Below are 55,241 nucleotides of genomic sequence, written 5' to 3' on the forward strand. Positions count from 1 at the left end.
CAAGAGCAAAGTAGTGCGGGCTCGCTTATGAAAGGCATAGGGCAGAGATATGTGCAGTACGTGAATCGTACATATGGCCGCAGTGGGACCCTATGGGAGGGGCGCTTTCGCTCATGCCTTGTTCAAAGTGATAGCTATGTTTTGGCTTGTTATCGTTATATAGAGATGAATCCTGTCCGGGCAAAGATGGTAACGCATCCGGCAGAATATCGTTGGTCGAGTTATCGTGCTAACGCACAATCAGAATCTTCGTGTTTTATTATTCCGCATGCTCAGTACTTGTCGCTTGGGGGGGCAAATATATCGACTGCAGAAGCTTACAGGGAGCTTTTTAGAAACGATTTGGGTGTAGGGCTGGTTGACCAAATTCGAGCCGCGACCAATGGTAACTATGTGTTTGGTGGCTCGCGATTTGCTACTGAAATTGAAGCGATGATCGGACGGCGAGCTCAGCGGGGCTGCCCGGGGCGTCCGGGAAGGCGCTCATTGCCTTAGTTAGAAAACGTGGTCTGTCCCCGTTTCTTATACGACGAGTGCTCAGTGGGATCAAATTAATAGAGCTATTGAGTATGGTCAGGGTAAAGGCGTTACGGTAAAAATTACCAAGGTGGATTAAGATGAATGATGTCGTGAAAACAGCTTGGGCAGATGCGAAAATAAATAAGGATTTTATTTCCATAAAGACTTTTTCTGGCTATCGAAGTAGCCAAGCGGACCCGCAAGGTGTGGAACATTTTTTAAGCCCTGACGTTGCCGATAAAGAGCTAGGCTTTGCTGTGCTTGACGCCTTGGCTCATAGCCGATTTGTGCTTCCCGAGCCGCGAAAGGATGTTTGGATTCATCCTGAAGCTACTTTTGATATGGAGTTATACGACTACAACTTGACCAATCAACGATATGATCAATGGGTTGGCAGTACTTTGGAGCGCTATGGCTACAAGACTAAACGTGCATTATTTAAAGATATGAAGAAATGCAGTATCGAAAGTAATAGGGGGCAGATAACTATTCGTCCTAGCTATCATGAAAAGCTAGAAGCCTGGAGTGGTAAGGGAGTAAGTGAGAGTGACTATGTCATTATCCCCAGTGGCAGTAGCCCTTCTGATGTAGGTGCGGCCTTACGCTTGGCTTTTAGTCGGTGCACCTAATGTGTAGGGGATAGGATAACGGGGACAGACCATTTTTCAGTGATGTAAGAACGTGGTTTGTCCCCGTTTTTCCAATCGGGCGCAGAGCCTGGAGTGAATTTGTGGGGATCCTTCAGGGGCTGTCCCCGTTTTTACACAACCCTTGAGGGCGCCAAATGGAATTGAAATTTTATCATGTTGAAGGGGGGTAAACCCCCCTCCTGTGGGGCAGGTTTTTGATACTGTAGCCGAGGTGGCTTTCGGTCAGAAGGACGCGCAACGTTACGATCTTTATGTTTGTAGTGTACTGGACGCAATCGCTCAAATACCGAAGCATTGTGATCGAATGCTAGAGGCTATTGCCTCGATCGAGGAGGGGGTTCAGGCTTCAACCATTGAGGGGGGATGATGTCCTATTGCGTATTAACGCTTCAGGTGTACAGGTCGATATTCTGGCTAATGACGAATGGATCGGGCAGCCGAAAGGTAAGTTTACTTTGCAGGAGTGGCGCGCGATCCTGGAGCACTGGAAGTACCTTCTGGAACTACCCAAAGGCTCTAATGAAGTCGTTATAGTCAAGTTGCCATAAGCAAAAAAGGGGATAGGTTCTGTGGAAAAAAAGGGGAGTAACGGGGACAAACCATGTTTTCTGTGATGTAAAAAACGTGGTCTGTCCCCGTTTTTCTCTGTCCCCGTTTTTCTCGAAAAATGACATGCTAGATCACCCTGCGACTCTACCCAGTACTCTCATACGGGAAAGGTGAATCCTGATGCTATGCATAAAGCTATCAGTAAGTATTTGCCACCCATGGTACGTGGTAAGCCGGCTACGTATACTCCTGGGCAAATAAGCTCGGGGTTGCAGAAAGCCTATGGCGATATAGGGCGGCCCGAATTGTTTGACTCAATCAAGCACCTGATTAAATAGGTATGCAAGCATGACTGATAAACAAATATATGAATTAACCATTGACGATCTTGCTAGTTTTGGTGTTTGGTACTTTCCTATGGATGAATCTGCGGAAGATGAGCTTACAGTCCGTCCTCTCCTTGATAAGGAGACTTGTACTGATGCTCAAATAATAGTTCGCGCTAGTTTTGTTGGGAAAAATGGTTCTAGTTACTTAGGTTATCTGTACTGGGATGGTGGTGGGGAAGTTGAGTACTTAAAACCTGTCATTCTTCTTGAGGATGGCTCCTTTGTTACATTCTGGAATGGGATGATTGAGCCTTCTTGGGCAGACTACTCTGCAAGAGCTCAAGAGCTAAGGAGTGGGCTTCCTTTTTCATATATTTCAGAGTCTCTTCTCGAGCTGCCTAAAATTTCAGGAAGGCTTGAAGGACTATATTATTTAGATGGAGATCACATTTCCTGGGTAAGTTGATGGTCCAAAAGGAACAGGGCAAGCTTTACGGGAAGACGAGATTAGTTCTGGTGGTAAAGGTGCATGGAATAAAGAGCTGAATAAGCCTGTGCCGAATACCGTATATAAAGTCGATGGGAATAAAACCTTCCAAACAGATGGCTTGGGCCGCGTTGAGAAAGTCGAGTCAAATCTTTCATTGACTAAAAATGATCGGAATACATATCAGGGGCGGTAACGGGGACAGACCACGTTTTCAGTGATGTAAAAACGTGGTCTGTCCCCGTTTCTGTCAGGGGTAAAATAAAAAACGGCGACCTTGTAACAGCTATACAACCTTCACCTCAGCAAATGGCGAATTTTGGATTATGAAAACTTTAGATAGTCTGGGGATATTTTGGAGTGTTAAAGACGCGATAACTGGCGAAGTTTATCAAGGCGAAGTCAGTGGTTTGGTTTTTTATGGCTATTGGTCCTCGGGCTTTACTGAGGAGTTGGCTAAGGACCTCCCTTCCTTTGAAGCTATTTGGAGTGGAGGCGCAGAATTTAAGTCGCGATTGTGGAAGGGTGAGACGCTGAGTGATCTATCAATAGAACTTAGGATAAGATCCTGGCCGGCTGAGAGTGTATGGCCTCTTCTTATTCAGGCATCACTTGAGTGGTTCGTTAGTCGTGGTGCTACGATTGCTTGGTGCGGTACGGAATACAGCAGTCCGTCTATTAAGGTTTTTTGTGTCGATGATGATCAGTGGGATGGAAGTGTATATGCCGTTTATAGCGATAAAGCAGGATTGCTTCTAGGCTCTGATTTGTCAGCCGAATATAGGGAGCTTGAGTCATTCGAGCTGGAAATGGCATATAAAATTGCATTCGGGATTTCGTAGTAGGGGGTAATAAGGGAAGCCCTGCAATTAAAAGCTGTAGGGCGAGTTGGCTTTTAGCCTTGACTTGAGGCCGGCTAATGGGTGTCTCCTTTCTCTGCAAAAATGATACATTCTGGATAAGAGAATGTATGAGTGTAACTGGGAAGTTATAGAGAGTTTTTCATCGCCAAAGGAGTATGAGCGATTTCTTGCCTGGATCACTGAGCAGGTTAAAGCTGGGGTCGTAGAGCAGACTCTCGTTCAGGAAAACTATACGGGGTCAGAATTTGAAGAGAAGTGGTTCAAATGCATGATGTCAAGTGAAGCATGGAGATTGGTTTTCCCTCAAGATCCATTTCATGGCTATTGGGGGCCAGTATAGAAGGAAAGCGGAGACAGGCTAACGGCTAACTAGCTGATGGGTCTGTAAAAACTTAAGAAGTTTGGTCTTGCTCTCTTAGGTGGAAAATCTGATCCAAGAAGAGCTCTATTAGTTTTTGAGAAAAAGGGGACAGATTTATTTTCTCTTTTGCTACGCTGAAAGCTTCCACGGACGGATGAGTCATCCGCACCACGTTGTGCAACGTGGCCAAGAGCGGCGAGGTCAGGGTAGACGGAGGATTGATTTGAGAAAATAAATCTGTCCCCTTATTCCATCAAAGGTATGAATGATCCCGCTGCACAAGCCGCACGTCAAAGGGCTTTAGATTCTATTTATCGTATTGAATCGGCTTTAAATGGTGTAGGTATATGAATTTTCGTGACCTAGAAAGAAATGAATCTGTTGGTTGGTTGTCAGAGCAAAATCCATCCGCGCTAACGGAATGGTATCTCTCAGTACGTGATATTCCTCTTGTTCAGTTGGGGGTGGGAGATATTTGTCGTTCGTTAAGACAAAATTTGTTCGTTTGTGAAATATTACACGTGGCTGTAGAGATACTAAATGCCGATGTATTGGCAGGCGAACGCTATGATGGGGAACTGATTTCTGCTATTGCGGGCTTGGATTTGAGTTTTTTTCGGGAGAACTCAAGTGTGGTGCCACAGATTGTTCAAGCATTGCATGAGGTTATCCAATTGACTAATGATGCGGAGTTGCTAATAGATTCTTTGGGTCTAATAAAATCTCTTGAAAAATTCAATGAGTGAAGCTTTTTAGAAAAGCGGAAAGAAAGAGAAGGAAGGGGTAGATTTGAATGGCACTTACTTAACGGCTAACTAGCTGATGTATCTATAAAAAATGACGAAGTTTGGCCTTGCCCTCTGAGGTGGAAAACCTGCTCCAAGAAGAGCTCTATTAGTTTTTTTGGTTTTTTAAGGATTATTCAATGCACTATCTCGGCACGTCTCTCTTACTGTCCATGACATTGCTCCTGTCAGCCTGCAACACTACCCCCTACGACAAGGCTACTATCTACTACGACCGAATACAGTTTCCTGCACAACTTGTCAAAGACTATCCAGGACTGAACAGCCCTATTTTGCAACATGGCCGTTGCTCTCTGATCGTATCTACCCCGGGTTCGAATACCGGCACCTACTATTTCTGCACCTACGCGTTGACCGCCAATGATCTGTACGTTCAGGGTTGGGACGCCAAGGCGTTGAAATACGTCGAGATCGCTCATGTGGATATATCGGCGCTTAAAAACATCGCCTTGCACACGATTTTTCGGACCAGTCAGCTCCAGATGACGGAAGAGCGGCGTCAATTGGCGTTGAGCGCGTCTATAGATGAGGGGGGTTATATCGACTCGGCAGCTACCAAGGAACTGTTTGAGGCAATTAAACGCAAGGGTGTGCCGGTGGTGAAAAGCGAAGGCATGATCAGCCCACCAGCGGGGCCCTCTCCGATGTTCATTCCAGTGGTTATTACGAAATGAATAGAGAAAGAGCTGGCCGACCGCTTTACCGGCTAATGGGTGTCCCCTTTTTTCTGTGGAGTTCGATAAAAGGGTAACGGGGTTTTATGATGTTTTTAAGGTCAAGGGTTGTGATTGATGCTTTGTTTAGGTACCGGAATTATGTCGCAATTGGGCTGTTATTTGCTTCGGTCTTGAATGCTGTTCTAAAATTTAATGGTGGATGGGGGCGTTTTTTTCTAATGATTGTAGTTCAGCTGTTATTTGTGCAAGCCGTCTGGAATTATTTGAGAGGGGCTAGGATCGCTATCGGACCTAGCAGCTTGGGCGAAGATGCTGATCCTGAGTGGCGAGCTGCTTTAGCGATATTCTCTTTCACTCTATACGTAATCGTTTTTTTTCTAGATTTTGAAAGCGGTCTGTGAAAAAATCAAAAAGATGCGCGAGAAAGGGGGTAGGTTTTAAAGGGTAACGTGGTCTGTCCCCGTTTTTACTGTTTTCGTTTCGTGGACATGGTTTAAGGTTGAATAATGGAAGGCATTAAGTTGGTCGATAGTTTGGCTTCGGCGATAACCCGAGGGCAGATATTCCGACTCCCTGCCCGATGGCCGTATGAAGAAATTGTAGATTTTATGGTTCTCGATATTCCCGACGAGCAATACGGGCATTCTATAGCCGTTGCTTCAGGTAATAAGGCGGGGCTTTTAGTGGTGCGTTTGCCTGTGGAAAGTCGTTTGCCAGGTACTTGGGGCCTTTCAAGGGAGTGGGTAGTCAAAAACTGGGCTAAATGGATATATCCCGACTGCCCTGTTGAGAAGGTTTATCTGTTTAAGCAGGCAGATGTTCCATTTAGTTTGATAGAGCGTTAATTGTTATTGTGTAATTGTGCGATGGTTACCGTTCGTGCGGTTATGGTGGGAGAGGTCGATTGGCTTGTGTTCCTTCTCAGGCGAAGAGGCAGGAATTAATCTGACCCTTTTCTGTTAATTGGTTTGGGAGTCACGGGGGGCGCGTTGTCCATACCGTTTCTTAAGTGGGGAGCGTGCTCTATCCCTAGATGCACTGATGGATTGTGCGTCAAAGTTAAACCCAGATAACTTTCGGAAAGCTAATGATGAGTTTCGAGTTGTTGGGTTTTGGTGATTTAGGTTCTGTGCATATCGGTATGACTCGCGATCAATCGAGGGCATTATTGGGGCGCGGTTTTGAGGAGTTTTTAAAAGCTGCTGATTCTACAGTTCCAACTGACGCGTACGATGATTTAGGAGTACACGTTTATTTTGATGAGGGTTACAGGGTCATCGGCGTGGAGTTCTTGAAATGGAGCGATCTCAGTTGGCGCGGACAGCGTTTGTCCGGTGCAGATGTACTTAAAGTTCAGCAGTACATGGTTACGGAAGGTGAGGCCCTGAACTTTAATGGCTCAGGGTTTGATGTGAACGGATTGGGTCTTAGAGTTTATGCGCCTGATCTTGATATCGGTGAAGAGGAAGCTGTGATAGAGACAGTTTATGTGAGTTTTGTAAAAGATAAATAAGTTGTTGTAAATCATTTGGATATGAGCAAGGCGCCTTAATTTTTTACGGCGGATTAATCTCCGGTTGTCCACATTTCATCAAACGTGGACAAGTGGCGTTCGCTTTTTTTTATGGTGTCAAAGGATATTTTTGATTTCGGCTTTGATACACCGAGGAGTCTGGTTTGGGGCTGCTGCGCAGCCCAGCGGGAGCAAGCTCCCTCGCCACGGGGTTTGTGGTGTCAGGAAGCGAAGCGGCACGAGTCATTCATTTGTGTCGGAAGGATCACCGGCCCCGAACCGAAACATCCCACAGTTTTTTAGGGTTGCCGCTCGGAAATGCGCTCTCTAACCTTTGAACGTCGCTGCCTAATCAGCGACCGGGTGTGGAAACCTGAATTTAGTAGGGCATGGCTGAACATCGTGTTGCCGACGTCTCGTTTCGTCTGCAAACTGCGTCTTGGCGGCTGTGCGTGGGCAGACTTCGGTCTGGCCGGGTCCTGCTAACCGGTATTTCCACCCCGCGTACCGCTGCCACCTATTGTCGCGTGGAAACGACACAGAGATGGCTCCAATTTTTAAGCAGGAGCATTGAATATGGATAAGTCAGTCCCCGACCCACCCTTCAACAAAACCAACCCTCTTTCCGGCTTCGACTCCATCGAAGACCTACTCAAAGACCGAGCCGCCGCCGAGCGGGCACTCAATCATTACCTCAATCCAAAAAAACCAGAGCCAAGCACCGATCCGCGCATCGACAGCCTGTTTTCCGTCACAGCGGAAGCCGACGCCGACACGCTGCTGACCAGCACCTCCGAAACCCTGGCTTCGGTAAAAGCTATGGCCGAGGACCTGGCCTTTGAAGTGGAGGGCACGCGGCGCAGTGTGGCGTTGGGGATTCATCAGTTGGTGGAGTTGTGCCAGTTGCTGGTGGATAAGGCGTTGGATCAGCTTGAAGTGCCGGCCAGTCCGGCACCTTGATTCCCTCGCCACGGAAGTTGATCGTTCCCATGCTCCGCGTGGGAATGTAGCCCGGGACGCTCTGCGTCCCTTTCCAAAGCCGAACGCGGAGCGTCCGTGGAGGCATTCCCACGCGGAGCGTGGGAACGATCGGCAATGTCTCTGTCAGCCCATCCTTACTGCATCAACACCTCAACCACCCCATCCGCCGTCATGTTCACTTTGCTGGTGCCTGCTTCGACTTCCGGCGTGACGGATTCAGCATCCATGGACGCGGCTTTCATCATCATTTGCGGGCGCATGTAGGGCTGTGGGTAGCCGTTGCTGTTGAGGTTCAGGTTGACGATTTTGTAACCCTTGCCGCCCAGGGCTTCGGTGGCCAGTTGGGCGCGGGCTTTGAAGGCGTTGACGGCGTCCTTGAGCAGGGCGTCTTCGCTGGTCTGGCGGGTGGCGGTGGAGATGGTGAAGTCCATGCCGCCCATTTTCAGGTCGGTGAGCAACTCGCCGGTGAGTTTGGACAGGGCCGCGAAGTCGGCGCTTTCCAGGCGCAGTTCGGCGCGTTCGCGCCAGCCGGTGATTTTCTGGCCTTTGTTGTCGTAGACCGGGTAACTGTTGCGGCTGCCCTGGCGCAGGGTGATGTCCTTGACCTGCTTGGCCTGGCCGATGGCTTTGTTCAGCGTGGTGGTGACGGCCGCGGCGAGTTTGGCCGGGTCGGTGTTTTGTTCCTCGGTGTAGAGGGTGACGATCATCAGGTCGCGGGCGACTTCCTGGCTGGCTTCGGCGCGCAGGGAAATCTGGTTGTAGTGAAGCTCATCGGCGGCCAGGGCCGGCAGGCTGGCGACGGTGCCGAGGCTGAGGGCGAGCAGGGCGGCGTGACGACTGAACGTTTGCATGAAAGCTCCTTGGGATGAGGCGCAGGGGTGAAATCCGGACCTGCGTGAACGGTAAGACTCTAGCTTTTATGGGCGGGTTCGCACAGTTACAACTTCTATACAGATTGCAGGTGAGAGGCTTTTTGTGGCGAGGGGATTTATCCCCGCTGGACTGCGCAGCAGTCCCAGAATTGTCATGATCTAGCTCAGCGTGGTGCTCGACCTTATTTGGGGGCCGCTTCGCGCCCCAGCGGGGATAAATCCCCTCGCCACAATGGTTAGTGTGTCATTTCGGGGCTGTGGCGCTTTGCCGCATAGCTGCCTGTGCAAGCCGCGCCTTGGTTATACTCCGTGCGATCCGCCTGGAGCGCTCATCAGGAGAGCTCATGCTCGCCCCTTTGCAAATGACTTCCGCCTCTCGCCAGAACCTCTGGCGTCTGACGTTTATCCGAATTCTGGTCCTGGCCGCCCAGGCCGGGTCCGTGGGGCTCGCCTATTGGTTCGAACTGCTGCCGCTGCCCTGGCTGCAATTGGCGATCACTCTGGCCTGCTCTTCAATACTGTGCGCGCTGACCGCCATCCGTCTGCGCACCTCGTGGCCGGTGACTGAGCTGGAATACGCCGTGCAACTGGCCTGCGACCTGTTTATCCACAGCGCGTTGCTGTATTTCTCCGGCGGCTCCACCAACCCCTTCGTGTCCTATTACCTGGTGCCGCTGACCATCGCCGCAGTGACGTTGCCGTGGCGGTTTTCGTTGATCCTGTCCGGCATCGCCCTGGCGCTGTACACCTTGTTGCTGGCACGGTTCTATCCGCTGGAAACCTTCCCCATTGCCCGGGAAAACCTGCAGATCTACGGCATGTGGCTGAGTTTCGCCCTGGCGGCGGCGGTCATTACGTTTTTTGCTGCGCGCATGGCCGAAGAGTTGCGTCGTCAAGAAGAACTGCGGGCCATTCGCCGTGAAGAGGGCCTGCGGGACGAGCAATTGCTGGCCGTGGCGACCCAGGCCGCGGGTGCCGCCCATGAGTTGGGCACGCCGTTGGCCACCATGAGCGTACTGCTCAAGGAGATGCGCCAGGATCATCACGACCCGGCGCTGCAGGAAGACCTCGGTGTGTTGCAGGATCAGGTCCAGCTCTGCAAGGAAACCCTGCAGTATCTGGTGCGTGCCGCCGAGGCCAATCGCCGGCTGGCCATCGACATGCAGGACGTCACCGACTGGCTCGACGAGGCCCTGAATCGCTGGCACCTGATGCGCCCGGAGGCCAGTTATCGCTTCCAGCGACTGGGTCAAGGACCGGTGCCGCGCATGGCGCCGCCGCCGGACCTGACCCAGGCGTTGCTCAACTTGTTGAACAACGCCGCCGACGCCTGCCCCGAAGGCCTGGAAGTGGCGCTGGACTGGAATGCCTACGAGCTGACCATCAGCATCCGCGACCATGGCGCCGGTGTGCCGCTGGCGATTGCCGAGCAAATCGGCAAGCCGTTCTACACCACCAAGGGCAAAGGTTTCGGCCTGGGCCTGTTTTTGAGCAAGGCCAGCGTGACACGCGCCGGCGGCTCGGTGAAACTCTACCCCCATGAGGAGGGCGGCACGCTCACCGAGCTGCGCCTGCCCCATGCCGACCGAGGAGACGAACATGAGTGACGAGATCCAAGTCGACGGCGAAGAACTGCCGCATCTGTTGCTGGTGGACGACGACGCCACCTTCACCCGCGTCATGGCCCGGGCCATGTCCCGTCGGGGCTTTCGCGTGAGCACCGCAGGTTCCGCCGAGGAGGGCTTGAGCATCGCCCAGGCCGACCTGCCGGACTACGCCGCGCTGGATTTGAAAATGGACGGCGACTCGGGCCTGGTGCTGTTGCCCAAACTGCTGGAGCTGGACCCGGAAATGCGCGTGGTGATCCTCACCGGTTACTCGAGCATCGCCACCGCGGTGGAGGCGATCAAGCGTGGCGCCTGCAATTACCTGTGTAAACCGGCCGACGCCGATGACGTGCTGGCGGCGCTGTTGTCCGAACACGCCGACCTGGACACCCTGGTGCCGGAAAACCCCATGTCGGTGGACCGCCTGCAATGGGAGCACATCCAGCGGGTGCTGACCGAGCACGAAGGCAACATTTCCGCCACTGCCCGCGCCTTGGGCATGCACCGGCGCACCTTGCAGCGCAAATTGCAGAAGCGCCCCGTGCGTCGCTGAACCTGCGCTGAACAGATGTTGTCCACCCTCGCGGCAAATCGGGCCGTTGTTCTATGATCGGCCCGAGTTTTTTTTCTTTACAGAGCCTTAACCATGAATCAGAACGCTGAATATTCCGCGGTCAATGATGCGGTGCGCGGGCAGTTTTTCCGCCGTGTCTGGCAAATGACCACGCCGTACTGGCGCAGTGAGGAGAAGGGCAAGGCCTGGACGCTGTTGATTGCCGTCATCGTGCTGTCGCTGTTTAGCGTGGCGATTTCGGTGTGGATCAACAGTTGGTACAAGGATTTCTACAACGCCTTGCAGGAGAAGGACAGCGTCGCGTTCTGGCGGTTGATCCTGTATTTCTGCGGCATCGCCGCGGTGGCGATCCTGGGCGCGGTGTATCGCTTGTACCTCACGCAGATGCTCACCATCCGCTGGCGGGCCTGGCTCACGGAGAAACACTTCGCCCGTTGGCTCAATGACAAGAATTACTACCGACTGGAGCAGGGCGGTTACACCGATAACCCGGACCAGCGGATTTCCGAAGACCTCAACAGTTTTACCAGCAACACCTTGGGCCTGGGCCTGGGGCTGCTGCGCACCGTGGTCAGCCTGGTGTCGTTCTCGATCATTTTGTGGGGCGTGTCGGGCAGCATCCAGGTGTTTGGCTACACCATCCCCGGCTACATGTTCTGGTGTGCGCTGGTGTATGCGGCGGTGGGCAGTTGGCTGACGCACCTGATCGGTCGTCGCTTGATCAGCCTGAACAACAACCAGCAACGCTTTGAAGCCGACCTGCGATTTTCCATGGTGCGGGTGCGTGAGAACGCCGAGAGCATTGCCTTGTACAACGGCGAACCCAACGAGAACCGCCGCTTGAGTGGCCGCTTTGGTCTGGTCTGGCATAACTTCTGGGACATCATGCGGGTGTCCAAGCGCCTGACCTTCTTCACCTCCGGCTACGGCCAGATTGCGATCATCTTCCCGTTCATCGTCGCCGCGCCACGCTACTTCGCCGGCAAGATTCAGCTGGGCGAGCTCATGCAGATCAACTCGGCGTTCGGCAATGTGCAGGAGAATTTCAGTTGGTTCATCAGCGCGTACACCGACCTCGCCGCGTGGCGCGCCACGTGTGACCGACTGCTGAGCTTCCGCCAGGCCATGAGCGACAACGAAGACCGTGTGCCGGCCATCGACGTGCAGAACCAAGGCCATGCATTGAAAGTGCAAAACCTGGGGTTGGACCTGGCCGATGGCCGCCATCTGCTCAGCCATACCGACATGACCGTCGAGCCGGGCGAACGGGTGATGCTCAGCGGGCGTTCGGGCAGCGGTAAATCCACTCTGTTCCGGGCAATGGGGCATTTGTGGCCGGATGGCCACGGCGCGATCCGGTTGCCCGCGGCGCGTTATCTGTTCCTGCCGCAAAAACCCTATCTGCCCATTGGCACCTTGCGCGAAGTGCTGAGTTATCCACAGCCGGGCGACACGTACCCGCCAGAGCGTTATGCCCAAGTGCTGGAAACCTGTCGCCTGCCGCATCTGGTGGCGCGACTGGACGAAGCCAACCATTGGCAGCGCATGCTCTCGCCCGGCGAGCAGCAACGCCTGGCGTTCGCCCGCGCATTGCTCTACGCACCACAATGGTTGTATATGGACGAAGCCACGTCGGCGATGGACGAAGAAGATGAAGCGACGCTGTACCAGGCGCTGATTGACCAGTTGCCGGGGCTGAGCATAGTCAGCGTTGGCCATCGCAGCAGTTTGAAACGGTTCCATCCGCGACATGTGCGTATCGAAAATGGCCAACTGGTGGAGCAAGCTGTAGTCGCCTGATTGTCATTGCCGAACACCGTTGTGGCGAGGGGATTTATCCCCGTTGGGTGCGAAGCGCCCCTTCAAAATCAAAGGTCAACGATATTGATCTGCTGGTAGATCAAGAGGGCTGCTCCGCAGCCCAGCGGGGATAAATCCCCTCGCCACAACGGTGCATGGCGGCAAACTTTGCCAAGACCGCCAGGGAGCACGGTGATCGTACAACCACGTTGCGCTATCATGATGCGCATTCAGCCGCTTGCCGAGACACAGACACATGGAAAGACCGATCGACGTACCACGCCTTCCCCGCAAGCGCCGCAGCCTGGCGCAGGAGCTGGTGACGGTGTTGACCGAGCAGATTCGCGACGGTCTTCTCAAGCGTGGCGATAAATTGCCCACCGAGTCGGCGATCATGGAAGCCCATGGCGTCAGCCGCACCGTGGTGCGCGAGGCGATTTCCCGTTTGCAGGCCGCCGGCCAGGTGGAAACCCGCCACGGCATCGGCACCTTCGTGCTGGACACGCCCAGCCCGAGCGGCTTTCGCATCGACCCGGCGACGGTGGTCACCTTGCGTGACGTGCTGGCGATCCTGGAGTTGCGCATCAGCCTGGAAGTGGAATCGGCAGGCCTTGCAGCCCAGCGCCGCAGCGACGAGCAACTGGCTGCGATGCGCGCTGCCCTGGATGCGCTGAACGAAAGCGCGGCCCACGCCAGCGACGCGGTGGCCTCGGACTTCGCCTTCCACCTTGAAATCGCCCTGTCCACCGGCAACCGCTACTTCACTGACATCATGACCCACCTGGGCACCAGCATCATCCCGCGCACCCGGTTGAATTCGGCGCGCCTGGCTCACGACGACCACCAGCACTACATGGACCGCCTGAGCCGTGAGCACGAGGAAATCTACGAAGCCATCGCCCGCCAGGACTCCGACGCGGCCCGTGCGGCCATGCGCTTGCACCTGACCAACAGCCGCGAACGGCTGCGCCAGGCTCATGAAGAGGCGCAGGCGCAGGGTTAGAGGCGCTTCACTGCTCTTTTGGCTAGGGAGGATTCAAGCCTCATCCGTTTCGTAATCAACGTATTCGACAGAACCATCAAAAAGGACCTTGAATTTTTTTTGGGTAACCACCCATTCAGTTCCCGGTATCGCTTCAAACTCAATACGGTCGCCGATACTGACATGGAAGTCGAAATCGGACGGCAACTCTTGCACGTTGCGTCCCGTTACCTTAGGGAAATGAAATCGATGTTGGGTTTTCATGGCCTATGGACCTGCTCGTGGAGGGAGGAGGCGATTTTCAATCTCCCTCACCCGCGTCCGAAACTGTAATAACTTACAGTCGCGATGAGCGGTCCGCTGCCTCGCAGGGCAAGATTCCTCAGTTTGCCAGCAAACCTCAAAGGCCCGATCTCAAAGGCTTTTCGCCAAACTCCGCGCACCTGACCCCCGACAAAAGACGAAATGCAGTTGACGTTCGTATTTTAAGTTGTACGATGACTTACAACTTCTCTTGAAGCTGAACCGTTTCCTACAACACAACATTTGCGTCCAGGGTGTTCGAATAATGAATCCACAAGAACTGAAGTCCATCCTCTCGTCTGGCCTGCTGTCTTTCCCGGTCACCGATTTCACTGCTCAAGGCGATTTCAATCGCGACAGCTACGTCAAGCGCCTCGAGTGGCTGGCCCCGTATGGCGCCTCGGCACTTTTCGCGGCCGGTGGCACCGGTGAGTTTTTCTCCCTGGCCGCCAGCGAGTATTCGCAAGTCATCAAGACAGCTGTTGATACCTGCGCCACCAGCGTGCCAATCCTCGCCGGCGTCGGCGGTGCTACCCGCCAGGCCATCGAGTACGCTCAGGAAGCCGAGCGTCTGGGCGCCAAGGGCCTGTTGCTGCTGCCGCACTACCTGACTGAAGCCAGCCAGGACGGTGTAGCCGCCCACGTTGAAGCCGTGTGCAAATCGGTGAAGATCGGCGTGGTGGTTTACAACCGCAACGTCTGCCGCCTGAACGCCACGCACTTGGAGCAACTGGCCGAGCGCTGCCCGAACCTGATCGGCTACAAGGATGGCCTGGGCGATATCGAATTGATGGTGTCGATCCGCCGTCGTCTTGGCGATCGTTTCAGCTACTTGGGCGGCCTGCCGACCGCAGAAGTCTATGCCGCGGCCTACAAGGCCCTGGGTGTGCCGGTCTACTCCTCGGCGGTGTTCAACTTCATTCCGAAAACCGCGATGGATTTCTACCACGCCATTGCCCGTGAAGATCACGCGACCGTTGGCAAGATCATCGACGACTTCTTCCTGCCTTACCTGGACATTCGTAACCGCAAGGCCGGTTATGCCGTGAGCATCGTCAAGGCTGGCGCGAAGATCGTCGGCTACGACGCAGGTCCTGTGCGTACGCCGCTGACCGACCTGCTGCCGGAAGAATACGAAGCCCTGGCCGCGCTGATCGACAAGCAAGGCAAGCAGTAACAGACCCGACAAAGCCGCTGAGCAATCAGCGGCTTTTTGCGTAAGGCTTGATCGTTCCCACGCTCCGCGTGGGCACGCAGCCAGGGACGCTCTGCGTTCCTAGACAGCTATTGTAGAAGGAGTAGCTCCGTGGCAGATTCAAAGCGTTTCGATAACTACATCAACGGTCAGTGGGTGGCCGGTGCCGACTATTGCACCAACATCAACCCGTCTGACTTGTCCGATGTCATTGGTGAATACGCCAAGGCTGATGCAGCTCAAGTCAATGCCGCCATCGAAGCCGCCCGCGCCGCGTTCCCGGCCTGGTCGACCTCGGGCATCCAGGCCCGTCACGATGCGCTGGACAAAGTCGGCAGCGAGATCCTCGCCCGTCGCGAAGAACTCGGCCAACTGTTGGCCCGGGAGGAGGGCAAGACCCTGCCCGAAGCCATTGGCGAAGTGACCCGCGCCGGCAACATTTTCAAGTTTTTCGCTGGCGAGTGCCTGCGCCTGTCGGGCGATTACCTGCCGTCGGTGCGCCCGGGCGTCAACGTCGAAGTCACCCGTGAAGCGTTGGGTGTGGTCGGTTTGATCACGCCGTGGAACTTCCCGATCGCGATCCCTGCCTGGAAGATCGCCCCGGCGCTGGCCTACGGCAACTGTGTGGTGATCAAGCCCGCCGAATTGGTGCCAGGTTGTGCCTGGGCCCTGGCGGACATCATTTCCCGCGCCGGTTTCCCGGCCGGTGTGTTCAACCTGGTGATGGGCAGCGGCCGTGTGGTCGGTGAAGTCCTGGTCAACAGCCCGAAGGTCGACGGTATCAGCTTCACCGGTTCCGTGGGCGTGGGGCGGCAGATCGCGGTCAATTGCGTGGCGCGCCAGGCCAAGGTGCAACTGGAGATGGGCGGCAAGAACCCGCAGGTCATCCTCGACGACGCCGATCTCAAACAGGCTGTCGAACTGGCGGTGCAGAGCGCGTTCTACTCCACCGGCCAGCGTTGCACGGCTTCGAGCCGCCTGATCGTGACCGCCGGCATCCACGACAAGTTCGTCGCTGCCATGGCCGAGCGCATGCAGTCGATCAAGGTCGGTCATGCCTTGAAGGCCGGCACCGATATCGGGCCGGTGGTTTCCGAAGCCCAGCTCAACCAGGACTTGAAGTACATCGACATCGGCCAGAGCGAAGGTGCGCGTCTGGTCAGCGGTGGCGGCCTGGTGACGTGCGACACCGAAGGTTATTTCCTGGCACCGACACTGTTTGCCGACAGCGAAGCCTCGATGCGCATCAGCCGCGAAGAAATCTTTGGCCCGGTGGCCAACGTCGTGCGTGTGGCCGATTATGAAGCGGCGCTGGCGATGGCCAACGACACCGAGTTCGGGCTGTCCGCCGGTATCGCCACCACCTCGCTCAAATATGCCAACCACTTCAAGCGTCATTCCCAGGCGGGCATGGTGATGGTCAATCTGCCGACCGCCGGCGTGGATTACCATGTACCGTTCGGCGGCCGCAAAGGTTCGTCCTATGGCTCGCGCGAGCAAGGTCGCTATGCGCAAGAGTTCTACACCGTGGTGAAAACTTCTTACATCGGATCGTAATTGCGACACCGGTCGGAGCGGAACAACCCGCCCGGCCGTACAACCAGATTTCCCGTATAAAAATAAATAGTGGAAGTAGATTTAAATGCAAGAAACCAAGCCGACTCGCGTCCGCTATTTGATCCTGCTCATGCTGTTTCTGGTGACAACGATCAACTATGCCGACCGCGCAACCATCGCTATCGCCGGCTCCAGCCTGCAGAAAGACCTCGGCATCGATGCCGTTACCCTCGGTTATATCTTCTCCGCCTTCGGCTGGGCCTACGTGGCCGGGCAGATCCCGGGCGGCTGGCTGCTTGACCGGTTCGGGTCGAAAAAAATCTATGCCTTGAGCATTTTTACCTGGTCGCTGTTCACCGTGCTGCAAGGCTATGTCGGTGAATTCGGTGTCTCCACCGCCGTGGTGGCGCTGTTCATGCTGCGTTTTCTGGTCGGGCTGGCCGAGGCGCCTTCCTTCCCGGGTAACGCCCGCATCGTCGCGGCCTGGTTCCCCACCGCTGAACGCGGCACCGCTTCGGCGATTTTCAACTCCGCCCAGTATTTCGCCACGGTGTTGTTTGCGCCGCTGATGGGTTGGATCGTCTACCGCTTTGGCTGGCAGCACGTGTTCATCGTGATGGGCGTGGTCGGTATCGTGTTCTCGCTGGTCTGGCTGAAGGTTATCCACAGCCCGCGTCAGCACCCGATGATCAATGAGGCCGAGTTCAATCACATCGCCGCCAACGGCGCGATGGTCGACATGGACCAGGACAAGGGCAGGGGTAACAAGACCGACGGTCCGAAGTGGGATTACATCCGCCAACTGCTGACCAACCGCATGATGCTCGGCGTGTACCTGGGCCAATACTGCATCAACGGCATCACCTACTTCTTCCTGACCTGGTTCCCGGTGTACCTGGTGCAGGAACGCGGCATGACCATCCTCAAGGCTGGTTTCATCGCCTCCTTGCCGGCGATCTGCGGCTTCATCGGTGGCGTGCTCGGCGGGGTGATTTCCGACTACCTGCTGCGCAAGGGCCACTCGCTGACCTTCGCTCGCAAGGCGCCGATCATCGCCGGCCTGCTGGTGTCCAGCAGCATCGTGGCGTGCAACTACGTGGACATCGAATGGATGGTGGTGGGCTTCATGGCCTTGGCCTTCTTCGGTAAAGGCGTAGGCGCACTGGGTTGGGCCGTGGTGTCCGACACTTCGCCAAAACAGATCGCCGGTCTGAGTGGCGGCCTGTTCAACACCTTCGGCAACCTGGCATCGATCACTACGCCGATCGTCATCGGCTACATCATCAGCTCCACCGGTTCGTTCAAATGGGCGCTGGTGTTCGTGGGCTGCAACGCGCTGATGGCGGTGTTCAGTTACCTGGTGATCGTCGGGCCGATCAAGCGTGTCGTGCTCAAAGAGCCCGCGGCCCGGGATGATCAACTTTCCAGCCTGTCTGAAGCGAAATCCTGAAGGAGCGATGTCGATGCAACTGATTGAACATGCCGATTCGCCCCGTTACATCCGCCTGAATGAGCGGGACAACGTGGTCATTGTGGTGAACGACCAGGGCGTGCCAGCCGGGACTGAGTTCCCGGATGGCCTGGTCACCGTGGACTTTGTACCGCAGAGCCACAAGGTCACCCTGGAAGATATTCCCGAGGGCGGCGAGGTGATTCGCTACGGCCAGGTCATTGGCTACGCATTGCAACCAATCCCCCGTGGCAGTTGGGTCAAGGAAGACCAACTGCGCATGCCCACCGCGCCGCCGCTGGACAGCCTGCCGCTGTCCACCGACGTGCCGGCGGCCGAAGCGCCGTTGCAAGGCTACACCTTCGAGGGCTATCGCAACGCCGACGGTACCGTGGGCACGCGCAACATCCTGGGCATCACCACCACGGTGCAGTGCGTGACCGGGGTGCTGGACCATGCGGTCAAGCGCATCAAGGACGAATTGCTGCCCAAGTACCCGAACGTCGATGACGTGGTGGCGCTGACCCACAGCTACGGCTGCGGCGTGGCGATCACCGCCACCGACGCTTACATCCCGATCCGCACCGTGCGCAATCTGGCACGCAACCCGAACCTGGGGGGCGAAGCGCTGGTAATCAGCCTGGGCTGCGAGAAATTGCAGGCCGGGCAGGTGATGCATGAGAACGACAGCTCGGTGGACCTCAGCGAGCCGTGGCTGTATCGCTTGCAGGATTCCAGTCACGGTTTCACCGAAATGATCGAGCAGATCATGGAACTGGCTGAAACCCGGCTGAAGAAACTCGACCAGCGCCGCCGCGAAACCGTGCCGGCCTCGGAGCTGATCCTGGGCATGCAGTGCGGCGGCAGCGATGCGTTTTCCGGCATCACTGCCAACCCGGCCCTGGGCTATGCCTCGGACCTGCTGCTGCGGGCCGGGGCGACGGTGATGTTTTCCGAAGTCACCGAAGTGCGCGATGCGATCTACCTGCTGACCTCCCGGGCGCAAACCCGGGAAGTCGCCCAGGAGCTGGTACGCGAGATGGACTGGTACGACCGTTACCTGGCCAAGGGCGAGGCCGATCGCAGTGCCAACACCACACCGGGCAACAAGAAGGGCGGGCTGTCGAACATCGTCGAAAAATCCCTGGGCTCGATCGTCAAGTCCGGCAGCAGTGCGATCAACGGCGTGTTGGGTCCGGGCGAGCGCTTTAAGCAAAAGGGCCTGATCTTCTGCGCCACGCCGGCCAGTGATTTTGTCTGCGGCACGTTGCAACTGGCGGCGGGGATGAACCTGCACGTATTCACCACCGGCCGTGGCACGCCGTACGGCTTGGCCATGGCGCCGGTGGTAAAGGTCTCGACCCGCACCGAACTGGCCCAGCGCTGGCCGGACCTGATCGACATCGACGCCGGCCGGATCGCCACCGGGCGCGCCTCCATCGAGGAACTGGGCTGGGAACTGTTCCATTACTACCTGGACGTGGCCAGCGGCAAGAAACAGACCTGGGCCGAGCGGCACAAGCTGTACAACGACATCACCTTGTTCAACCCGGCGCCGATTACTTGATGATTTCGTGATCGCTGGAGATCCAGTGTGGGAGCGAGCGTGCTCGCGATGACGGCGGTACATTCAGCATTCATTCAAGCTGACACACCGCTATCGCGAGCAAGCTCGCTCCCACAGGGGGTTGTGGTGAATATGGATTTTGTGTTCACCCAGGAACAAATGTGGGAGCGAGCTTGCTCGCGATAGCGGTCTACCAGACGCCAGTGTCGTTAGTGGCTATCATTAGCCACCTAACGACACCCTTCTCAAGGTCCCCGGCATGCTGGCAATTTTCCTCGAAACCCTGAACATCACCGCACCGGTGTTTGCCATGTTGTTTCTGGGGACACTGCTCAAGCGCATTTACTGGATCAACGACAATTTCATTCACATCGCCTCGTCCCTGGTGTTCAACGTCACCATGCCGGCGCTGTTGTTCCTCGGCATCCTGCATGCCGATCTCCACGCGGCATTGCAGCCGGACCTGCTGATCTATTTCTCCATTGCCACCCTGGTGTGCTTTGCCGTGGCCTGGGGCTGGGCGATCTGGCGTTGCCCGCGTGAGGACCGTGGCATCTATACCCAGGGCGCCTTTCGCGGCAACAACGGCGTGATCGGCCTGGCACTGGCGGCGAGCATGTATGGCGACTACGGGATTTCCCTGGGGTCGATACTCGCGGCGCTGGTGATCCTGTTCTACAACACCCTGTCGACCATCGTGCTGGCGGTCTACAGCCCAGTGATCAAGTCCGACCCCTGGAGCATATGCAAAAGCGTGGTCAGCAACCCACTGATCATCAGTGTGGTCGTAGCCGCGCCGTTGGCCTATTGGCAGATAGGCCTGCCGAACTGGTTCGAAACCTCGGCCAAATACCTTGCCCAGATGACTTTGCCGCTGGCGTTGATCTGCATCGGCGGCACGCTGTCGCTGGCGGCGCTGCGCAAAAGCGGCAAGATGGCCCTGAGTTCGAGCCTGGTGAAAATGATCGGCCTGCCGCTGCTGGCGACCCTCGGCGCATGGCTCTGGGGTTTTCGTGGGGCGGAGCTGGGAATTCTGTTCCTGTACTTTGGCAGTCCCACCGCCGCCGCCAGTTACGTCATGGCCCGCGCGGCCGATGGCAACCATGAACTGGCCGCGGCGATCATCGTCATCACCACGCTGATGGCGGCGATTACCACCAACCTGGGGATTTTTGTGCTGCAGTGGGGTGGGTGGATCTAGGTTCTGGGTTGTGGTGTTCTTGAGGGCCCATCGCGAGCAGGCTCGCTCCCACAGTAGATGGCGGTGTACACAAGTTTCCAGTCCGCCTGCGATCTCTGTGGGAGCGAGCTTGCTCGCGATAGCGATCTAACAGTCACTCAGATTTCTGATAACTATCGATCACTTCCTGCGCCGCCCGAAACGCATCAATCGCCGCCGGCACCCCCGCATACACCGCGCAATGCAGCAACGCCTCGCGAATCTCTTCCACTGTACAGCCGTTGTTCAAGGCCCCGCGCACGTGGCCTTTCAATTCCTGCGGGCATTTGAGAGCGGTGAGGGCGGCGAGGGTGATCAGGCTGCGGGTTTTGAGCGGCAGGCCTTCGCGGCTCCAGACGCTGCCCCAGGCGTGCTCGTTGACGAAGTCCTGCAGCGGCTGGGTGAATTCGGTGGCGTTGCCCAAGGCACGGTCGACGAACGCGTCGCCCATCACCTGGCGGCGCATGTCCAGGCCGGTCTTTGGAGTGTCGGTCATGGCAAATCCCTCTTGTGGTGTTGACGGCGCCAGGCGCGCAAGGAACTGAACAGCAAAAGCGCGAGCAGGGCCGGCAGCACATAGAACAGCATCAGTCGTTCCAGTTGGCCGGCCAGAGGCATGCCGGTAGTGAACGACACCACATGCAGCCCATAGGCCAGGTACAAGCCCAAAAACAGCAGGCCTTCGGCGCGGGTGACGCGGTAGCCGGAATAGAACACCGGCAGGCACAACACCGCCACGCCGAGCATCACCGGCAGGTCGAAATCCAAAGCATTGGGGGAAACCGAGAGCGGCGAGGGCGCGGCGAGGGCCGTCACCCCCAGCACGCCCAGCAGATTGAACAGGTTGCTGCCGATCACGTTGCCCACGGCAATGTCTCGCTGGCCCCGCAGCGCGGCGATCAGCGAGGTGGCGAGTTCCGGCAGCGAGGTGCTGACGGCGACGATGGTCAGGCCGATGATGCGTTCCGACAGCCCCAGGTCCGTCGCCACTTCCACCGCCGCGCCCAACAGCAAGTGCCCGGCGAAAATCAGCATCGCCAGGCCCACGACCATCATCGACAGGCTTTTGGGCCATGACACTTGCGCCACGTCCACGCCCATCCCATGCGGTCGCCCCGAATGCCGCGACTGGCGCAGCAACAGGCCCAGGTACACCGCCAGGGCCATCAACAGCAACGCGCCGTCCAGTTGCGTCAGTTCCTCGTTCCAGGCCAGCACGAACACCAGCAGGCTGGCGCCGATCATCAGCGGGATGTCCAGGCGCACCAGTTGACGCGAGACGCGCAACGGAATGATCAGGGCCGACAACCCGAGGGTGACGAGGATGTTGAAGATGCTGCTGCCGATCACGCTGCCCACGGCGATGTCGGCGTTCTGCGCCAGGGTCGCTTGCAGGCTGACGGCCATTTGCGGGGCGCTGCTGCCAAAGGCGACCACGGTCAGGCCGATGATCAGCGGACGCACCTGCAAACGTGCCGCCAGGCCCACGGCGGCGCGCACCAGCAGCTCGGCCCCGGCGATCAACAACAGCAGGCCACCGAACAGTTCGATCAGGCTCAGCAGCGGGATGGCATTGAGTAGGGAAATGTCCGGGCTCCGTCTATCAATCGTCGAGGGCTTGCACACGCACCCGTGCGGTGCCGCTGCGTAGCATGCCCAGTTGCTCGGCGGCAGCGCGGGATACATCGATCAGGCGGCCACGAGTGTAGGGGCCACGGTCGTTGATGCGGACCACGACACTGTCGTTGTTTTTCAGGTTGGTGACTTTCACCCGTGTGCCGAACGGCAACTGGCGATGGGCGGCGGTCAGGCCATGCTGGTTGAAGCGCTCGCCGCTGGCGGTGCGCTTGCCATGGTGCCTGGCACCGTAATAAGAGGCGACGCCGGTCTGGTCATAGCCGTGTGGATCGACCGTCCCGCTCTGGCTGGCACAACCGGCCAGCAGGGACAGCAGGGCGCAGGCGCCGAGGAGACGCTTCATGGTGGCTTTTCCAAATCCAAATGTGGGAGCGAGCCAGACAGCAAGACTGGCTCCATGGTCATCAGCCCTCGAGCTTGCTTTTAAGCAGTTCGTTGACCTGTTGCGGGTTGGCCTTGCCCTTGGAGGCTTTCATGGCCTGGCCGACGAAGAAACCGAACATCTTGCCGCGCTTGGCTTCGTCTGCCGCACGGTATTGCTCGACTTGCTCGGCGTTGGCCGCGAGCATTTCATCGAGTACGGCGCTGATCGCACCGGTGTCGGTGACTTGCTTCAAGCCGCGCTTCTCAATGATCTCATCAGCGCTGCCTTCACCATTGGCCATGGCTTCGAAGACCATTTTGGCGATCTTGCCGGAAATGGTGTTGTCCTTGATCCGCAACAGCATGCCGCCCAGTTGCTCGGCCGATACCGGCGACTGGTCGATCTCCAGGCCCTGCTTGTTCAGCAGACTGCCCAATTCCACCATCACCCAGTTGGCCGCCAGCTTGGCGTCGCCGCCGATGCTCACGACTTTTTCGAAGTAATCGGCCTGTTCGCGGCTGGTGGCCAGGACGTTGGCGTCATAGCTCGACAGCCCGAACTGCGCCTGGAAGCGCTCGCGTTTCTGGGGTGGCAGTTCCGGCAAGGTGGCACGCACGTCATTGAGGAACGAGTCCTCGATCACCACCGGCAGCAGATCCGGGTCGGGGAAGTAACGGTAGTCGTTGGCTTCCTCTTTACTGCGCATCGGACGGGTCTCGTCCTTGTTCGGGTCGTACAGGCGGGTCTGCTGGATGACCTTGCCGCCGTCCTCGATCAGTTCGATCTGGCGCTGGATCTCGCTGTTGATCGCCTTCTCGATGAAGCGGAACGAGTTGACGTTCTTGATCTCGCAGCGGGTGCCGAATTCAACCTGGCCCTTGGGCCGGATCGACACGTTGCAGTCGCAACGCAGCGAGCCTTCGGCCATGTTGCCGTCGCAAATGCCCAGGTAGCGCACCAGCGCGTGGATCGCCTTGACGTAGGCCACGGCTTCCTTGGCACTGCGCATGTCCGGTTCAGAGACGATTTCCAGCAACGGCGTGCCGGCACGGTTCAGGTCGATGCCGGTGGCACCGTTGAATTCTTCGTGCAGGCTCTTGCCGGCGTCTTCTTCCAGGTGCGCACGGGTGATGCCGACGCGCTTGACCGTACCGTCTTCCAGGGCGATGTCCAGGTGGCCCTTGCCGACAATCGGCAACTCCATCTGGCTGATCTGGTAGCCCTTGGGCAGGTCCGGATAGAAGTAGTTCTTGCGGGCGAATACGTTGTGCTGGCCAATCTCGGCGTCAATCGCCAGACCGAACATCACCGCCATGCGCACGGCTTCGGCGTTGAGCACCGGCAGCACGCCGGGCATGCCCAGGTCGACCAGGCTGGCCTGGGTGTTGGGCTCGGAGCCGAACGTGGTGGAGCTACCGGAAAAGATTTTCGACCGGGTGGTGAGCTGGGTATGAATCTCCAGCCCGATCACGACTTCCCATTGCATGTGTTTCTCCTCAGAAGCCGATTGGGGTGCGGGTGTGCCAGTCAGTGTTCAACTGATACTGGTGCGCCACATTGAGCAGGCGGCCTTCCTGGAAGTACGGCGCGAGCAACTGCACGCCCACCGGCAGGCCATCGACGAAACCGGCCGGCATGGACAGGCCCGGCAAGCCGGCGAGGTTGGCGGTGATGGTGTAGACGTCTTCCAGGTACTCAGCGACCGGGTCGCTGCTCTTGGCGCCGAGTTTCCAGGCCGGGTTCGGCGTGGTTGGGCCAAGGATGATGTCGACCTCGTTGAAGGCGGCCATGAAGTCGTTCTTCACCAGGCGACGGATTTTCTGCGCCTTGAGGTAGTAGGCATCGTAGTAGCCGGCGGACAGCGCGTAGGCACCGACCATGATCCGGCGCTGCACTTCGGCGCCGAAGCCTTCGCCACGGGAGCGCTTGTACAGGTCCATCAGGTTGTCCGGATTTTCGCAGCGATAGCCGAAGCGCACGCCGTCGAAACGCGACAGGTTCGAGGACGCTTCCGCCGGGGCGATCACGTAGTACGCCGGAATCGCGTGCTGCATGTTCGGCAGGCTGATTGGCTTGATCACCGCGCCGAGCTTCTCCAGTTCCTTGATGCTGTTGTGGGTCAGCTCGGCGATGCGCGGGTCCAGGCCGGCGCTGAAATATTCCTTCGGCACGCCGATGCGCAGGCCCTGCAACGAGCCGTTGAGGCTGGCGCTGTAGTCCGGCACCGGTTCATCGATGCTGGTGGAGTCGTTCGGATCGAAGCCAGCCATGCCTTGCAGCAGGATCGCGCAGTCTTCGGCGGTGCGGGCCAGCGGACCGCCCTGGTCGAGGCTGGAGGCGTAGGCGATCATGCCCCAGCGCGATACGCGGCCATAGGTCGGCTTGAGGCCCGTGAGGTTGGTAAACGCCGCCGGCTGGCGAATCGAACCGCCAGTGTCGGTGGCGGTGGCGGCCGGCAGCAGGCGCGCGGCCACGGCGGCAGCGGAACCACCGGACGAGCCACCCGGTACGTGTTCCAGGTTCCACGGGTTTTTCACTGCGCCGTAGTAGCTCGACTCGTTGGCCGAACCCATGGCGAATTCGTCCATGTTGGTCTTGCCCAGGGTCACGGCGCCGGCTGCGGCCAGTTTGGCGACCACGGTGGCATCGTACGGGGCCTTGAAGTTGTCGAGCATCTTCGAGCCGCAACTGGTGCGGATGCCCTGGGTGCAGAACAGATCCTTGTGGGCAATCGGTGCGCCGAGCAGGGCGCCGCTCTCACCGTTGGCGCGACGGGCGTCGGCGGCCTTGGCCTGGCTCAGGGCCAGTTCTTCGGTGAGGCTGATGAAGCTGTTGAGCTGCGGGTCGAGCTGGGCGATGCGCGCCAGCAGGGCCTGGGTCAGCTCTTCGGAAGAAAACTTTTTATCGGCGAGTCCGCGGGCGATCTCGGCCAGGGTCATGTGATGCATGAGAGGCTCTTTCCCTTTAGTCGATGACTTTCGGAACCAGGTACAGGCCGTTTTCGACCGCTGGTGCGATGGACTGGTAGGCCTCGCGGTGATTGGACTCGGTCACGACGTCGGCGCGCAGGCGCTGGCTGGCTTCCAGTGGGTGGGCCAGGGGTTCGATGCCGTCGGTGTTGACCGCCTGCATCTCGTCGACCAGCCCCAGAATGCTGTTCAGGGCAGAAGTAATGTGTGGAAGATCGGCTTCATCGAGGCCCAGACAGGCCAGGTGAGCGATTTTTTCCACGTCGGAGCGTTCAAGCGCCATGGGATTCTCCAGTGGAAAACAAAACGGACGCAATCTGTCCGTGTGTTAGATTGTCGGAACACTACCGCATTTCTACGGTCCAGTGCCCTGTATCACAAATACTGTTCCTTTTTGACGGCCTCTATTGTCGTCAACAAAGGAACGTATCTGCGAAACAGGGCATTGGCCGCGATTTCGGGGTTTGGTGCACAGAAAAGCGGCCAATTTAACATATTGGCGCCTTGCCCAAAATCCCTGTCGTTGTTAGAGTTTGCCGCACTTTTTTACCCACGCGTTGCCTAGGGTCCCTTTCCCATGTTCAAGAAACTGCGTGGCATGTTTTCCAGCGATCTTTCCATTGACCTGGGCACTGCCAACACCCTTATTTACGTGCGCGAGCGCGGTATCGTCCTGAATGAACCCTCGGTCGTGGCCATCCGCACCCACGGTAACCAGAAGAGTGTCGTGGCTGTCGGTACCGAAGCCAAGCGCATGCTGGGCCGTACTCCGGGCAACATTGCAGCCATTCGCCCCATGAAGGACGGCGTGATCGCCGACTTCAGCGTCTGCGAAAAGATGCTGCAGTACTTCATCAACAAAGTTCACGAAAACAGTTTCCTGCAGCCCAGCCCTCGCGTGCTGATCTGCGTGCCCTGCAAGTCCACCCAGGTGGAGCGTCGTGCCATCCGTGAGTCGGCCCTTGGCGCCGGTGCCCGTGAAGTGTTCCTGATCGAAGAACCGATGGCCGCTGCCATCGGTGCCGGCCTGCCGGTCGAAGAGGCCCGTGGTTCGATGGTCGTCGATATCGGTGGTGGTACCACTGAAATCGCCTTGATCTCCCTCAACGGTGTGGTCTACGCCGAGTCCGTACGTGTGGGCGGCGACCGTTTCGACGAAGCGATCATCACCTACGTGCGCCGCAACTACGGCAGCCTGATCGGCGAATCCACCGCCGAGCGCATCAAGCAGGAAATCGGCACGGCCTATCCGGGCGGCGAAGTACGTGAAGTCGACGTTCGCGGCCGTAACCTGGCTGAAGGCGTTCCACGTGCCTTCACCCTCAACTCCAACGAAGTGCTCGAAGCACTGCAAGAGTCGCTGGCGACCATCGTGCAGGCGGTCAAGAGTGCTCTGGAGCAGTCGCCGCCGGAACTGGCGTCGGACATCGCCGAGCGCGGCCTGGTGCTGACCGGTGGTGGCGCGCTGCTGCGTGACCTCGACAAGCTGCTGGCCCAGGAAACCGGCTTGCCGGTGATCGTTGCCGAAGACCCGCTGACTTGCGTTGCCCGCGGCGGTGGCCGTGCATTGGAAATGATGGACAAGCACACCATGGATCTGCTCTCCAGCGAATAAGCCCGCCTGGATGGTCTATGTTGTTCGCTCCCCGGGCAGCACTTTGCAGTGCTGCCCGTTGACGTTTATCTTCTGTCATTCGTATCCAGGCCGGTTTGATGCCGTATGAATAAAGAAAACATTTGCCTGGGAGGAGCGGCTTATTAAACCGCTTTTCGCCAAAGGCCCCTCATTGGGTGTGCGCCTGCTGGTGCTGACCGTGCTGTCGGTCGCGCTGATGGTGGTCGATGCCCGTTTCACGCTGCTCAAGCCAGTGCGCAGCCAGATGTCGCTGGTATTGATGGAATCCTACTGGATCACCGATTTGCCGCAGCGCTTGTGGCAGGGTGTGGCCAGCCAGTTTGGCAGCCGGACCGAGCTGGTGGCCGAAAACGAAAAACTCAAGACCGAGAACCTGCTGTTGCAGGGACGCATGCAGAAGCTGGCGGCCCTCACCGAGCAAAACGTGCGGCTGCGCGAGCTGCTCAATTCCTCGGCGCTGGTCAACGAGAAGGTCGAAGTGGCCGAGTTGATCGGCATGGACCCTAACCCCTTTACCCATCGCATCATCATCAACAAGGGTGAGCGCGACGGTGTTGTCCTCGGCCAGCCGGTACTCGATGCTCGTGGCCTGATGGGGCAGGTGGTGGAGTTGATGCCCTACACCTCTCGCGTGCTGTTGCTGACCGATACCACCCACAGCATTCCCGTGCAGGTCAACCGCAACGGCTTGCGGGCGATTGCCAGTGGCACCGGTAATCCGGAGCGCCTGGAGCTGCGGCACGTCGCAGACACCGCCGACATCAAGGAAGGCGACCTGCTGGTCAGTTCCGGTCTCGGTCAGCGATTCCCGGCCGGGTATCCGGTGGCGACGGTCAAGGAGGTCATACACGACTCAGGTCAGCCGTTCGCTATCGTGCGTGCGGTGCCAACGGCTGCGCTGAATCGCAGCCGATACCTGCTGCTGGTATTCAGCGACAACCGCACCCCGGAAGAGCGCGCCAACGACGCCGCCGTGGCCCAGGAGGCCGAGGATCGGCAGAACATCGACTCGACCGCGACCCCGGTTACCCCGGCGACAGTCCCGGGCACAACACCGGCACCTGCCCCGGCTGCAACGACCCCGGCGCCAACGCCGGCCACCCAAGCCCCGGCGACTCAACCCGCAAGGCCCGCGGCCAAACCGCCTGTCTCCACGCCGGCCACCGCGCCAGCCACCAGGGGAGCACGAGAATAATGAGCAGTACACATTCCGGTAACGGCTGGATGGTCTGGCTGACGTTCGCCATCGGCCTGTTGCTCAGCGTTTCGCCGCTGCCACAATTCATGGAAATCCTGCGCCCGCTGTGGCTGGCGCTGCTGCTGGCATTCTGGGCGCTGGCGCTGCCGCACAAGGTCGGCATGGTCACCGCCTGGTGTCTGGGGCTGGCCGAAGACGTGCTTTATGGCACGTTGCTGGGGCAGAACGCGCTGATCCTGACGCTGATCACGTTCCTGGTGTTATCGCTGCAACAACGTCTGCGGATGTTCCCCATGTGGCAGCAGTGCCTGGTGATCCTGGTGATTTTCGGCCTGGCGCAGCTGGTGCAACTGTGGCTCAGCGCGCTGACCGGCAATCGCCAGCCGACCCTGGCGCTGGTGTTGCCGGCACTGGTCAGTGCCTTGCTCTGGCCGTGGGTCAGCTTCGGTTTGCGTGGCTTGCGCCTGCGTTTCAAAATCAACTGATTCGGTCAGGCATTGGCCCGCACCTTGAGAGGGAGATGTCTTGATGAAACCGCTTTACCTCGCCTCGGGCTCGCCGCGTCGGCGTGAGTTGCTCACGCAGATCGGTGTGCCATTCACCGCCGTCAGCGCAGACATCGACGAAACTCCCCTGGATGACGAAACCCCTTCGGCCTATGTCGAACGTCTGGCGCGCGGCAAGGCCGAGGCCGGGCGACGTGCTTTGCCCGCAGGCGTGGACGGCTGCGTGCTGGGTGCCGACACCGCCGTGGTGCTGGACGGGCGGATTCTGAGCAAGCCGCTGGATCAGGCCGACTCGATGGCGATGCTCTTGAGCCTGTCCGGTCGTGACCATGAGGTGCTGACCGCCATTGCGGTACTGGACGGGCAACGTTGTGAATCCCGTGTGGTGCGCAGCCGGGTCAGCTTTCGCTCCATCACTGAGCAACAAGCGCTAGCCTATTGGAACAGCGGTGAGCCCCGGGACAAGGCTGGCGGCTACGGTATTCAGGGCTTGGGGGCGGTATTCGTCGCCGGGCTTGAAGGCAGCTATTCAGCTGTGGTCGGCCTGCCGCTGTGCGAAACCTCGGAGCTGTTGGGCCATTTCGGCATACCCTGTTGGCAAACCCTGAGCGCGCGCTGAGCGCCGTCTGACTTGATGCGGCCATTATCGTGAACACGCCTGAACGAGACCCTGCCATGAGTGAAGAGATCCTGATCAACATCACGCCGATGGAATCGCGCGTGGCGGTGGTTGAAAACGGTGTTCTGCAAGAAGTTCACGTCGAGCGCACGCAAAAACGTGGGATCGTCGGCAATATCTATAAAGGCAAGGTGGTGCGGGTGTTGCCGGGCATGCAGGCGGCGTTCGTCGATATTGGCCTGGATCGTGCGGCGTTCATTCATGCCTCGGAAATATCCATGCGTGAAGGCCCGGCCGTGGAGAGCATCAGTGCCCTGGTTCATGAAGGCCAGAGCCTGGTGGTCCAGGTCACCAAGGACCCCATCGGTTCCAAGGGCGCGCGCCTGACCACGCAGTTGTCGATTCCGTCGCGCTACTTGGTGTACATGCCGCGTACCGCTCACGTCGGCATTTCCCTGAAGATCGAAGATGAAGCCGAGCGCGAGCGCCTCAAGCAGGTGGTCAGCGATTGCGTGGAGAAAGAGGGCATCAAGGAAGCTGGAGGTTTCATCCTGCGCACCGCCGCCGAAGGGGCCGGGGCCGATGAAATTCTCATGGACATCCGCTATTTGCGCCGGCTCTGGGACCAGATTGCCGATCAGATCAAGACCATCGCCACCCCCAGCGTGATCTACGAAGACCTCGGTCTGGCATTGCGGACCCTGCGGGACCTGGTCAGCCCCAAGATTGAGAAAATCCGCATCGATTCCCGGGAAACCTTCCAGAAAACCACCCAGTTTGTGGCGGAGCTGATGCCGGAAATCGCTGATCGTCTCGAGCATTACCCCGGCGAGCGGCCGATTTTCGACCTGTACGGCGTCGAAGACGAAATCCAGAAGGCCCTGGAGCGTAAGGTGCCGCTCAAGTCCGGCGGCTACCTGGTGGTGGACCCGGCCGAGGCCATGAGCACCATTGACGTCAACACCGGGGCGTTCGTCGGCCATCGCAACCTCGAAGAAACCATCTTCAAGACCAACCTGGAAGCGGCCACCGCCATCGCTCGTCAGCTGCGCCTGCGCAACCTGGGCGGAATCATCATCATCGACTTCATCGACATGGAGCATGAAGAGCACCAGCGCCAGGTGCTGCGGACCCTGGAGAAACAACTCGAGCGCGACCACGCCAAGACCAACATCATCGGGATCACCGAACTGGGCCTGGTGCAGATGACCCGCAAGCGCACTCGCGAGAGCCTTGAGCAGGTGCTGTGCGAACCGTGCAGCAGTTGCCAGGGCCGGGGCAAGCTCAAGACCCCGGAAACCGTGTGTTACGAAATCTTCCGGGAAATCCTCCGGGAGGCACGCGCTTACCAGGCCACAGGTTATAGAGTGTTGGCGAACCAGAAAGTGGTGGATCGCCTGCTCGATGAAGAGTCAGGGAACGTTGCGGAACTGGAGGCCTTTATCGGTCGCACGATTCGCTTTCAGGTGGAAACCATGTATTCCCAGGAACAATACGACGTGGTGCTGCTCTGAAGTGGCTTCATGAGCGGCAGCCCCGCGGATTTGAATACTTTTGCCAGGGGAGCCCGCTGACATGGAGCGTCTGACACGCATTTTGGCCGCGCTGACCCGTTGGGGCCTGGGCCTGTGCGCGCTGCTGTTGGTGCTGGTGGCACTGTATGTCAGCCTCGGGCGAGAACTGGCTCCGCTGGTGGCCGAATACCGCGCCGAGGTCCAGACCCGCGCCAGCGAAGCGTTGGGCATCCCCGTGCATATCGGCAGCCTGGACGGTAGCTGGAGCGCCCTGGCCCCCATCCTGCTGGCCCACGACGTGATGGTCGGCGAGGGCGCCAATGCCTTGCATCTGGATCAGGTGCGGGCCGTGCCGGACTTGTGGGGCAGCCTGGTGGCGCGTCAGGTGCGCATTGCTCACCTGGAACTCAGCGGCCTGAAGATCAGCCTCAAGGAAGACGCCGACGGCAAGTGGGCCCTGGAGGGGCTGCCAGTGCAGGACGATCAGCCCCTGGATCCCCAGCAACTGCTCGAACGTATGCAGATGATCTCGAAGCTGTCGGTGCTCGACAGCCAGGTGACCTTGCAGCCGCTGGAACAACCGCCGCTGACCCTGACCTATGTTGGCCTGAGCCTGCGCACCGGTGTTGCCCGTCAGCGTCTGGATGCCCGACTGACCCTGCCTGACGGCCAACCCGTCGCGATCAACCTGCGCACCCGTATCCGTGCCAGCGACTGGAAGAACGGCCAGGCCGATGTCTACCTGAGTCTGCCGCAAAGCGATTGGTCCAAATGGCTGCCGGAACGCCTGACCCGACAATGGCATTTTTCCCGGATCAAGGCTGGCGCAGAGTTCTGGCTGAGCTGGGGCGCGGGCACCGTGCAAAGCGCGGCCATTCGACTGAACGCGCCGGACATCCAGGGCGCCTATGCCGAGCGCAAGCCGGTGCAGATCCATAACCTGGCGCTCAACGGGTATTTCCAGCGCAGCGACCAGGGATTCAGCGCAACCTTCGATTCCCTGGCAATGAGCCTGGGCGAAACCCGTTGGGAATCGCGCCTGCAGTTGCAACAGAACAACGCCACCGAAAAAACCGAAGAACTCTGGCATGTGCAGGCTGATCGCCTCGACCTCACGCCGCTGACGCCGTTGCTCCATGCCCTGGCGCCGTTGCCCGAAGGCGTTGCCACGGCAATCGACCGGCTCAAGTTCACGGGCGGCCTGCGCAACGTGCTGGTGGACTACCGCCCGCAGAACAGCGGTGATCAGAAAGTCAGCTTCGCCACCAACCTGGACACCGTAGGTTTTGATGCCTATCGCGGCGCCCCGGCGGCGCGCAACGTGTCCGGGAGCCTGAGCGGCGACCTGGGCGGCGGTGAGCTGCGCATGGACAGCAAGGATTTTTCCCTGCACCTGGACCCGATCTTCGCCAAGCCCTGGCAATACTTGCAGGCTAACGCCCGGCTGACCTGGAAATTGGACAAGCAGGGTTTCACGCTGATTGCGCCGTACCTGAAGGTACTGGGGGAGGAGGGCCGGATTGCCGGTGACTTCCTGATTCGCCTGCATTTCGACCACAGCCAGGAAGACTACATGGACCTGCGGGTCGGCCTGGTGGATGGCGACGGTCGCTATACCGCCAAGTATCTGCCTGCTGTCCTGAGTCCTGCGCTGGATGAGTGGCTGCGCACGGCAATCGTCAAGGGCGCGGTGGATCAGGGTTTTTTCCAGTATCAAGGTTCGCTGAACCACGGTGCCGAAGACGCGGCTCGCAGCATCAGCCTGTTTTTCAAGGTGCATGATGCCGAGCTGGCCTTCCAGCCGGGTTGGCCTTCGGTGAGCAAGGTCAGCGGGGATGTTTTCGTCGAAGACAGCGGCGTGCGTATCTTTGCCAGCCAGGGGCAGTTGCTGGACACCCAGGTCAGGAATGTTTCGGTGAACATCCCCCATGTGCCCAGCGGCCAGAATTCCCATCTGCTGTTGGACGGCGAGTTCGCCGGTGGCTTGGGCGACGGTTTGAAAATCCTGCAGACGGCGCCGATCGGTACGGCGCAGACATTCGCCGGCTGGGAAGGCGAGGGCGACCTGCAAGGCAGTGTGAAGCTGGATATTCCTTTGGCGAAAGGCGAACAACCGAAGATTCTGGTGGACTTCAAGACCGACAAGGCCCGGCTCAAGCTCAGCGAGCCGGTGCTGGAGCTGACGCAGCTCAAGGGCGATTTCCGCTTCGACAGCAACAAAGGACTGAGCGGCAAGAATATCGCGGCCCGAGCGTTCGACCGGCCCGTGACCGCGCAGATTTTTGCCGAAGGCCGTGCCGGTGAACTGACTACGCGGGTGGCCGCCTCCGGACAGGTGGAGGTCAAGAAACTCACTGACTGGCTGAAGGTTACACAACCATTGCCGGTGACTGGCGTGGTGCCGTATCAGTTGCAGGTGATCCTCGACGGTGCCGACAGCCAACTGTCGGTCAGTTCCAGTCTCAAGGGCGTGGCCGTGGATCTGCCCGCGCCCTTCGGGTTGGCGCCCGATGCCGGGCGTGACACGGTGTTTCGCATGACCTTGCAAGGCGCGGAGCGCCGTTACTGGGTGGATTATGGCGACCTGGCCAGCTTCACCTACGCGGCGCCGAACGGACAGGTTGCAGACGGTCGCGGTGAACTCTTGCTCGGTAACGGTGATGCGATTCTGCCGGGAGGCAAGGGCCTGCGCCTGCGCGGGACGCTGTCGCAGCTGGATGTGAGTCCGTGGCAGGAGCTGGTGGGCAAGTATGCGGGGCAGGATCCGGGCGGTAGCGCCAAACAACTGCTTAGCAGCGTCGATCTGAACATCGGCAAGCTCACCGCCATGGGCACGACCCTGGACCGGGCTTCGGTGCAACTGGACCGCAAGCCTGACGCCTGGGCTTTGCGACTTGCCAGCGAGCAGGCCAAGGGCACCGCCAGTCTGCCGGACGCGAAGGCCGCACCGATCGGTATCAAGCTTGACTACATTCGCCTGCCGGCCGCCGACCCGACGGTCCAGACCGACGAAAACGCGCCGGACCCGCTGGCCTCGGTCGATCCCCGCAACATTCCGGCCATGGATATTGTCATTGACCAGTTATTCCAGGGGCCCGACCTCATTGGTGCCTGGTCGTTGAAGGTGCGTCCGACAGGCAAGGGCATTGCCTTGAACAACCTGGACATGGGCCTCAAGGGCATGGTCTTGAACGGCAATGGCGGCTGGGAAGGCGTCCCCGGCTCCACCAGCAGTTGGTACAAAGGCCGCATCGGTGGCAAGAACCTGGCCGATGTGCTCAAGGGCTGGGGCTATGCGCCGAGCGTGACCAGCGAGAAATTCCGCCTGGACGTCGATGGTCGCTGGCCTGGCTCGCCAGCGTGGGTCGCCACGAAGCGCTTCTCCGGGAGTCTGGATGCGTCGCTGAGCAAGGGCCAGTTCGTCGAGTTGGAAGGCGGCGCCCAGGCGCTGCGGGTATTTGGCTTGCTGAACTTCAACTCCATCGGCCGCCGATTGCGCCTGGACTTCTCTGACCTGTTCGGCAAAGGCTTGAGTTACGATCGGGTCAAGGGGCTGCTGGTGGCGAGCGACGGTGTTTACGTGACCCGTGAACCCATCACCCTGACGGGACCGTCGAGCAATCTGGAGCTCAACGGCACACTGGACATGGTGGCCGATCGGGTCGACGCCAAGTTGCAGGTGACGCTGCCGGTGACCAACAACCTGCCGATTGCAGCGCTGATTGTCGGCGCGCCAGCGGTGGGTGGGGCGCTGTTTCTGATCGACAAACTGATTGGCGACCGTGTGGCGCGCTTTGCCAGCGTAAGATACGACGTCAAGGGGCCGTGGAAAGAGCCGAAGATTACCTTCGACAAGCCGTTCTGACAGGCGATGACATCCCCCTTGTGGGAGCGAGCCTGTGGGAGCAAAGCTTGCTCGCGATTGCGGTGTATCAGCCAGCCTATATGTTGGATGTACCTGCCTCATCGCGAGCAAGCTTTGCTCCCACAGCCGCCTCGAGCGAGGATAAAAAAGAGGGAAGCACCATGCCAGTGGCAGTGATTCAGATGGTCAGTCAAAGCGATGTGCTCGCCAATCTGGCCCGCGCTCGTGTGCTGCTGGAACAGGCTGCCGCTGGCGGCGCAAGGCTGGCGGTGCTGCCTGAAAACTTCGCGGCCATGGGCCGGCGGGATGTGGCGGACATCGGTCGTGCCGAGGCCTTTGGTCAGGGACCGATCCTGCCCTGGTTGAAACAGGCCGCCCGTGACCTCAAGTTATGGATTGTGGCCGGCACGTTGCCGTTGCCGCCGATGGAACAACCGGACGCCAGGGTGCATGCCTGCTCGTTGCTGATCGATGATCAGGGCCAGATTGTCGCGCGCTACGACAAGCTGCACCTGTTCGATGTGGACGTGGCAGACAATCGCGGTCGTTATCGCGAGTCTGATGACTATGCTTATGGCTACAACGTGGTAGTGGCCGATACACCTGTAGGGCGGGTTGGTCTGACGGTTTGTTATGACTTGCGTTTCCCGGAACTCTATAGCGAACTGCGCGCCGCCGGGGCTGAATTGATCACCGCGCCTTCGGCGTTTACCGCAGTGACTGGCGCTGCCCATTGGGAGGTGTTGATTCGCGCCCGGGCTATCGAGACCCAGTGTTATGTGCTGGCAGCCGCTCAGGGTGGGCTGCATCCAGGGCCACGGGAAACCTTTGGCCATGCAGCGATAGTCGATCCGTGGGGCCGTGTGCTGGCGCAACAGGATCAAGGCGAGGCCGTTTTGCTGGCCGAGCGCGACAGCAGCGAACAGGCGTCCATCCGGGCGCGTATGCCGGTGGCTAGCCATCGGCGCTTTTTCTCGCAGGGCGCTCGACAGCGGCCTGTCCAAGACGACGAATTCAAGGCGTAGAACATATGAGCGGGTTGTTATCCTCAGTCAGTGAACACCTTTTAGCCCCCGGTGGCGTCACCCTCGAAAGCCTGCAAGGGGTGCTGGGCGACCTGGCCGGCCCGGGCATCGATGCAGCCGACCTGTATTTCCAAGGGATGATCTCCGAGTCCTGGTCGCTGGAAGACGGCATCGTCAAGGAAGGCAGTTTCAACCTTGACCAGGGTGTGGGTGTGCGTGCCCAGTCCGGGGAAAAAACCGGCTTTGCCTACAGCAACGCCATCACCCTTGAAGCACTGGGCGCCGCAGCCCGTGCCGCTCGTTCGATTTCCCGGGCCGGGCAGAACGGCAAGGTACAGGCCTTCAGCAGCCAGGACGTGACGCAGTTGTATGCGCCGGACAACCCGCTGGAAGTCATGAGCCGCGCCGAAAAGGTCGAGCTGCTCAAGCGCATCGACGTCGCCACTCGCGCCCTTGATCCACGCATCCAGCAAGTATCGGTGAGCATGGCCGGGGTCTGGGAGCGGATCCTGGTGGCGTCCACCGACGGCGGTCTGGCGGCGGACGTCCGGCCGCTGGTGCGTTTCAATGTCAGTGTGATCGTCGAGCAGAACGGTCGTCGCGAGCGCGGCGGCCATGGTGGCGGCGGACGCACCGATTACCGTTATTTCCTCAGCGAAGATCGCGCCATGGGTTACGCCCGCGAAGCGCTGCGCCAGGCCTTGGTCAACCTGGAAGCGATCCCGGCGCCGGCCGGCACATTGCCGGTGGTGCTGGGTTCTGGCTGGTCCGGTGTGCTGCTGCACGAAGCGGTGGGGCACGGTCTGGAAGGCGATTTCAACCGTAAGGGCAGCTCGGCCTACAGCGGCCGCATGGGCGAAATGGTCGCTTCGAAACTCTGCACCATCGTCGATGATGGCACCCTGGCCGGGCGTCGCGGCTCCCTGAGCGTCGACGATGAAGGCACCCCGACCGAATGCACCACCCTGATCGAGAACGGCGTGCTCAAGGGCTATATGCAAGACAAGCTCAACGCCCGCCTGATGGGCGTGGCCCGTACCGGCAATGGTCGCCGCGAGTCTTACGCGCATCTGCCGATGCCGCGCATGACCAACACCTACATGCTGGGCGGTCAGAGCGATCCGGCGGAAATCATCGCTTCGGTGAAAAAGGGTATTTACTGCGCCAACCTCGGCGGCGGCCAGGTGGATATCACCAGCGGCAAATTCGTGTTTTCCACCAGTGAGGCTTACCTGATCGAAGACGGCAAGATCACTGCGCCGGTCAAGGGCGCGACCCTGATCGGCAACGGGCCGGAGGCGATGAGCAAGGTGTCGATGGTCGGTAACGATCTGGCGCTGGACAGCGGCGTGGGGACGTGCGGCAAGGATGGGCAGTCAGTACCGGTGGGTGTCGGTCAGCCGACCCTGAAGATTGATGCGATTACCGTGGGTGGCACGGGCGCATGACGGGAGCGCTGGGTGGAGTGCGAGGCCTCCACCCACGGTCGTTACTCAGCGCAGGCCGCGTTGGGTTTCGTCCAGCTCACGAATGTATTTGAAGATTTTACGGCTCGAGGCCGGTGGCTTGTTTTGCGCCAACTCGTGCTGGGCCTGACGGATCAGGGAGCGCAGTTGCTGACGGTCAGCCTCCGGGTAGTCGATGACGAATTTTTCCAGTACGCCGTCATCGCCTGCGATCAGGCGATCGCGCCAGCGCTCCAGGTTATGGAAGCGTTCGTTGTACTGCCGGGTAGAGGCATCGAGTTGATCGAGCAGAACCAGGATGGCGTCAGTGTCCTGGTCGCGCATCAGTTTGCCGATGAATTGCAGGTGCCGTTTACGCGCGATATTCGCGGTGTGCTTGGGCGCATCGGCCAGGGCCCGGCGCAAGGCGTCGGTCAGAGGCAGTTTGGCCAGCAAGTCAGGCTTGAGTGTTGTCAGGCGCTCGCCGAGGTCAACCAGAGCATGCAGCTCGCGTTTGACCTGGGATTTGCTTTTTTCACCCTCGTAGAGGGAGTCGTCGTAAGAATCAACCATGGTGGCAGTCCGCAAAGAAACGCCGCCATGATAACCAGTCGGGGGCCGCTTGTCCGGCCCGGTCGCACGAAGGCCTCAGGTTTGTACGCAAAGTCGCGAAGGCACTATTCGTACAAACCCTGACCGAAAGCAGAATTTGAGTGGAGATACACCATGAGTGCAGTTCAGAGCGTCGGCCCGCAAGCATTGCCGGCACTGCAGGAACAAGTCGAGCAGATCCTTGCCGAAGCCAAGCGACAGGGCGCCAGTGCGTGTGAGGTGGCGGTCTCTCTGGAACAAGGTTTGTCGACATCGGTACGCCAGCGCGAGGTGGAGACCGTCGAATTCAATCGCGACCAGGGGTTTGGCATCACGTTGTACGCCGGCCAGCGCAAGGGCTCGGCCAGCACGTCGGCCAGTGGTCCTGACGCCATTCGTGAAACCGTTGCCGCTGCGCTGGCGATCGCCCAGCACACCTCCGAGGACGAAGCTTCGGGCCTGGCCGATGCTGCGCTGATGTGCAAGGAACTGCGAGACTTCGACCTGTTCCACGCCTGGGACATCACCCCGGAACAAGCCATCGAGCAGGCGTTGCGCTGTGAAGCGGCGGCTTTCGACGCCGACCCGCGAATCAAAAACGCCGACGGCACGACCCTCAATACCCATCAGGGCTGCCGTGTATACGGTAACAGCCACGGTTTTATCGGTGGTTATGCGTCGACCCGGCACAGCCTCAGTTGCGTTATGATCGCCGAAGCCAACGGCCAGATGCAGCGCGACTACTGGTATGACGTGAACCGCCAGGGCAATCGTCTGGCAGATCCGGTGAGTATTGGCCGCAAAGCCGCGCAGCGGGCGGCCAGCCGCTTGGGTGCGCGGCCGGTGCCGACCTGTGAAGTGCCGGTGCTGTTTGCCGCCGAACTGGCCGGCGGGTTGTTTGGCAGCTTTTTGTCGGCGGTCTCCGGCGGCAATTTGTATCGCAAATCATCGTTTCTCGAAGGGGCACTCGGCCAGAAACTGTTCCCGGAGTGGATGACCATCGATGAGCGTCCGCACCTGATGCAGGCCATGGGCAGCTCGGCCTTCGACGGCGATGGCCTGGCCACCTACGCCAAGCCATTCGTGGAGAATGGCGAACTGGTGTCCTATATTCTCGGCACCTATTCCGGTCGCAAGCTTGGCATGCCCAGCACCGCCAATGCCGGTGGCGTGCATAACCTGTTCGTGACCCATGGCGAAGAGGACCAGGCAGCCTTGCTGCGTCGCATGGGCCGTGGCCTGCTGGTGACGGAACTGATGGGGCATGGCCTGAACATGGTCACCGGGGACTATTCTCGCGGCGCGGCGGGGTTCTGGGTCGAGAACGGCGAGATTCAGTTTGCCGTCCAGGAAGTCACCATCGCCGGTAACATGCGCGATATGTTCAAGCAGATCCTGGCGGTGGGTAACGACCTGGAACTGCGCAGCAACATCCGCACCGGCTCGGTGTTGATCGAGCGAATGACGGTAGCGGGTAGCTGACCTTCAGCGCAGTAAAAAAGGCGCGTCATCCAAGTGGATGACGCGCCTTTTTATATTTAGAGGAACCTTGTGGCGAGGGGATTTATCCCCGTTGGGGTGCGAAGCGCCCCATTCAAACTGCCTGACTCATCGCCGTGTCAGGTTTTGGGGCTGCTTCGCACCCCAGCCGGGATAAATCCCCTCGCCACAATGAATCTGCTTCAGAGCTTAAGGCTATTCGCCTTCATCGAAGTAGTTGTTGATCAGCCCCACCAACGCATCCAGCGCCTCCTGCTCCTGTTCACCTTCGGTTCGCAGATGGATTTTGGTGCCTTGGCCGGCTGCCAGCATCATCATGGCCATGATGCTTTTGCCATTGATCATTTTCTCGGGGTCACGGCCCACGAGGATCTCGCAAGGAAACTGACCTGCCACACCGACGAACTTGGCTGACGCGCGGGCATGCAAGCCCAGCTTGTTGATGATTTCAATTTCCAGAGCGGGCATCGCGATGTGAATCCTTTAGCTGAGGTCGCGGTGGCGAACCTGGACGTTCTTCAGGGACTGTTGCAGGAGCTGACCCAAACGTTCGGTCAGGTAGACGGAGCGGTGATGGCCACCGGTACAGCCAATGGCAATCGTGACGTAGGCGCGGTTGCTCGCGGCAAAGCGCGGCAGCCATTTGAGCAGGTAGCTGGAGATGTCCTGGTACATTTCCTCGACATCCGGCTGGGCGGCCAGGTAGTCGATCACCGGCTGGTCGAGCCCCGATTGTTCGCGCAGCTCCGGTTTCCAATAAGGATTGGGCAGGCAGCGCACATCGAACACCAGGTCGGCGTCTACCGGCATTCCGCGCTTGAAGCCGAACGACTCCACCAGAAATGCCGTGCCTGGCTCCGGCTGGTTCAGCAGGCGCAGCTTGATGGTGTCGCGCAGTTGATACAGGTTCAGGTGGGTAGTATTGACCTTCAGGTCCGCCAGGTCGGCGATCGGCCCCAGCAGTTGACTCTCGTCATGAATGGCTTCGGCCAGGGAGCGGCTTGCGTTGCTCAGGGGGTGACGCCGACGGGTTTCGGAGAAACGCTTGAGCAGCGTCTCCTCATCGGCATCCAGATACAGCACATCGCACTGGATGTGCCGATTGCGCACTTCCGCGAGCAGCTCCGGGAACCGCGACAGGTGGCTCGGCAGATTACGTGCATCGATGGAGACCGCCACCAGCGGTTGCGCCAGTTCGGTATGGATCAGGGCGCGCTCGGCCAGTTCCGGCAGCAGGCCGGCCGGCAGGTTGTCGATGCAGTAGTAGCCGCTGTCCTCAAGCACGTTAAGCGCCGTGCTTTTACCGGAGCCGGAGCGTCCGCTGACAATGATCATGCGCATGTTTAATGACCGTTCTGCTCGTCCAGGACAACCTGATACAAGGCTTCGTTGCTCGGCGCGCTGCGCAATTTCTCGCGCACTTCCTTGCGGTCCAGCATGCTGGCGATCTGGCGCAGCAGCTCAAGGTGCGCATCGGTCGCCGCTTCCGGTACCAGCAGTACAAACAGCAGGTCGACCGGTGCGCCGTCGATGGCGTCGAAATCTATGGGTGCTTCAAGGTGCAGCAACGCACTGATCGGCGCTGTACAGGCCTTGAGGCGGCAATGGGGAATGGCGATACCGTTGCCAAAGCCGGTGGAGCCCAGTTTTTCACGGGCAAACAGGGCCTCGAAGACATCCTGCATTTCCAGATCCGGTACCTCTCGGTGGATCAGGTTGGCAATTTGTTCGAGGGCTTTCTTTTTACTGCCACCCGGCACGTTCACCTGGGAACGGCCGGGGGTCAGGATGGATTCTAGTCGGATCATGGATTAGGGGGGTTAACGACCGGTCGCGCCCTGGAGGAGGCTCTGGGTCTTTTCCTTATGCTTTTTGAGTTGGCGATCCAGCTTGTCGGTCAGCAGGTCAATCGCGGCATACATGTCTTCATGCGCAGCATTGGCAACCACCTCTCCGCCGGGGATATGCAGCGTGGCTTCGATTTTCTGCAGCAGCTTCTCGACGTTCATCGTGACTTGCACGTTGGTGATCTTGTCGAAATGCCTCTCCAATCGTTCGAGTTTTTCGCCGATGTATTCGCGAAGAGGTTCGGTCACTTCCAGTTGGTGTCCACTGATGTTGACTTGCATACAGCTTCTCCTTCGTTGCCAGTGCATAAAGCGGCAGGCAGAAATGCCTGCCACTGGAACGCTGTGGCGTGGCCTGTTACATCAACCGCTTGCGTTCGCTCGAAGGTGCGATCCCGAGGGATTCACGGTATTTGGCGACGGTACGGCGGGCCACCTGAATGCCTTGTGCCTCCAGTAAACCAGCGATCTTGCTGTCACTCAACGGCTTTTTCTGATTTTCCGCGGCCACCAGTTTTTTGATGATCGCGCGGATGGCTGTGGACGAGCATTCACCGCCTTCGGAGGTACTGACGTGGCTGGAGAAAAAGTATTTCAGTTCATAAATGCCCCGGGGGGTATGCATGAATTTCTGGGTGGTCACCCGCGAAATCGTCGACTCGTGCATGCCCACTGCCTCGGCAATGTCGTGCAGGACCAACGGCTTCATGGCTTCGTCGCCGTACTCCAGGAAGCCGCGCTGATGCTCGACGATCTGGGTGGCTACTTTCATCAGGGTTTCGTTGCGGCTTTGCAGGCTCTTGATGAACCAGCGCGCTTCCTGCAACTGGTTGCGCATGAAGGTGTTGTCGGCGCTGGTGTCCGCGCGCTTTACGAAGCCGGCGTACTGGGCGTTGACCCGCAGCTTGGGCACCGATTCCTGGTTCAGTTCCACCAGCCAGCGGTCGTTGTGCTTGCGCACGATCACGTCGGGAACCACGTATTCGGGTTCAGTGGACTCGATCTGCGAGCCTGGGCGCGGGTTGAGGCTCTGGACCAGTTCGATCACCTGGCGCAGTTCATCTTCCTTGAGCTTCATGCGACGCATCAACTGGCTGTAGTCGCGACCGCCCAGCAAGTCGATGTAGTCGGTGACCAGTCGCTTGGCTTCGGCCAGCCAAGGCGTCTTGGCGGGTAACTGACGCAGTTGCAGCAGCAGACACTCGCCCAGGTTGCGAGCACCGATGCCGGCGGGTTCGAACTGCTGGATGCGGTGCAGGACGGCTTCGATTTCGTCCAGCTCAATGTCCAGCTCGGGGTCAAAGGCCTCGAGGATTTCTTCAAGCGTCTCGTCCAGGTAGCCCTGATTGTTGATGCAGTCGATCAGGGTCACGGCAATCAGACGATCGGTATCGGACATCGGCGCCAGGTTCAGTTGCCACAGCAAGTGGCTCTGCAGGCTTTCGCCGGTGGAGGTGCGGGTAGTGAAGTCCCACTCGTCGTCATCGCTGCTGGGCAGGCTGCTGGCGCTGGTCTGGTAGACGTCTTCCCAGGCAGTATCCACGGGCAGATCGTTGGGGATGCGTTCATTCCATTCGCCATCCTCAAGGTTATCCACCGTCGGAGCGGTTTCCTGATAGGACGGTTCCGGGATTTCGGTGTTGGTCTTTTGCTCGACGTTATCGGCCAGCGGATCGGTGTTGTCGAAGTCGTCGCCTTCTTCCTGGCGTTCGAGCATCGGATTGGACTCCAGGGCCTCCTGGATTTCCTGTTGCAGGTCCAGGGTCGACAATTGGAGCAGGCGGATGGCCTGTTGCAGCTGCGGTGTCATCGTCAGCTGCTGGCCCATTCTCAAGACTAGCGATGGTTTCATGGCTGGGGCTTAACACCTTATTCGCCGGCGCACATGCGCCATCCACTACAGGGCGCCGAAGCGCCAAACTTAAGCAAATTATATGCCTGAAACTGAAGTGTTTGCCTAGGGCGTCACGTAATAAAATTAGCGACGCCGAGGTGATTGACCAGACACTTTTCGCTTACAGGCGGAACTCATGGCCCAAATACACTTCCTTGACCAGTTCATTGGCCAGGATGGTCGCGGAGTCGCCTTCGGCAATCAACTGGCCATCATTGACGATATAGGCGGTTTCACAGATATCCAGCGTCTCGCGAACGTTGTGGTCGGTGATCAATACGCCGATGCCCTTGGCCTTGAGATGGTGGATGATCTGCTTGATGTCGCCGACCGAAATCGGGTCCACGCCAGCGAATGGTTCGTCCAGCAGGATGAATTTCGGTGCGGTGGCCAGGGCGCGAGCGATTTCCACGCGGCGCCGTTCGCCACCGGACAGGCTCATGCCCAGGTTGTCGCGGATGTGGCTGATGTGGAATTCCTGCAGCAGGCTTTCCAGTTCCTGGCGGCGACCGGCCTTGTCGAGTTCCTTGCGGGTCTCGAGGATCGCCATGATGTTGTCGGCAACCGACAGTTTACGGAAGATCGACGCTTCTTGCGGCAGATAGCCGATACCGGCCTTCGCCCGGCCATGCATCGGCTGGTGGCTGACGTCCAGGTCGTCGATCAGGACGCGGCCCTGATCGGCCTGAACCAGGCCGACGATCATGTAGAAACAAGTGGTCTTGCCCGCGCCGTTGGGGCCGAGCAGGCCGACGATCTGGCCGCTGTCGATGGACAGGCTGACATCACGCACGACTTGGCGGCTCTTGTAGCTCTTGGCCAGGTGCTGAGCTTTCAGAGTTGCCATTACTGGGCCTTCTGCTCGTCGGTTTTCTTTTTCGGCTGGATGACCATGTCGATCCGTGGACGCTGCTCGGTGACCTTGCTGCCAGTGGCGCGACCGGCGCTGGCCAGCTTCTTGACCGTGTCGTAGACGATTTTCTCGCCCTGGGTGATGTTGTTGTCCTTGTCGACGACCTTGGCGCGATCGATCAGCACCACGCGGTCTTTGGCGGCGTGGTACTGAATGGTTACCCCGTAGCCTTGAACCGGCTTGGTGTCGCCCGCGGTTTGCATCTGCTCGAAGTAGGCCAGATTGCCCACCGAGGTGACGACGTCGATGTCGCCGGACTGGGTGCGGGTGATGGTCACGGTGTTGCCGGTGACCTTCATCGAACCCTGGGTGATGATCACGTCACCTTTATAGGTGGCTACACCGTTCTTGTCGTCCAGTTGGGCGTCGTCGGCCTGGATGCGGATAGGCTGGTCGCGGTCGGTGGGGAGGGCCCAGGCGCTCGCGCTTCCCAGTGCTGCGCCCAGACTGAGCAAAATAGGGAGGGTTTTAGCGAGCTTCATACTGTCCTCTTACGTTCGATAGCAGGTGTATCCTGCTTTCCTTCAAATACGCTTTCATTCCCGTGCCGGTCGACACACCACCGGCGCCGTCGATTCTAACGGGTTGCTCGGTCTGCGCATATTCTCGCTGCGGGAAGACTGTCATACGACTGCTGGTAATGATGGTCGTACGGTTCTTCTCATCGGTCCGGGCGATGCGTACCGAATCAATCAGTTCCACTTCGGTGCCGTCGGGATTGACCTCGGCGCGTTCGCTCTGCACGTGCCACGGAAACTCGGTGCCCCTGAACATGTTCAGGTCTGGCTTGGTGACCAGTGTGATTTCGCTGGCCTTGACGTGGTCGACTTTGTCGGACGTCATTTCATACTGCACTTTGCCATCGGGCAGGTATTGCAGGGTATGCGTGTTGGTCGCATACCAGTCGATATCATTTTCCTGGACCTTGACCGCAGGGCGGTCGAGGAAGCGTTCCGGGCTGATGTTCCAATAGCCGACCGCCGCGAAAATCGCTGCGATGCAGCCGAACACCACGATGGTGCGAATTTTCTTGCTTAGCATAAATGGCTCACAGATACGCGGCGTTGGCCGCCTCGAGGCGGCCTTGGGCGCGCAGGATCAGTTCACAGAATTCACGAGCGGCCCCTTCGCCGCCTCGCGCCGTGGTGATGCCGTGGGCGTGCTCGCGCACGAAGCCGGCCGCGTTTGCCACCGCCATGCCCAGGCCGACCCGACGAATCACCGGCAGGTCCGGCAGGTCGTCACCGAGGTAGGCGACCTGTTCATAGCTTAGGTTGAGTTGCCCCAGAAGCTCGTCCAGCACCACCAGTTTATCTTCTCGTCCCTGATACAGGTGGGGGATGCCGAGGTTCTTCGCGCGCCGCTCGACCACTGGGGTCTTGCGGCCACTGATGATGGCGGTCTGCACGCCGGCGGCCATCAGCATCTTGATGCCCTGGCCGTCGAGGGTGTTGAAGGTCTTGAATTCGCTGCCGTCTTCGAGGAAATAAAGGCGGCCGTCGGTCAGGACGCCGTCCACGTCGAACACGGCCAGTTTGATCGCTTTGCCACGTTGCAGCAGGTCTGTGTTCATTTACATGACTCCCGCACGCAGCAAGTCGTGCATGTTCAGGGCGCCCACTGGGCGGTCTTCGTCGTCGACCACCACCAGGGCGCTGATCTTATGGTCTTCCATGATTTTCAAGGCCTCGGCGGCGAGCATCTCGGCGCGGGCAGTCTTGCCGTGGGGGGTCATGACCTGCTCGATGGTCGTACTGTGAATGTCGATCGGGTGGTCCAGGGTGCGACGCAGGTCGCCGTCGGTGAAGATCCCGGCGAGTTTGCCGTCAGTTTCGAGAATGACCGTCATGCCCAGACCCTTGCGGGTCATTTCCATGAGTGCATCCTTGAGCAGCGTGCCGCGTGGCACCTGTGGCAGCTCCTGACCTGCGTGCATCACGTTTTCCACTTTCAACAGCAGGCGACGGCCCAGGGCGCCGCCGGGGTGGGAGAACGCGAAGTCTTCAGCGGTAAACCCCCTGGCTTCCAGCAACGCCACGGCCAGGGCATCACCCATGACCAGGGTGGCGGTGGTGGAAGAGGTCGGCGCCAGGTTCAACGGGCAGGCTTCGTGCTCGACATGAACATTGAGATTGACCTCGGCGGCTTTGGCCAAGGGCGAATCCGGATTGCCAGTGACACTGATCAGTTGGATCCCCAGGCGCTTGATCAACGGCAGCAGGGTGATGATCTCATTGGTGGAGCCAGAGTTGGACAGGGCCAGGATGATGTCTTCCCGAGTGATCATGCCCATGTCACCGTGGCTGGCTTCGGCCGGATGGACAAAAAATGCCGGAGTGCCGGTGCTGGCCAGGGTGGCGGCGATCTTGTTGCCGATGTGTCCGGACTTGCCCATGCCGACCACGACCACCCGACCCTTGCTGGCCAGAATCATCTCGCAGGCACGTACGAAATCAGCGTCGATATGGGGCAGCAAGCCTTGTACGGCTTCGAGCTCGAGGCGGATGGTACGTTGTGCCGATTGAATCAGGTCGCTGGTTTGGTTCATGTCAGAGATCGTATGGCTCGATGAAAAGGCGGCGATTATAGCGGCAATGAACAATTCCCTCACGTTAGTTCGTCATGCTTTGTTCGAGCGATTCACATGACTTGATACAAAGTCTCTTCTTTTAGCTGTATCCGGACTGAACGGGCGCGGGCTTGGGCCTTGGGCGCTTGGGTGTTGCAGTGATATAGTTCGCCGCCGGTTCGGGTGCCCGGCAGTCCGGCGTTTGTCGGTTGGCCAGGGCATTCGGATGTGAGGCTGCATCGCAAGGAGTTTAGATGAGTGCCGACAACGCCTACGCGGTCGAGCTGAAGGGATTGTCCTTCAAGCGAGGGGCGCGCAGCATTTTCAATGACATCGATATCCGCATTCCCCGTGGCAAGGTCACCGGCATCATGGGGCCTTCCGGGTGCGGCAAGACCACGCTGTTGCGGCTGATGGGTGCACAGTTGCGCCCCAGTGCCGGCGAAGTCTGGGTCAATGGGCAGAATCTTCCAAAGCTGTCGCGCAGCGATCTGTTCGATGCGCGCAAGCACATGGGCGTGCTGTTCCAGAGCGGCGCATTGTTCACCGATCTCGACGTGTTCGAGAATGTGGCGTTCCCCTTGCGGGTCCATACCGACCTGCCGGAAGAGATGATTCGCGACATCGTCCTGCTCAAATTGCAGGCGGTCGGGCTGCGGGGTGCCCTGGACTTGATGCCGGACGAACTGTCTGGTGGCATGAAGCGCCGCGTCGCCCTGGCCCGGGCGATTGCCCTTGATCCGAAGATCCTCATGTATGACGAACCCTTCGTCGGCCAGGACCCGATCGCCATGGGCGTGCTGGTGCGCCTGATCCGTCTGCTCAACGATGCGCTGGGTATTACCAGCATTGTGGTATCCCACGACCTGGCCGAAACCGCCAGCATTGCGGACTACATCTACGTGATCGGCGATGGCCAGGTGCTGGGGCAGGGTACGCCCCAGGAATTGAAGGCCTCGGACAGCCCGCGCATTCGTCAATTCATGAAGGGTGATCCGGACGGGCCTGTGGCGTTCCATTTTCCGGCCACGGATTACCGCACCGATCTGCTGGGGAAGCGCTGATGCGCAAGAAATCACTGATAGAAAGAGTTCGCCTGTTTGGTCGTTCCGGCATCGATGTGGTGGCAGTGCTGGGCCGTTCCTCGCTGTTTCTGATGCATGCCCTGCTGGGGCGCAACACGACGGGTGGCGGGTTTGGGCTGCTGGTGAAGCAACTGCACTCGGTGGGCGTGATGTCCCTGGTGATCATCGTGGTCTCCGGGATCTTCATCGGTATGGTCCTGGCGCTGCAGGGGTTCAACATCTTGTCCAGCTACGGTTCGGAGCAGGCGGTTGGACAGATGGTCGCGCTGACATTGTTGCGTGAGCTGGGACCTGTGGTGACCGCGCTGCTGTTTGCCGGGCGTGCCGGTTCGGCGCTGACGGCCGAAATCGGTAACATGAAGTCCACCGAACAGTTGTCCAGTCTGGAAATGATCGGTGTCGACCCGCTCAAGTACATCATTGCCCCGCGCCTGTGGGCCGGTTTCATTTCCCTGCCGGTGCTGGCGATCATTTTCAGCGTCGTGGGGATCTGGGGCGGCTCGTGGGTGGCTGTAGACTGGCTGGGGGTCTATGAAGGTTCCTACTGGTCCAACATGCAGAACAGTGTCGATTTTCTCGACGACGTGCTCAACGGCGTTATCAAAAGTGCCGTATTCGCTTTCGTGGTGACCTGGATCGCCGTGTTTCAAGGCTATGACTGTGAGCCCACGTCAGAGGGGATCAGCCGTGCCACAACCAAGACCGTGGTGTACGCCTCGCTGGCGGTCCTGGGCCTTGACTTTATTCTGACCGCCTTGATGTTTGGAGATTTCTGATGCAAAACCGCACCCTGGAAATCGGTGTCGGCCTTTTCTTGCTGGCTGGCATCCTGGCTTTGCTGTTGTTGGCCCTGCGGGTCAGTGGCCTGGCGCCGACCGCAAGCACCGACACTTATAAACTTTATGCTTATTTTGACAATATCGCCGGTTTGACGGTCAGAGCCAAAGTGACCATGGCTGGTGTAACCATCGGCAAGGTCACGGCAATCGATCTGGACCGCGACAGTTTCACCGGTCGGGTGACGCTGCAGCTGGAAAAGCGCGTGGATAACCTGCCGACTGACTCCACTGCATCGATCCTCACTGCTGGGCTGCTGGGCGAGAAATACATCGGTATCAGCGTTGGCGGTGAAGAAGCTTTGCTCAAGGATGGCGGGACCATCCACGATACGCAGTCGTCGCTGGTGCTTGAGGACCTGATCGGTAAATTCCTGCTCAATACCGTTAGCAAAGACGCCAAATGAGGAGCTTTTGAATGATCTCTATCTTGCGACGTAGCCTGTTGGTGCTGCTCGCGGCGCTGCCGCTGATGGCCAACGCCGTGGCCGCGCCTTCGGCCCATGAAATCATCCAGGACACTACCACCCGGTTGCTGGCAGACCTGGCCGCCAACAAAGAGAAATACAAGCAGGATCCGGGGGCGTTCTACGACGCGCTGAACGGCATCGTCGGTCCCGTGGTGGATGCCGACGGTATTTCCCGAAGCATCATGACCGTCAAGTACTCGCGCAAGGCGACCCCGGCGCAGATGACGCGCTTCCAGGAAAACTTCAAGCGCAGCCTGATGCAGTTCTATGGCAACGCCTTGCTCGAATACAACAACCAGGGCATCACCGTTTCGCCGGCCAAGGACGAAAGCGGCAACCGCACCAGCGTCGATATGCAGGTCAAGGGCAATAACGGCGCGATCTACCCTGTGTCCTACACGCTCGAGAAAATCAACGGCGAGTGGAAGGTGCGTAACGTGATCATCAATGGCATCAACATCGGCAAGCTGTTCCGCGATCAGTTCGCTGATGCGATGCAGCAAAACGGCAATGATCTGGACAAAACCATCGACGGTTGGGCCGGTGAAGTCGCCAAGGCCAAGGAAGTTGCCCAGGATGCTCAAGAGAAGCAGGCGCAATGAGTGAGTTGGCGAGTGAGTCGGCCGTTCGTTTGGGCGAATCTGGCGAGCTGTTGCTCAGTGGCGTGCTGGACTATCGCACTGGCCCGGTCTTGCGCAAGCAGGGCCAGGCGCTGATCGGCTCTGCCGGCGCCGCAGAGCTGGTCATTGACTGCTCGGCGGTGCAGAAGTCCAGCAGTGTCGGCCTGTCCCTGCTGCTGTGCTTCATGCGTGACGCCAAAGCTGCCGGAAAAACCTGGAGCATCCGTGGGATGCCCGAAGACATGCGCGAAATAGCCCAGGTCAGCGAACTGACCGAGCTGTTGGTGCACTCCTGACCCACATCCCTGAAAAAGCCCCCCGTCAGAGTCCTGCTTCGCGGGGTTCGCAGGCGCGGGGCTTTTTTGTATGATGTGCGACCCGTGCGCACAGGGCGCCGATAGAGGTTGAGCATGCAGGCCGTAGAAGTGAAGAGCTTCCTTGAAGGAAAGCTGCCCGAAACTGTCATTGAAGTTGAGGGCGAAGGCTGCAACTTTCAGCTGAACGTGATCAGCGATGAACTGGCGGCGTTGAGCCCGGTGAAGCGTCAGCAGCAGATCTATGCCCATTTGAACCCGTGGATCGCCGATGGCAGCATCCATGCGGTCACTATGAAATTTTTCAGCCGCGCGGCCTGGGCCGAGCGCACCTGAGCCCAAGGGCGTCGAGATTCTTATGGATAAACTGATTATTACCGGCGGCGTTCGTCTTGATGGCGAAATCCGCATCTCCGGGGCAAAGAACTCCGCCCTGCCGATCCTGGCCGCGACGTTGCTGTGCGATGGCCCGGTGACCGTGGCGAACCTGCCGCACCTGCACGACATCACCACCATGATCGAGCTGTTCGGTCGCATGGGCATTGAACCGGTGATCGACGAAAAGCTCAGCGTCGAGATCGACCCCCGCACCATCAAGACCCTGATCGCCCCGTACGAACTGGTGAAGACCATGCGTGCGTCGATTCTGGTACTGGGACCGATGGTCGCCCGTTTTGGTGAAGCCGAAGTTGCCTTGCCGGGTGGTTGCGCCATCGGCTCGCGTCCGGTGGACCTGCATATCCGCGGCCTGGAAGCCATGGGTGCGGTGATCGACGTCGAGGGTGGCTACATCAAGGCCAAGGCGCCTGAAGGCGGCCTGCGCGGCGCTCACTTCTTCTTCGATACCGTCAGTGTGACCGGTACCGAGAACATCATGATGGCGGCCGCACTGGCCAAGGGCCGCAGCGTGCTGCAAAACGCCGCTCGCGAGCCTGAAGTGGTCGACCTGGCGAACTTCCTGATCGCCATGGGCGCCAAGATCAGCGGCGCCGGCACCGATACCATCACCATCGATGGTGTTGAGCGCCTGCATTCGGCCACTTACAAAGTGATGCCGGACCGGATCGAAACCGGCACCTATCTGGTGGCTGCTGCTGTCACCGGTGGCCGCGTCAAGGTCAAGGACACCGATCCGACCATTCTTGAAGCCGTCCTGGAGAAACTCAAGGAAGCCGGTGCCGAAGTCACCTGCGGCGAAGACTGGATCGAAGTGAACATGCACGGCAAGCGGCCTAAAGCCGTCAACGTGCGGACCGCCCCGTACCCGGCGTTCCCGACCGACATGCAGGCGCAGTTCATCTCCCTCAACGCCATTGCCGAAGGCACCGGTGCGGTGATCGAGACGATCTTCGAAAACCGTTTCATGCACGTCTACGAACTGCACCGCATGGGCGCCAAGATCCAGGTCGAAGGCAACACCGCCATCGTGACCGGTACCGAAAAACTCAAGGGCGCGCCAGTGATGGCCACCGACCTGCGGGCTTCGGCCAGTCTGGTGATTTCGGCCCTGGTTGCCGAAGGCGACACCCTGATCGACCGTATCTACCACATCGACCGTGGTTACGAGTGCATCGAAGAGAAACTGCAGATGCTCGGCGCCAAGATCCGTCGCGTACCGGGCTAGGTCCGGCTGCATGGGCGCAGGGACGCGCCTGTTGATTTCGTTTCAGGTCGAGGGTGGTAACACCCTCGATGTGTGTCCGGCGCCGCTTGCGACCGGGCATGAGTACCTTGATAAGGACTGACGTTTCCCATGTTGACTATTGCACTGTCCAAGGGCCGCATCCTTGATGACACCTTGCCGCTTCTGGCTGAAGCGGGCATCGTGCCGACCGAGAATCCGGACAAGAGCCGCAAGCTGATCATTCCTACGACTCAAGCCGATGTACGCTTGCTGATCGTGCGCGCCACCGATGTTCCGACTTACGTTGAACATGGCGCCGCCGACCTGGGCGTTGCCGGTAAGGACGTGCTGATGGAGTACGGCGGCCAGGGCCTGTACGAGCCCCTGGACCTGCGGATCGCCCGCTGCAAGCTGATGACCGCCGGCAAAGTCGGTGCGCCAGAACCCAAGGGCCGTTTGCGGGTGGCGACCAAGTTCGTCAACATTGCCAAGCGTTATTACGCCGAGCAGGGCCGTCAGGTCGATATCATCAAGTTGTACGGTTCGATGGAGCTGGCGCCGCTGATCGGCCTGGCGGACAAGATCATCGATGTGGTCGACACCGGCAACACCCTGCGGGCCAATGGCCTGGAGCCCCAGGATTTCATTGCCGACATCACCTCCCGGCTGATCGTCAACAAGGCTTCGATGAAAATGCAGCACGCCCGTATCCAGGCTCTGATCGATACCCTGCGCAAGGCAGTGGAATCGCGACACCGCGGCTGATTCACCTGCGCGACCTTGAGTCGCGCCCGTCTATCCGTGTCATAGCCAATTTTCTCAGGTGCCCACGCGAATGGACTGGTAGCTTAGGGCGCCTGAGCATTTGCCATTAATGAGGCCCTCGCTATGACCGCTCCCACTTCGATTCGCCGACTCAACGCTGCCGACCCGGATTTCGCACATCATCTGGATCATCTGCTGAGCTGGGAAAGTGTGTCTGACGACTCGGTCAATCAGCGGGTGCTGGACATCATCAAGGCTGTGCGCGAGCGTGGCGATGCAGCTTTGGTGGAATTCACCCAGAAATTCGATGGCCTGCAAGTGGCGTCCATGGCTGATCTGATCCTGCCGCGCGAGCGCCTGGAACTGGCCCTGACCCGGATCACGGTGCCGCAGCGCGAAGCCCTGGAAAAAGCCGCATCGCGGGTGCGCGACTATCACGAGAGGCAGAAACAGGACTCCTGGAGCTACACCGAAGCCGACGGCACGGTGCTGGGCCAAAAGGTCACGCCGCTGGACCGCGCCGGTCTGTACGTGCCGGGTGGCAAGGCGTCGTATCCATCCTCGGTGTTGATGAACGCGATCCCAGCCAAGGTCGCTGGCGTGACCGAAGTGGTCATGGTGGTGCCGACCCCGCGCGGCGAAATCAATGAACTGGTGCTGGCCGCTGCCTGCATCGCCGGGGTGGACCGGGTGTTCACCATTGGTGGCGCCCAGGCCGTGGCTGCGCTGGCCTATGGCACCGAGAGCGTGCCGCGGGTCGACAAGGTGGTGGGGCCTGGCAACATCTATGTCGCCACCGCCAAGCGCCACGTGTTCGGTCAGGTCGGTATCGATATGATCGCCGGCCCGTCGGAGATCCTGGTGGTGTGCGACGGCCAGACCGACCCGGACTGGATCGCCATGGACCTGTTTTCCCAGGCCGAGCACGACGAAGACGCCCAGGCGATCCTGGTCAGCCCGGACGCCGAGTTCCTCGACAAAGTGGCTGCCAGCATCGACAAGCTGCTGCCGACCATGGACCGCGCCGAGATCATCAACACCTCGATCAACGGCCGTGGCGCGCTGATCAAGGTCGAGAACATGGAACAGGCCATCGAGGTCGCCAACCGCATCGCGCCGGAGCACCTGGAGTTGTCGGTCGCTGACCCGCAGGCCTGGCTGCCGCAGATCCGCCACGCCGGTGCGATATTCATGGGCCGCCACACCAGCGAAGCCCTGGGTGACTATTGTGCAGGTCCCAACCACGTCTTGCCGACTTCCGGTACGGCGCGTTTCTCGTCGCCGCTGGGGGTGTATGACTTCCAGAAACGTTCGTCGATCATCTTCTGCTCCGAGCAAGGTGCGTCCGAACTGGGCAAGACCGCTTCGGTGCTGGCCCGTGGCGAGTCGCTGAGCGCCCACGCCCGCAGTGCCGAATACCGCATCCTTGATGAGCGCTCCATTGAAGGGCAGGGGAAACTGAAATGAGTAAATTCTGGAGCCCGTTCGTCAAGAACCTGGTGCCTTACGTGCCGGGCGAACAGCCGAAGCTGACTCGCCTGGTCAAGCTCAACACCAACGAGAACCCCTACGGCCCGTCGCCCAAGGCCCTGGCGGCGATGCAAACCGAGCTGAACGACAACCTGCGCCTGTACCCGGACCCCAACAGCGATCTGCTGAAAAGCGCCGTGGCCCGCTATTACGGCGTGCAGAGCAACCAGGTGTTCCTGGGCAACGGTTCGGACGAAGTGCTGGCGCACATTTTCCACGGGCTGCTGCAGCACGATCAGCCACTGTTGTTCCCGGACATCAGTTACAGCTTTTATCCGGTGTATTGCGGGCTGTACGGCATCCAGTTCGACGCAGTGCCGCTGGACGCGCAGTTCCAGATCGCCCCGGCGGACTATGCCAAACCAAACGGCGGGATCATCTTCCCCAATCCGAACGCTCCCACCGGCTGCCTGCTGGCCCTGGAAGCGGTCGAGCAGATCCTCAAGGCCAGTCCGGACTCGGTGGTGGTGGTTGATGAAGCCTATATCGACTTCGGCGGCGAGACCGCCATCAGTCTGGTGGACCGCTATCCGAACCTGCTGGTGACCCAGACCCTGTCCAAGTCCCGCTCATTGGCAGGGTTGCGGGTGGGCCTGGCGGTGGGCCATCCGGACCTGATCGAAGCGCTGGAGCGGATCAAGAACAGCTTCAACTCCTACCCGCTGGATCGCCTGGCAAATGTCGGGGGCGCGGCGGCGTTCGACGATCGGGAGTATTTCGAGCAGACCTGCCGGTTGGTCATCGAGCACCGTGAGTGGGTGGTGGCGCAGTTGCAGGCCAAGGGCTTTGACGTGTTGCCTTCGGCGGCCAACTTCATCTTCGCCCGTCACCCCCGGCACGATGCGGCAGGGCTGGCGGCGAAATTGCGCGGACAAGGCGTGATCGTGCGGCACTTCAAGCAGGAGCGGATTGCCCAGTTCCTACGAATCAGCATTGGTACGCCGGAGCAGAACCAGGCGCTGATCGAAGCCCTGGGTGAACTCTAAAGTTAAGGAAGGGGGCTGATGGCCTTATCGCAAGCAGGCTCGCTCCCACAGTAGAGT

The 55,241-nt window shown here is 59.1% G+C and carries 56 protein-coding genes and 1 pseudogene; 38 read left to right on the forward strand and 19 right to left on the reverse strand.

Annotated elements, in window-relative coordinates:
* The 10 genes and pseudogenes from T3A99_RS16330 to T3A99_RS16370 form a co-directional block, all read left to right on the forward strand.
* Nucleotides 1-495, forward strand: a 495-nt coding sequence (locus tag T3A99_RS16330; protein ID WP_322834571.1) for a transposase, incomplete at its 5' end; no start/stop codon positions are given.
* 28 nt (nt 496-523) lie between these two features.
* Nucleotides 524-616: pseudogene (locus tag T3A99_RS27915) on the forward strand (hypothetical protein); the annotation flags it as partial.
* A 1-nt stretch (nt 617) separates the two neighbouring features.
* On the forward strand, nt 618-1,148 hold the full coding sequence (locus tag T3A99_RS16335) for a contact-dependent growth inhibition system immunity protein (protein ID WP_047229024.1): 531 nt from the start codon (nt 618-620) through the stop codon (nt 1,146-1,148).
* Between the two features lie 918 nt (nt 1,149-2,066).
* Nucleotides 2,067-2,513 (forward strand): hypothetical protein, encoded by a 447-nt coding sequence (locus tag T3A99_RS16340; RefSeq protein ID WP_256233426.1) that lies wholly within the window; start codon nt 2,067-2,069, stop codon nt 2,511-2,513.
* 347 nt (nt 2,514-2,860) lie between these two features.
* A complete protein-coding gene (locus T3A99_RS16345; RefSeq protein ID WP_047229023.1) occupies nt 2,861-3,376 on the forward strand; it encodes a hypothetical protein in 516 nt (171 codons plus the stop codon).
* A 729-nt stretch (nt 3,377-4,105) separates the two neighbouring features.
* The gene (locus T3A99_RS16350; RefSeq protein WP_322834572.1) at nt 4,106-4,504 is read left to right on the forward strand and encodes a contact-dependent growth inhibition system immunity protein; all 399 of its coding nucleotides are present in this window, start codon (nt 4,106-4,108) and stop codon (nt 4,502-4,504) included.
* A gap of 179 nt (nt 4,505-4,683) precedes the next feature.
* A complete protein-coding gene (locus T3A99_RS16355) occupies nt 4,684-5,238 on the forward strand; it encodes a hypothetical protein (RefSeq protein WP_322834573.1) in 555 nt (184 codons plus the stop codon).
* A gap of 509 nt (nt 5,239-5,747) precedes the next feature.
* The gene (imm45, locus tag T3A99_RS16360; RefSeq protein WP_260990065.1) at nt 5,748-6,086 is read left to right on the forward strand and encodes an Imm45 family immunity protein; all 339 of its coding nucleotides are present in this window, start codon (nt 5,748-5,750) and stop codon (nt 6,084-6,086) included.
* Nucleotides 6,087-6,331: 245 nt separating this feature from the next.
* The gene (locus T3A99_RS16365; RefSeq protein WP_322834574.1) at nt 6,332-6,754 is read left to right on the forward strand and encodes a hypothetical protein; all 423 of its coding nucleotides are present in this window, start codon (nt 6,332-6,334) and stop codon (nt 6,752-6,754) included.
* A gap of 576 nt (nt 6,755-7,330) precedes the next feature.
* Nucleotides 7,331-7,714 (forward strand): DUF6124 family protein, encoded by a 384-nt coding sequence (locus T3A99_RS16370; protein ID WP_322834575.1) that lies wholly within the window; start codon nt 7,331-7,333, stop codon nt 7,712-7,714.
* 155 nt (nt 7,715-7,869) lie between these two features.
* Here T3A99_RS16370 and T3A99_RS16375 read toward each other — a convergent pair whose 3' ends face one another.
* Nucleotides 7,870-8,586 (reverse strand): SIMPL domain-containing protein, encoded by a 717-nt coding sequence (locus tag T3A99_RS16375; protein ID WP_047229019.1) that lies wholly within the window; start codon nt 8,584-8,586, stop codon nt 7,870-7,872.
* Between the two features lie 365 nt (nt 8,587-8,951).
* On the opposite strand from T3A99_RS16375, the gene T3A99_RS16380 reads away from it, so the two are divergent.
* From T3A99_RS16380 to T3A99_RS16395, 4 genes are all read left to right on the forward strand, one after another.
* A complete protein-coding gene (locus tag T3A99_RS16380) occupies nt 8,952-10,214 on the forward strand; it encodes an ATP-binding protein (protein WP_322834576.1) in 1,263 nt (420 codons plus the stop codon).
* A complete protein-coding gene (locus T3A99_RS16385) occupies nt 10,207-10,767 on the forward strand; it encodes a response regulator transcription factor (RefSeq protein ID WP_047229017.1) in 561 nt (186 codons plus the stop codon). Before T3A99_RS16380 ends, T3A99_RS16385 begins: the two co-directional genes overlap by 8 nt.
* Nucleotides 10,768-10,860: 93 nt before the next feature.
* Nucleotides 10,861-12,588 (forward strand): ABC transporter ATP-binding protein/permease, encoded by a 1,728-nt coding sequence (locus tag T3A99_RS16390; RefSeq protein WP_322834577.1) that lies wholly within the window; start codon nt 10,861-10,863, stop codon nt 12,586-12,588.
* Nucleotides 12,589-12,844: 256 nt separating this feature from the next.
* Nucleotides 12,845-13,591 carry a FadR/GntR family transcriptional regulator gene (locus T3A99_RS16395; protein ID WP_047229015.1) on the forward strand — a complete coding sequence of 249 codons (747 nt, stop codon included), beginning with the start codon at nt 12,845-12,847 and terminating at the stop codon, nt 13,589-13,591.
* Nucleotides 13,592-13,624: 33 nt separating this feature from the next.
* Here T3A99_RS16395 and T3A99_RS16400 read toward each other — a convergent pair whose 3' ends face one another.
* A complete protein-coding gene (locus T3A99_RS16400) occupies nt 13,625-13,834 on the reverse strand; it encodes a hypothetical protein (RefSeq protein ID WP_107321876.1) in 210 nt (69 codons plus the stop codon).
* A 304-nt stretch (nt 13,835-14,138) separates the two neighbouring features.
* Between T3A99_RS16400 and kdgD the strand changes: the two genes are divergently transcribed.
* From kdgD to T3A99_RS16425, 5 genes are all read left to right on the forward strand, one after another.
* Nucleotides 14,139-15,050: a 5-dehydro-4-deoxyglucarate dehydratase gene (gene kdgD, locus T3A99_RS16405; protein WP_188250978.1), complete on the forward strand. Its 912-nt coding sequence runs from the start codon at nt 14,139-14,141 to the stop codon at nt 15,048-15,050.
* Nucleotides 15,051-15,179: 129 nt separating this feature from the next.
* A complete protein-coding gene (locus T3A99_RS16410) occupies nt 15,180-16,625 on the forward strand; it encodes an aldehyde dehydrogenase family protein (protein WP_047228689.1) in 1,446 nt (481 codons plus the stop codon).
* A gap of 85 nt (nt 16,626-16,710) precedes the next feature.
* Nucleotides 16,711-18,075: an MFS transporter gene (locus tag T3A99_RS16415; RefSeq protein ID WP_274090011.1), complete on the forward strand. Its 1,365-nt coding sequence runs from the start codon at nt 16,711-16,713 to the stop codon at nt 18,073-18,075.
* 13 nt (nt 18,076-18,088) lie between these two features.
* On the forward strand, nt 18,089-19,642 hold the full coding sequence (garD, locus tag T3A99_RS16420) for a galactarate dehydratase (RefSeq protein WP_160893412.1): 1,554 nt from the start codon (nt 18,089-18,091) through the stop codon (nt 19,640-19,642).
* Between the two features lie 259 nt (nt 19,643-19,901).
* A complete protein-coding gene (locus tag T3A99_RS16425; protein ID WP_076383557.1) occupies nt 19,902-20,843 on the forward strand; it encodes an AEC family transporter in 942 nt (313 codons plus the stop codon).
* A gap of 133 nt (nt 20,844-20,976) precedes the next feature.
* Here T3A99_RS16425 and T3A99_RS16430 read toward each other — a convergent pair whose 3' ends face one another.
* The 6 genes from T3A99_RS16430 to gatC form a co-directional block, all read right to left on the reverse strand.
* Entirely contained in the window at nt 20,977-21,357 is a 381-nt protein-coding gene (locus tag T3A99_RS16430; RefSeq protein WP_076383558.1) for a carboxymuconolactone decarboxylase family protein, read from the reverse strand.
* Entirely contained in the window at nt 21,354-22,415 is a 1,062-nt protein-coding gene (locus tag T3A99_RS16435; protein WP_322834591.1) for a calcium/sodium antiporter, read from the reverse strand. Before T3A99_RS16435 ends, T3A99_RS16430 begins: the two co-directional genes overlap by 4 nt.
* Nucleotides 22,416-22,464: 49 nt before the next feature.
* Nucleotides 22,465-22,842 carry a septal ring lytic transglycosylase RlpA family protein gene (locus T3A99_RS16440; protein WP_092394136.1) on the reverse strand — a complete coding sequence of 126 codons (378 nt, stop codon included), beginning with the start codon at nt 22,840-22,842 and terminating at the stop codon, nt 22,465-22,467.
* Nucleotides 22,843-22,903: 61 nt separating this feature from the next.
* The gene (gatB, locus tag T3A99_RS16445) at nt 22,904-24,349 is read right to left on the reverse strand and encodes an Asp-tRNA(Asn)/Glu-tRNA(Gln) amidotransferase subunit GatB (RefSeq protein WP_047228683.1); all 1,446 of its coding nucleotides are present in this window, start codon (nt 24,347-24,349) and stop codon (nt 22,904-22,906) included.
* A gap of 10 nt (nt 24,350-24,359) precedes the next feature.
* Nucleotides 24,360-25,811, reverse strand: coding sequence for an Asp-tRNA(Asn)/Glu-tRNA(Gln) amidotransferase subunit GatA (gatA, locus tag T3A99_RS16450; RefSeq protein ID WP_274090009.1), 1,452 nt, complete (start codon nt 25,809-25,811; stop codon nt 24,360-24,362).
* Nucleotides 25,812-25,827: 16 nt separating this feature from the next.
* Nucleotides 25,828-26,115, reverse strand: coding sequence for an Asp-tRNA(Asn)/Glu-tRNA(Gln) amidotransferase subunit GatC (gene gatC, locus T3A99_RS16455; protein ID WP_047228681.1), 288 nt, complete (start codon nt 26,113-26,115; stop codon nt 25,828-25,830).
* A gap of 294 nt (nt 26,116-26,409) precedes the next feature.
* On the opposite strand from gatC, the gene mreB reads away from it, so the two are divergent.
* The 8 genes from mreB to tldD all read left to right on the forward strand — a co-directional run bounded on the left by mreB (nt 26,410) and on the right by tldD (nt 37,643).
* Nucleotides 26,410-27,447: a rod shape-determining protein MreB gene (mreB, locus tag T3A99_RS16460; protein WP_002555108.1), complete on the forward strand. Its 1,038-nt coding sequence runs from the start codon at nt 26,410-26,412 to the stop codon at nt 27,445-27,447.
* Between the two features lie 142 nt (nt 27,448-27,589).
* The gene (gene mreC / locus T3A99_RS16465) at nt 27,590-28,663 is read left to right on the forward strand and encodes a rod shape-determining protein MreC (RefSeq protein WP_076383560.1); all 1,074 of its coding nucleotides are present in this window, start codon (nt 27,590-27,592) and stop codon (nt 28,661-28,663) included.
* Nucleotides 28,663-29,151 carry a rod shape-determining protein MreD gene (gene mreD / locus T3A99_RS16470; protein ID WP_047228679.1) on the forward strand — a complete coding sequence of 163 codons (489 nt, stop codon included), beginning with the start codon at nt 28,663-28,665 and terminating at the stop codon, nt 29,149-29,151. Before mreC ends, mreD begins: the two co-directional genes overlap by 1 nt.
* A 43-nt stretch (nt 29,152-29,194) precedes the next feature.
* Nucleotides 29,195-29,791 carry a Maf family protein gene (locus tag T3A99_RS16475; RefSeq protein WP_274090008.1) on the forward strand — a complete coding sequence of 199 codons (597 nt, stop codon included), beginning with the start codon at nt 29,195-29,197 and terminating at the stop codon, nt 29,789-29,791.
* A gap of 56 nt (nt 29,792-29,847) precedes the next feature.
* Nucleotides 29,848-31,305, forward strand: a complete 1,458-nt coding sequence (gene rng, locus T3A99_RS16480; protein WP_047228677.1) for a ribonuclease G — start codon at nt 29,848-29,850, stop codon at nt 31,303-31,305.
* 61 nt (nt 31,306-31,366) lie between these two features.
* Nucleotides 31,367-35,170, forward strand: coding sequence for a YhdP family protein (locus tag T3A99_RS16485; RefSeq protein WP_274090007.1), 3,804 nt, complete (start codon nt 31,367-31,369; stop codon nt 35,168-35,170).
* Nucleotides 35,171-35,331: 161 nt separating this feature from the next.
* Complete coding sequence (locus T3A99_RS16490) at nt 35,332-36,195, forward strand: carbon-nitrogen hydrolase family protein (RefSeq protein ID WP_322834578.1); 864 nt, start codon at nt 35,332-35,334, stop codon at nt 36,193-36,195.
* A gap of 5 nt (nt 36,196-36,200) precedes the next feature.
* Entirely contained in the window at nt 36,201-37,643 is a 1,443-nt protein-coding gene (tldD, locus tag T3A99_RS16495) for a metalloprotease TldD (protein ID WP_047228674.1), read from the forward strand.
* Nucleotides 37,644-37,688: 45 nt separating this feature from the next.
* Here tldD and yjgA read toward each other — a convergent pair whose 3' ends face one another.
* On the reverse strand, nt 37,689-38,213 hold the full coding sequence (gene yjgA / locus T3A99_RS16500; RefSeq protein WP_003197830.1) for a ribosome biogenesis factor YjgA: 525 nt from the start codon (nt 38,211-38,213) through the stop codon (nt 37,689-37,691).
* Between the two features lie 153 nt (nt 38,214-38,366).
* On the opposite strand from yjgA, the gene pmbA reads away from it, so the two are divergent.
* Nucleotides 38,367-39,713, forward strand: coding sequence for a metalloprotease PmbA (pmbA, locus tag T3A99_RS16505; protein WP_047228673.1), 1,347 nt, complete (start codon nt 38,367-38,369; stop codon nt 39,711-39,713).
* A gap of 213 nt (nt 39,714-39,926) precedes the next feature.
* On the opposite strand, the gene T3A99_RS16510 is transcribed toward pmbA, so the two are convergent.
* The 10 genes from T3A99_RS16510 to T3A99_RS16555 form a co-directional block, all read right to left on the reverse strand.
* Nucleotides 39,927-40,199, reverse strand: coding sequence for an HPr family phosphocarrier protein (locus tag T3A99_RS16510; protein ID WP_047228672.1), 273 nt, complete (start codon nt 40,197-40,199; stop codon nt 39,927-39,929).
* 15 nt (nt 40,200-40,214) lie between these two features.
* Entirely contained in the window at nt 40,215-41,072 is an 858-nt protein-coding gene (gene rapZ / locus T3A99_RS16515; protein WP_047228671.1) for an RNase adapter RapZ, read from the reverse strand.
* Between the two features lie 2 nt (nt 41,073-41,074).
* Entirely contained in the window at nt 41,075-41,539 is a 465-nt protein-coding gene (gene ptsN, locus T3A99_RS16520) for a PTS IIA-like nitrogen regulatory protein PtsN (RefSeq protein WP_047228670.1), read from the reverse strand.
* 12 nt (nt 41,540-41,551) lie between these two features.
* Nucleotides 41,552-41,860, reverse strand: coding sequence for a ribosome hibernation-promoting factor, HPF/YfiA family (hpf, locus tag T3A99_RS16525; RefSeq protein ID WP_047228669.1), 309 nt, complete (start codon nt 41,858-41,860; stop codon nt 41,552-41,554).
* A 76-nt stretch (nt 41,861-41,936) separates the two neighbouring features.
* Nucleotides 41,937-43,430 (reverse strand): RNA polymerase factor sigma-54, encoded by a 1,494-nt coding sequence (locus T3A99_RS16530; RefSeq protein WP_047228668.1) that lies wholly within the window; start codon nt 43,428-43,430, stop codon nt 41,937-41,939.
* A 163-nt stretch (nt 43,431-43,593) separates the two neighbouring features.
* On the reverse strand, nt 43,594-44,319 hold the full coding sequence (lptB, locus tag T3A99_RS16535) for an LPS export ABC transporter ATP-binding protein (RefSeq protein WP_047228667.1): 726 nt from the start codon (nt 44,317-44,319) through the stop codon (nt 43,594-43,596).
* Complete coding sequence (lptA, locus tag T3A99_RS16540; RefSeq protein WP_076383562.1) at nt 44,319-44,867, reverse strand: lipopolysaccharide transport periplasmic protein LptA; 549 nt, start codon at nt 44,865-44,867, stop codon at nt 44,319-44,321. Before lptA ends, lptB begins: the two co-directional genes overlap by 1 nt.
* Nucleotides 44,854-45,426 (reverse strand): LPS export ABC transporter periplasmic protein LptC, encoded by a 573-nt coding sequence (gene lptC, locus T3A99_RS16545; protein ID WP_047228665.1) that lies wholly within the window; start codon nt 45,424-45,426, stop codon nt 44,854-44,856. Before lptC ends, lptA begins: the two co-directional genes overlap by 14 nt.
* 7 nt (nt 45,427-45,433) lie before the next feature.
* A complete protein-coding gene (locus T3A99_RS16550) occupies nt 45,434-45,958 on the reverse strand; it encodes a KdsC family phosphatase (protein WP_047228664.1) in 525 nt (174 codons plus the stop codon).
* Nucleotides 45,959-46,933, reverse strand: a complete 975-nt coding sequence (locus T3A99_RS16555) for a KpsF/GutQ family sugar-phosphate isomerase (RefSeq protein ID WP_076383563.1) — start codon at nt 46,931-46,933, stop codon at nt 45,959-45,961.
* Nucleotides 46,934-47,208: 275 nt separating this feature from the next.
* On the opposite strand from T3A99_RS16555, the gene T3A99_RS16560 reads away from it, so the two are divergent.
* From T3A99_RS16560 to hisC, 10 genes are all read left to right on the forward strand, one after another.
* Entirely contained in the window at nt 47,209-48,018 is an 810-nt protein-coding gene (locus T3A99_RS16560; protein ID WP_047228662.1) for an ATP-binding cassette domain-containing protein, read from the forward strand.
* A complete protein-coding gene (gene mlaE, locus T3A99_RS16565) occupies nt 48,018-48,815 on the forward strand; it encodes a lipid asymmetry maintenance ABC transporter permease subunit MlaE (protein ID WP_047228661.1) in 798 nt (265 codons plus the stop codon). Before T3A99_RS16560 ends, mlaE begins: the two co-directional genes overlap by 1 nt.
* Entirely contained in the window at nt 48,815-49,282 is a 468-nt protein-coding gene (gene mlaD / locus T3A99_RS16570) for an outer membrane lipid asymmetry maintenance protein MlaD (RefSeq protein ID WP_047228660.1), read from the forward strand. The genes mlaE and mlaD overlap by 1 nt, the downstream gene beginning before the upstream one ends.
* Before the next feature lie 11 nt (nt 49,283-49,293).
* On the forward strand, nt 49,294-49,947 hold the full coding sequence (locus T3A99_RS16575) for an MlaC/ttg2D family ABC transporter substrate-binding protein (protein WP_047228659.1): 654 nt from the start codon (nt 49,294-49,296) through the stop codon (nt 49,945-49,947).
* Complete coding sequence (locus T3A99_RS16580) at nt 49,944-50,261, forward strand: STAS domain-containing protein (RefSeq protein ID WP_047228658.1); 318 nt, start codon at nt 49,944-49,946, stop codon at nt 50,259-50,261. The genes T3A99_RS16575 and T3A99_RS16580 overlap by 4 nt, the downstream gene beginning before the upstream one ends.
* Nucleotides 50,262-50,375: 114 nt before the next feature.
* On the forward strand, nt 50,376-50,615 hold the full coding sequence (locus tag T3A99_RS16585) for a BolA family protein (protein ID WP_047228657.1): 240 nt from the start codon (nt 50,376-50,378) through the stop codon (nt 50,613-50,615).
* 22 nt (nt 50,616-50,637) lie between these two features.
* Nucleotides 50,638-51,903 carry a UDP-N-acetylglucosamine 1-carboxyvinyltransferase gene (gene murA / locus T3A99_RS16590; RefSeq protein WP_018614024.1) on the forward strand — a complete coding sequence of 422 codons (1,266 nt, stop codon included), beginning with the start codon at nt 50,638-50,640 and terminating at the stop codon, nt 51,901-51,903.
* Between the two features lie 129 nt (nt 51,904-52,032).
* Nucleotides 52,033-52,668, forward strand: a complete 636-nt coding sequence (gene hisG / locus T3A99_RS16595) for an ATP phosphoribosyltransferase (RefSeq protein ID WP_047228656.1) — start codon at nt 52,033-52,035, stop codon at nt 52,666-52,668.
* A gap of 123 nt (nt 52,669-52,791) precedes the next feature.
* The gene (gene hisD, locus T3A99_RS16600; RefSeq protein WP_047228655.1) at nt 52,792-54,135 is read left to right on the forward strand and encodes a histidinol dehydrogenase; all 1,344 of its coding nucleotides are present in this window, start codon (nt 52,792-52,794) and stop codon (nt 54,133-54,135) included.
* A complete protein-coding gene (gene hisC / locus T3A99_RS16605) occupies nt 54,132-55,184 on the forward strand; it encodes a histidinol-phosphate transaminase (RefSeq protein ID WP_322834579.1) in 1,053 nt (350 codons plus the stop codon). The genes hisD and hisC overlap by 4 nt, the downstream gene beginning before the upstream one ends.
* Nucleotides 55,185-55,241: the final 57 nt, after the last annotated feature.

It is taken from the genome of Pseudomonas sp. N-137 (genome assembly GCF_034555295.1).
Taxonomy (GTDB): Bacteria; Pseudomonadota; Gammaproteobacteria; order Pseudomonadales; family Pseudomonadaceae; genus Aquipseudomonas; species Aquipseudomonas rhizophila.

What these genes read in the sequence shown, in the direction of transcription:
- T3A99_RS16335 (WP_047229024.1), top strand. Translation starts at nt 618, where the DNA reads ATGAATGATGTCGTGAAAACAGCTTGGGCAGATGCGAAAATAAATAAG.
- T3A99_RS16340 (WP_256233426.1), top strand. Translation starts at nt 2,067, where the DNA reads ATGACTGATAAACAAATATATGAATTAACCATTGACGATCTTGCTAGT.
- T3A99_RS16345 (WP_047229023.1), top strand. Translation starts at nt 2,861, where the DNA reads ATGAAAACTTTAGATAGTCTGGGGATATTTTGGAGTGTTAAAGACGCG.
- T3A99_RS16350 (WP_322834572.1), top strand. Translation starts at nt 4,106, where the DNA reads ATGAATTTTCGTGACCTAGAAAGAAATGAATCTGTTGGTTGGTTGTCA.
- T3A99_RS16355 (WP_322834573.1), top strand. Translation starts at nt 4,684, where the DNA reads ATGCACTATCTCGGCACGTCTCTCTTACTGTCCATGACATTGCTCCTG.
- imm45 (WP_260990065.1), top strand. Translation starts at nt 5,748, where the DNA reads ATGGAAGGCATTAAGTTGGTCGATAGTTTGGCTTCGGCGATAACCCGA.
- T3A99_RS16365 (WP_322834574.1), top strand. Translation starts at nt 6,332, where the DNA reads ATGAGTTTCGAGTTGTTGGGTTTTGGTGATTTAGGTTCTGTGCATATC.
- T3A99_RS16370 (WP_322834575.1), top strand. Translation starts at nt 7,331, where the DNA reads ATGGATAAGTCAGTCCCCGACCCACCCTTCAACAAAACCAACCCTCTT.
- T3A99_RS16375 (WP_047229019.1), bottom strand. Translation starts at nt 8,586, where the DNA reads ATGCAAACGTTCAGTCGTCACGCCGCCCTGCTCGCCCTCAGCCTCGGC.
- T3A99_RS16380 (WP_322834576.1), top strand. Translation starts at nt 8,952, where the DNA reads ATGCTCGCCCCTTTGCAAATGACTTCCGCCTCTCGCCAGAACCTCTGG.
- T3A99_RS16385 (WP_047229017.1), top strand. Translation starts at nt 10,207, where the DNA reads ATGAGTGACGAGATCCAAGTCGACGGCGAAGAACTGCCGCATCTGTTG.
- T3A99_RS16390 (WP_322834577.1), top strand. Translation starts at nt 10,861, where the DNA reads ATGAATCAGAACGCTGAATATTCCGCGGTCAATGATGCGGTGCGCGGG.
- T3A99_RS16395 (WP_047229015.1), top strand. Translation starts at nt 12,845, where the DNA reads ATGGAAAGACCGATCGACGTACCACGCCTTCCCCGCAAGCGCCGCAGC.
- T3A99_RS16400 (WP_107321876.1), bottom strand. Translation starts at nt 13,834, where the DNA reads ATGAAAACCCAACATCGATTTCATTTCCCTAAGGTAACGGGACGCAAC.
- kdgD (WP_188250978.1), top strand. Translation starts at nt 14,139, where the DNA reads ATGAATCCACAAGAACTGAAGTCCATCCTCTCGTCTGGCCTGCTGTCT.
- T3A99_RS16415 (WP_274090011.1), top strand. Translation starts at nt 16,711, where the DNA reads ATGCAAGAAACCAAGCCGACTCGCGTCCGCTATTTGATCCTGCTCATG.
- garD (WP_160893412.1), top strand. Translation starts at nt 18,089, where the DNA reads ATGCAACTGATTGAACATGCCGATTCGCCCCGTTACATCCGCCTGAAT.
- T3A99_RS16425 (WP_076383557.1), top strand. Translation starts at nt 19,902, where the DNA reads ATGCTGGCAATTTTCCTCGAAACCCTGAACATCACCGCACCGGTGTTT.
- T3A99_RS16430 (WP_076383558.1), bottom strand. Translation starts at nt 21,357, where the DNA reads ATGACCGACACTCCAAAGACCGGCCTGGACATGCGCCGCCAGGTGATG.
- T3A99_RS16440 (WP_092394136.1), bottom strand. Translation starts at nt 22,842, where the DNA reads ATGAAGCGTCTCCTCGGCGCCTGCGCCCTGCTGTCCCTGCTGGCCGGT.
- gatB (WP_047228683.1), bottom strand. Translation starts at nt 24,349, where the DNA reads ATGCAATGGGAAGTCGTGATCGGGCTGGAGATTCATACCCAGCTCACC.
- gatA (WP_274090009.1), bottom strand. Translation starts at nt 25,811, where the DNA reads ATGCATCACATGACCCTGGCCGAGATCGCCCGCGGACTCGCCGATAAA.
- gatC (WP_047228681.1), bottom strand. Translation starts at nt 26,115, where the DNA reads ATGGCGCTTGAACGCTCCGACGTGGAAAAAATCGCTCACCTGGCCTGT.
- mreB (WP_002555108.1), top strand. Translation starts at nt 26,410, where the DNA reads ATGTTCAAGAAACTGCGTGGCATGTTTTCCAGCGATCTTTCCATTGAC.
- mreD (WP_047228679.1), top strand. Translation starts at nt 28,663, where the DNA reads ATGAGCAGTACACATTCCGGTAACGGCTGGATGGTCTGGCTGACGTTC.
- T3A99_RS16475 (WP_274090008.1), top strand. Translation starts at nt 29,195, where the DNA reads ATGAAACCGCTTTACCTCGCCTCGGGCTCGCCGCGTCGGCGTGAGTTG.
- rng (WP_047228677.1), top strand. Translation starts at nt 29,848, where the DNA reads ATGAGTGAAGAGATCCTGATCAACATCACGCCGATGGAATCGCGCGTG.
- T3A99_RS16485 (WP_274090007.1), top strand. Translation starts at nt 31,367, where the DNA reads ATGGAGCGTCTGACACGCATTTTGGCCGCGCTGACCCGTTGGGGCCTG.
- T3A99_RS16490 (WP_322834578.1), top strand. Translation starts at nt 35,332, where the DNA reads ATGCCAGTGGCAGTGATTCAGATGGTCAGTCAAAGCGATGTGCTCGCC.
- tldD (WP_047228674.1), top strand. Translation starts at nt 36,201, where the DNA reads ATGAGCGGGTTGTTATCCTCAGTCAGTGAACACCTTTTAGCCCCCGGT.
- yjgA (WP_003197830.1), bottom strand. Translation starts at nt 38,213, where the DNA reads ATGGTTGATTCTTACGACGACTCCCTCTACGAGGGTGAAAAAAGCAAA.
- pmbA (WP_047228673.1), top strand. Translation starts at nt 38,367, where the DNA reads ATGAGTGCAGTTCAGAGCGTCGGCCCGCAAGCATTGCCGGCACTGCAG.
- T3A99_RS16510 (WP_047228672.1), bottom strand. Translation starts at nt 40,199, where the DNA reads ATGCCCGCTCTGGAAATTGAAATCATCAACAAGCTGGGCTTGCATGCC.
- rapZ (WP_047228671.1), bottom strand. Translation starts at nt 41,072, where the DNA reads ATGCGCATGATCATTGTCAGCGGACGCTCCGGCTCCGGTAAAAGCACG.
- ptsN (WP_047228670.1), bottom strand. Translation starts at nt 41,539, where the DNA reads ATGATCCGACTAGAATCCATCCTGACCCCCGGCCGTTCCCAGGTGAAC.
- hpf (WP_047228669.1), bottom strand. Translation starts at nt 41,860, where the DNA reads ATGCAAGTCAACATCAGTGGACACCAACTGGAAGTGACCGAACCTCTT.
- T3A99_RS16530 (WP_047228668.1), bottom strand. Translation starts at nt 43,430, where the DNA reads ATGAAACCATCGCTAGTCTTGAGAATGGGCCAGCAGCTGACGATGACA.
- lptB (WP_047228667.1), bottom strand. Translation starts at nt 44,319, where the DNA reads ATGGCAACTCTGAAAGCTCAGCACCTGGCCAAGAGCTACAAGAGCCGC.
- lptA (WP_076383562.1), bottom strand. Translation starts at nt 44,867, where the DNA reads ATGAAGCTCGCTAAAACCCTCCCTATTTTGCTCAGTCTGGGCGCAGCA.
- lptC (WP_047228665.1), bottom strand. Translation starts at nt 45,426, where the DNA reads ATGCTAAGCAAGAAAATTCGCACCATCGTGGTGTTCGGCTGCATCGCA.
- T3A99_RS16550 (WP_047228664.1), bottom strand. Translation starts at nt 45,958, where the DNA reads ATGAACACAGACCTGCTGCAACGTGGCAAAGCGATCAAACTGGCCGTG.
- T3A99_RS16555 (WP_076383563.1), bottom strand. Translation starts at nt 46,933, where the DNA reads ATGAACCAAACCAGCGACCTGATTCAATCGGCACAACGTACCATCCGC.
- T3A99_RS16560 (WP_047228662.1), top strand. Translation starts at nt 47,209, where the DNA reads ATGAGTGCCGACAACGCCTACGCGGTCGAGCTGAAGGGATTGTCCTTC.
- mlaE (WP_047228661.1), top strand. Translation starts at nt 48,018, where the DNA reads ATGCGCAAGAAATCACTGATAGAAAGAGTTCGCCTGTTTGGTCGTTCC.
- mlaD (WP_047228660.1), top strand. Translation starts at nt 48,815, where the DNA reads ATGCAAAACCGCACCCTGGAAATCGGTGTCGGCCTTTTCTTGCTGGCT.
- T3A99_RS16575 (WP_047228659.1), top strand. Translation starts at nt 49,294, where the DNA reads ATGATCTCTATCTTGCGACGTAGCCTGTTGGTGCTGCTCGCGGCGCTG.
- T3A99_RS16580 (WP_047228658.1), top strand. Translation starts at nt 49,944, where the DNA reads ATGAGTGAGTTGGCGAGTGAGTCGGCCGTTCGTTTGGGCGAATCTGGC.
- T3A99_RS16585 (WP_047228657.1), top strand. Translation starts at nt 50,376, where the DNA reads ATGCAGGCCGTAGAAGTGAAGAGCTTCCTTGAAGGAAAGCTGCCCGAA.
- murA (WP_018614024.1), top strand. Translation starts at nt 50,638, where the DNA reads ATGGATAAACTGATTATTACCGGCGGCGTTCGTCTTGATGGCGAAATC.
- hisG (WP_047228656.1), top strand. Translation starts at nt 52,033, where the DNA reads ATGTTGACTATTGCACTGTCCAAGGGCCGCATCCTTGATGACACCTTG.
- hisD (WP_047228655.1), top strand. Translation starts at nt 52,792, where the DNA reads ATGACCGCTCCCACTTCGATTCGCCGACTCAACGCTGCCGACCCGGAT.
- hisC (WP_322834579.1), top strand. Translation starts at nt 54,132, where the DNA reads ATGAGTAAATTCTGGAGCCCGTTCGTCAAGAACCTGGTGCCTTACGTG.